Annotated in this window: 46 protein-coding genes and 1 tRNA gene (1 of these 47 only partly in view); 28 read left to right on the forward strand and 19 right to left on the reverse strand. The window is 68.9% G+C overall.

The window, feature by feature from the left end; translation table 11 throughout:
- Positions 1-461, reverse strand: partial view of a hypothetical protein gene (locus ACFV9G_RS07605; RefSeq protein WP_378726398.1) — the start only. The gene continues 808 nt to the left of window position 1, outside the view; the window shows 461 of its 1,269 coding nt (coding positions 1-461); the start codon lies at positions 459-461; its stop codon lies beyond the left edge, outside the window.
- 141 nt (positions 462-602) lie between these two features.
- On the opposite strand from ACFV9G_RS07605, the gene ACFV9G_RS07610 reads away from it, so the two are divergent.
- The 4 genes from ACFV9G_RS07610 to ACFV9G_RS07625 all read left to right on the forward strand — a co-directional run bounded on the left by ACFV9G_RS07610 (position 603) and on the right by ACFV9G_RS07625 (position 5,005).
- Positions 603-1,682: a DNA polymerase domain-containing protein gene (locus ACFV9G_RS07610; RefSeq protein ID WP_378726400.1), complete on the forward strand. Its 1,080-nt coding sequence runs from the start codon at positions 603-605 to the stop codon at positions 1,680-1,682.
- A gap of 104 nt (positions 1,683-1,786) precedes the next feature.
- Positions 1,787-2,683, forward strand: coding sequence for a polyphosphate polymerase domain-containing protein (locus tag ACFV9G_RS07615; protein ID WP_378726401.1), 897 nt, complete (start codon positions 1,787-1,789; stop codon positions 2,681-2,683).
- A 43-nt stretch (positions 2,684-2,726) separates the two neighbouring features.
- The gene (locus tag ACFV9G_RS07620) at positions 2,727-3,404 is read left to right on the forward strand and encodes a DUF4956 domain-containing protein (RefSeq protein ID WP_355224179.1); all 678 of its coding nucleotides are present in this window, start codon (positions 2,727-2,729) and stop codon (positions 3,402-3,404) included.
- Positions 3,404-5,005 (forward strand): CotH kinase family protein, encoded by a 1,602-nt coding sequence (locus ACFV9G_RS07625; RefSeq protein ID WP_378726403.1) that lies wholly within the window; start codon positions 3,404-3,406, stop codon positions 5,003-5,005. Before ACFV9G_RS07620 ends, ACFV9G_RS07625 begins: the two co-directional genes overlap by 1 nt.
- 208 nt (positions 5,006-5,213) lie before the next feature.
- Here ACFV9G_RS07625 and ACFV9G_RS07630 read toward each other — a convergent pair whose 3' ends face one another.
- Genes ACFV9G_RS07630 through ACFV9G_RS07640 form a run of 3 tightly spaced genes read right to left on the reverse strand, consistent with a single transcriptional unit; the run spans position 5,214 to position 7,452 of the window.
- Positions 5,214-5,738, reverse strand: coding sequence for a hypothetical protein (locus ACFV9G_RS07630; protein ID WP_378726404.1), 525 nt, complete (start codon positions 5,736-5,738; stop codon positions 5,214-5,216).
- Positions 5,739-5,758: 20 nt separating this feature from the next.
- Entirely contained in the window at positions 5,759-6,868 is a 1,110-nt protein-coding gene (locus tag ACFV9G_RS07635) for an ATP-dependent DNA ligase (RefSeq protein WP_378726406.1), read from the reverse strand.
- A gap of 50 nt (positions 6,869-6,918) precedes the next feature.
- Positions 6,919-7,452: a helix-turn-helix domain-containing protein gene (locus ACFV9G_RS07640; RefSeq protein WP_378726408.1), complete on the reverse strand. Its 534-nt coding sequence runs from the start codon at positions 7,450-7,452 to the stop codon at positions 6,919-6,921.
- A gap of 50 nt (positions 7,453-7,502) precedes the next feature.
- On the opposite strand from ACFV9G_RS07640, the gene ACFV9G_RS07645 reads away from it, so the two are divergent.
- The 3 genes from ACFV9G_RS07645 to ACFV9G_RS07655 are packed head-to-tail and all read left to right on the forward strand — an operon-like array spanning position 7,503 to position 9,417.
- On the forward strand, positions 7,503-7,868 hold the full coding sequence (locus ACFV9G_RS07645) for a hypothetical protein (RefSeq protein WP_378726410.1): 366 nt from the start codon (positions 7,503-7,505) through the stop codon (positions 7,866-7,868).
- Complete coding sequence (locus ACFV9G_RS07650) at positions 7,865-8,623, forward strand: ABC transporter ATP-binding protein (protein ID WP_378726412.1); 759 nt, start codon at positions 7,865-7,867, stop codon at positions 8,621-8,623. The genes ACFV9G_RS07645 and ACFV9G_RS07650 overlap by 4 nt, the downstream gene beginning before the upstream one ends.
- Positions 8,611-9,417, forward strand: coding sequence for an ABC transporter permease (locus tag ACFV9G_RS07655; RefSeq protein ID WP_378726414.1), 807 nt, complete (start codon positions 8,611-8,613; stop codon positions 9,415-9,417). The genes ACFV9G_RS07650 and ACFV9G_RS07655 overlap by 13 nt, the downstream gene beginning before the upstream one ends.
- Positions 9,418-9,421: 4 nt before the next feature.
- Here ACFV9G_RS07655 and ACFV9G_RS07660 read toward each other — a convergent pair whose 3' ends face one another.
- Genes ACFV9G_RS07660 through ACFV9G_RS07670 form a run of 3 tightly spaced genes read right to left on the reverse strand, consistent with a single transcriptional unit; the run spans position 9,422 to position 12,663 of the window.
- Positions 9,422-10,768: a dipeptidase gene (locus ACFV9G_RS07660; RefSeq protein ID WP_378726416.1), complete on the reverse strand. Its 1,347-nt coding sequence runs from the start codon at positions 10,766-10,768 to the stop codon at positions 9,422-9,424.
- Between the two features lie 3 nt (positions 10,769-10,771).
- A complete protein-coding gene (locus ACFV9G_RS07665; RefSeq protein ID WP_378726418.1) occupies positions 10,772-11,218 on the reverse strand; it encodes a hypothetical protein in 447 nt (148 codons plus the stop codon).
- The gene (locus ACFV9G_RS07670; RefSeq protein ID WP_378726420.1) at positions 11,215-12,663 is read right to left on the reverse strand and encodes an APC family permease; all 1,449 of its coding nucleotides are present in this window, start codon (positions 12,661-12,663) and stop codon (positions 11,215-11,217) included. Before ACFV9G_RS07670 ends, ACFV9G_RS07665 begins: the two co-directional genes overlap by 4 nt.
- Before the next feature lie 178 nt (positions 12,664-12,841).
- On the opposite strand from ACFV9G_RS07670, the gene ACFV9G_RS07675 reads away from it, so the two are divergent.
- Positions 12,842-13,972: an aminopeptidase P family protein gene (locus ACFV9G_RS07675; RefSeq protein WP_378726422.1), complete on the forward strand. Its 1,131-nt coding sequence runs from the start codon at positions 12,842-12,844 to the stop codon at positions 13,970-13,972.
- 13 nt (positions 13,973-13,985) lie between these two features.
- On the opposite strand, the gene ACFV9G_RS07680 is transcribed toward ACFV9G_RS07675, so the two are convergent.
- From ACFV9G_RS07680 to ACFV9G_RS07690, 3 genes are all read right to left on the reverse strand, one after another.
- Positions 13,986-14,546: a DUF1269 domain-containing protein gene (locus ACFV9G_RS07680; protein ID WP_378726424.1), complete on the reverse strand. Its 561-nt coding sequence runs from the start codon at positions 14,544-14,546 to the stop codon at positions 13,986-13,988.
- A 105-nt stretch (positions 14,547-14,651) separates the two neighbouring features.
- A complete protein-coding gene (locus tag ACFV9G_RS07685) occupies positions 14,652-14,915 on the reverse strand; it encodes a GlsB/YeaQ/YmgE family stress response membrane protein (RefSeq protein WP_378726426.1) in 264 nt (87 codons plus the stop codon).
- Between the two features lie 172 nt (positions 14,916-15,087).
- The gene (locus ACFV9G_RS07690; RefSeq protein ID WP_378726427.1) at positions 15,088-15,675 is read right to left on the reverse strand and encodes a GNAT family N-acetyltransferase; all 588 of its coding nucleotides are present in this window, start codon (positions 15,673-15,675) and stop codon (positions 15,088-15,090) included.
- Positions 15,676-15,856: 181 nt separating this feature from the next.
- On the opposite strand from ACFV9G_RS07690, the gene ACFV9G_RS07695 reads away from it, so the two are divergent.
- A tRNA-Gln gene (locus tag ACFV9G_RS07695) sits at positions 15,857-15,935 on the forward strand.
- Positions 15,936-15,961: 26 nt separating this feature from the next.
- Entirely contained in the window at positions 15,962-16,297 is a 336-nt protein-coding gene (locus ACFV9G_RS07700; protein WP_378726429.1) for a hypothetical protein, read from the forward strand.
- Positions 16,298-16,769: 472 nt separating this feature from the next.
- Here the strand turns inward: ACFV9G_RS07700 and ACFV9G_RS07705 are convergent, their stop codons facing one another.
- The gene (locus ACFV9G_RS07705; RefSeq protein WP_378726431.1) at positions 16,770-17,768 is read right to left on the reverse strand and encodes a hypothetical protein; all 999 of its coding nucleotides are present in this window, start codon (positions 17,766-17,768) and stop codon (positions 16,770-16,772) included.
- A 330-nt stretch (positions 17,769-18,098) separates the two neighbouring features.
- Here ACFV9G_RS07705 and ACFV9G_RS07710 point away from each other — a divergent pair, with 330 nt between their 5' ends.
- Positions 18,099-18,386, forward strand: a complete 288-nt coding sequence (locus ACFV9G_RS07710; RefSeq protein ID WP_378726433.1) for a DUF1330 domain-containing protein — start codon at positions 18,099-18,101, stop codon at positions 18,384-18,386.
- A gap of 52 nt (positions 18,387-18,438) precedes the next feature.
- On the opposite strand, the gene ACFV9G_RS07715 is transcribed toward ACFV9G_RS07710, so the two are convergent.
- Entirely contained in the window at positions 18,439-19,221 is a 783-nt protein-coding gene (locus ACFV9G_RS07715) for an alpha/beta fold hydrolase (RefSeq protein WP_378726435.1), read from the reverse strand.
- Between the two features lie 108 nt (positions 19,222-19,329).
- Between ACFV9G_RS07715 and ACFV9G_RS07720 the strand changes: the two genes are divergently transcribed.
- The 4 genes from ACFV9G_RS07720 (at position 19,330) to ACFV9G_RS07735 (ending at position 22,408) form a co-directional block, all read left to right on the forward strand.
- Positions 19,330-19,929, forward strand: coding sequence for a hypothetical protein (locus tag ACFV9G_RS07720; protein ID WP_378726438.1), 600 nt, complete (start codon positions 19,330-19,332; stop codon positions 19,927-19,929).
- A gap of 199 nt (positions 19,930-20,128) precedes the next feature.
- Entirely contained in the window at positions 20,129-20,560 is a 432-nt protein-coding gene (locus ACFV9G_RS07725; protein ID WP_378726440.1) for an adenylyltransferase/cytidyltransferase family protein, read from the forward strand.
- The gene (locus tag ACFV9G_RS07730; protein ID WP_378726442.1) at positions 20,557-22,170 is read left to right on the forward strand and encodes a class I SAM-dependent methyltransferase; all 1,614 of its coding nucleotides are present in this window, start codon (positions 20,557-20,559) and stop codon (positions 22,168-22,170) included. The genes ACFV9G_RS07725 and ACFV9G_RS07730 overlap by 4 nt, the downstream gene beginning before the upstream one ends.
- Position 22,171: 1 nt before the next feature.
- Complete coding sequence (locus tag ACFV9G_RS07735) at positions 22,172-22,408, forward strand: DUF6752 domain-containing protein (RefSeq protein ID WP_378726444.1); 237 nt, start codon at positions 22,172-22,174, stop codon at positions 22,406-22,408.
- A gap of 5 nt (positions 22,409-22,413) precedes the next feature.
- Here the strand turns inward: ACFV9G_RS07735 and ACFV9G_RS07740 are convergent, their stop codons facing one another.
- Together ACFV9G_RS07740 and ACFV9G_RS07745 are read right to left on the reverse strand one after the other, a co-directional pair.
- Positions 22,414-23,052, reverse strand: coding sequence for a two-component system response regulator (locus ACFV9G_RS07740; RefSeq protein ID WP_378726446.1), 639 nt, complete (start codon positions 23,050-23,052; stop codon positions 22,414-22,416).
- The gene (locus ACFV9G_RS07745) at positions 23,049-28,382 is read right to left on the reverse strand and encodes a HAMP domain-containing protein (RefSeq protein WP_378726448.1); all 5,334 of its coding nucleotides are present in this window, start codon (positions 28,380-28,382) and stop codon (positions 23,049-23,051) included. Before ACFV9G_RS07745 ends, ACFV9G_RS07740 begins: the two co-directional genes overlap by 4 nt.
- Before the next feature lie 177 nt (positions 28,383-28,559).
- On the opposite strand from ACFV9G_RS07745, the gene ACFV9G_RS07750 reads away from it, so the two are divergent.
- Positions 28,560-30,695, forward strand: coding sequence for a SpoIIE family protein phosphatase (locus tag ACFV9G_RS07750; protein ID WP_378726450.1), 2,136 nt, complete (start codon positions 28,560-28,562; stop codon positions 30,693-30,695).
- Here the strand turns inward: ACFV9G_RS07750 and ACFV9G_RS07755 are convergent.
- Positions 30,682-31,524: a helix-turn-helix transcriptional regulator gene (locus ACFV9G_RS07755; RefSeq protein WP_378726452.1), complete on the reverse strand. Its 843-nt coding sequence runs from the start codon at positions 31,522-31,524 to the stop codon at positions 30,682-30,684. The genes ACFV9G_RS07750 and ACFV9G_RS07755 overlap by 14 nt on opposite strands.
- A gap of 102 nt (positions 31,525-31,626) precedes the next feature.
- Between ACFV9G_RS07755 and ACFV9G_RS07760 the strand changes: the two genes are divergently transcribed.
- From ACFV9G_RS07760 to ACFV9G_RS07775, 4 genes are all read left to right on the forward strand, one after another.
- Entirely contained in the window at positions 31,627-32,385 is a 759-nt protein-coding gene (locus ACFV9G_RS07760) for an SDR family oxidoreductase (RefSeq protein ID WP_378726454.1), read from the forward strand.
- A 43-nt stretch (positions 32,386-32,428) separates the two neighbouring features.
- Positions 32,429-33,883, forward strand: a complete 1,455-nt coding sequence (gene glmU / locus ACFV9G_RS07765; protein WP_378726456.1) for a bifunctional UDP-N-acetylglucosamine diphosphorylase/glucosamine-1-phosphate N-acetyltransferase GlmU — start codon at positions 32,429-32,431, stop codon at positions 33,881-33,883.
- A gap of 74 nt (positions 33,884-33,957) precedes the next feature.
- Positions 33,958-34,932, forward strand: coding sequence for a ribose-phosphate diphosphokinase (locus ACFV9G_RS07770; RefSeq protein WP_378726458.1), 975 nt, complete (start codon positions 33,958-33,960; stop codon positions 34,930-34,932).
- 10 nt (positions 34,933-34,942) lie between these two features.
- Entirely contained in the window at positions 34,943-35,482 is a 540-nt protein-coding gene (locus ACFV9G_RS07775) for a putative immunity protein (protein ID WP_378726460.1), read from the forward strand.
- Here ACFV9G_RS07775 and ACFV9G_RS07780 read toward each other — a convergent pair.
- On the reverse strand, positions 35,469-35,939 hold the full coding sequence (locus ACFV9G_RS07780; protein WP_378726461.1) for an NUDIX domain-containing protein: 471 nt from the start codon (positions 35,937-35,939) through the stop codon (positions 35,469-35,471). The genes ACFV9G_RS07775 and ACFV9G_RS07780 overlap by 14 nt on opposite strands.
- 396 nt (positions 35,940-36,335) lie before the next feature.
- Here ACFV9G_RS07780 and ACFV9G_RS07785 point away from each other — a divergent pair, with 396 nt between their 5' ends.
- The gene (locus ACFV9G_RS07785) at positions 36,336-37,598 is read left to right on the forward strand and encodes a DUF222 domain-containing protein (RefSeq protein ID WP_378726462.1); all 1,263 of its coding nucleotides are present in this window, start codon (positions 36,336-36,338) and stop codon (positions 37,596-37,598) included.
- 597 nt (positions 37,599-38,195) lie between these two features.
- Here the strand turns inward: ACFV9G_RS07785 and ACFV9G_RS07790 are convergent.
- Positions 38,196-39,209 carry an LCP family protein gene (locus ACFV9G_RS07790; protein WP_378726464.1) on the reverse strand — a complete coding sequence of 338 codons (1,014 nt, stop codon included), beginning with the start codon at positions 39,207-39,209 and terminating at the stop codon, positions 38,196-38,198.
- A gap of 49 nt (positions 39,210-39,258) precedes the next feature.
- Positions 39,259-41,679 carry an aminopeptidase N gene (pepN, locus tag ACFV9G_RS07795; protein WP_378726466.1) on the reverse strand — a complete coding sequence of 807 codons (2,421 nt, stop codon included), beginning with the start codon at positions 41,677-41,679 and terminating at the stop codon, positions 39,259-39,261.
- A gap of 223 nt (positions 41,680-41,902) precedes the next feature.
- Here pepN and ACFV9G_RS07800 point away from each other — a divergent pair, with 223 nt between their 5' ends.
- Complete coding sequence (locus tag ACFV9G_RS07800; protein WP_378726468.1) at positions 41,903-42,520, forward strand: 50S ribosomal protein L25/general stress protein Ctc; 618 nt, start codon at positions 41,903-41,905, stop codon at positions 42,518-42,520.
- A complete protein-coding gene (gene pth / locus ACFV9G_RS07805) occupies positions 42,517-43,128 on the forward strand; it encodes an aminoacyl-tRNA hydrolase (RefSeq protein ID WP_378726470.1) in 612 nt (203 codons plus the stop codon). Before ACFV9G_RS07800 ends, pth begins: the two co-directional genes overlap by 4 nt.
- Positions 43,129-43,158: 30 nt before the next feature.
- Here the strand turns inward: pth and ACFV9G_RS07810 are convergent, their stop codons facing one another.
- Positions 43,159-43,770 (reverse strand): LuxR C-terminal-related transcriptional regulator, encoded by a 612-nt coding sequence (locus ACFV9G_RS07810; RefSeq protein WP_378726473.1) that lies wholly within the window; start codon positions 43,768-43,770, stop codon positions 43,159-43,161.
- Between the two features lie 423 nt (positions 43,771-44,193).
- Here ACFV9G_RS07810 and ACFV9G_RS07815 point away from each other — a divergent pair, with 423 nt between their 5' ends.
- From ACFV9G_RS07815 to ACFV9G_RS07835, 5 genes are all read left to right on the forward strand, one after another.
- Positions 44,194-45,180, forward strand: a complete 987-nt coding sequence (locus tag ACFV9G_RS07815; protein WP_378726475.1) for a sensor histidine kinase — start codon at positions 44,194-44,196, stop codon at positions 45,178-45,180.
- Positions 45,161-45,853: a response regulator transcription factor gene (locus ACFV9G_RS07820; RefSeq protein WP_091052720.1), complete on the forward strand. Its 693-nt coding sequence runs from the start codon at positions 45,161-45,163 to the stop codon at positions 45,851-45,853. Before ACFV9G_RS07815 ends, ACFV9G_RS07820 begins: the two co-directional genes overlap by 20 nt.
- Before the next feature lie 160 nt (positions 45,854-46,013).
- Positions 46,014-47,339 (forward strand): exopolysaccharide biosynthesis polyprenyl glycosylphosphotransferase, encoded by a 1,326-nt coding sequence (locus tag ACFV9G_RS07825; RefSeq protein ID WP_378726476.1) that lies wholly within the window; start codon positions 46,014-46,016, stop codon positions 47,337-47,339.
- A 103-nt stretch (positions 47,340-47,442) separates the two neighbouring features.
- The gene (locus tag ACFV9G_RS07830) at positions 47,443-49,488 is read left to right on the forward strand and encodes a protein kinase (RefSeq protein ID WP_378726478.1); all 2,046 of its coding nucleotides are present in this window, start codon (positions 47,443-47,445) and stop codon (positions 49,486-49,488) included.
- Between the two features lie 58 nt (positions 49,489-49,546).
- Positions 49,547-50,335, forward strand: a complete 789-nt coding sequence (locus ACFV9G_RS07835; RefSeq protein ID WP_378726481.1) for a 3'(2'),5'-bisphosphate nucleotidase CysQ — start codon at positions 49,547-49,549, stop codon at positions 50,333-50,335.
- Positions 50,336-50,815 lie beyond the last annotated feature (480 nt).

The raw sequence follows: 50,815 nt of genomic DNA on the forward strand, positions 1-50,815 counted from the left end.
GCCAGCACCTTCGCCCGGGCGTCCTCGGACCAGGACCGGTACGCAGGCGCGACCCGCGCGATCTCCAGCTCGCCCGCGAGACGCGCCCAGTAGAGCGGCCGGTCGTCACTGCGCGGCAGGTCGCCACCGGCGTCGCCACGCCCCTGCACCCGGTCGACCGCGCGCTGCCACAGAGCCCGGCCGGCGATCCGGGCCGCGACGGTGGCGGCCCTGCTGCTGCTCGCGTCGCAGACGGCCGTCCTCACCACGCCGGCGACGTCGTCGAACCCAGAGCGGGCCAGGATGTCGGTCACCGCCGGGTCCGTGAGCCGGGTGTGCTCCACCCGGGTGTCGGGCGAGGCGAGGGTCCCGCACTCCGGGTCGGTGTTCGCGGTCGCGGTCGCTGGAGCGCCGGTGAGGCAGAGGGTGATGGCGGCGAGGGCCGCCGTGGCGGCGGTCAGTGCCGTGGTTCGAGTCGACATGTGGGGATCCTCCGAGATCGTGTCGGTCGCCGTACGTTGGAGCGGATCATGCCGGTCTCGAGACGTACTGGCCAGTGAGTTGCGGATGTCGTCCGGGCGATTTCGCTGGGGGAGGGGCTTGGAGCGGGCTAGGTTGGCGCCATGGCGAAGACACCGGCGGCACACGTGCAGGCGGGCGAGCGCGAGGTGCGGATCTCCAGCCCCGACCGGGTGATCTACGAGGCGACCGACCGCACCCCCGAGGTCACCAAGCTGATGGTCGCGGAGTTCTTCGCGACGGTCGGCGACCCGCTGATGCGGGCGCTGCGGGATCGCCCGACTGCCCTCGAGCGCTGGCCCGACGGCTGGCGCGAGGGCATGAAGCTGGCCACCGGGCCCACCGACAAGGAGGGTGACGGCTTCTACCAGAAGCGCACGCCCAAGGGTGCCCCCGACTACCTCGAGGAGGTCGAGATCACCTTCCCGAGCGGGCGTAAGGCGCGAGAGATCTGCCCCACCGAGCCGGCGATCCCGGTCTGGTGCGCCCAGATGGGCACGCTCACCTTCCACCCCTGGCCCGTCCGCCGTGCGGACGTGGACCACCCCGACGAGCTGCGCATCGACCTCGACCCCCAGCCCGGCACCGGCTTCACCGACGTCGTGCGGGTCGCCGGCGTCGCCCGCGAAGCGCTCGAGGAGCTCGGCCTGCGCGGTTTCGCGAAGACCAGCGGCAACCGCGGCGTACACATCTTCGTACGCATCCGGCCGGAGTGGACCTTCGAGGAGCTGCGTCATGCCGCGATCGGGTTCGGCCGTGAGCTCGAGCGTCGCGACGGGGGAGTCACCACCGCGTGGTGGAAGGAGGAGCGCGGGGAGCGCATCTTCGTCGACTTCAACCAGAACAACCGAGATCGCACGATCGCGAGCGCCTACTCATTGCGGCCCAAGCCTGGCGCCCCGGTCTCCACGCCGCTCACCTGGGACGAGCTGGCCGATCTCAAGGACCCGCGCGAGCTCAACCTCTTCACCGTCCCCGACCTCCTCGCCGACGGCGACCGCTGGGCGCAGATCGACGAGAAGGCGTACGCCCTCACGCCCCTGCTCGAGCTGTGGGAGAAGCTGCCCGGAGGCGAGCTCAACTTCCCGCCTGACTACCCGAAGATGCCGGGGGAGCCGCCTCGGGTACAGCCGAGCAAGAAGGTCGCCTCCCACTGGGACCAGGACGGCAACAGAATCGAGTGAGAGCCGCTTTGACAGGCTCCCCACAGGTTCGGCACAGGCCGGAGATATGAACGATCGGTGAACTCCCGGAGTCGCATCAGTGACTGTCCCGGGAGGAAAACTGAATGGGTTGGTTGAACCGACGCCTACGCGTCGACCATGACAAGACCGATCATCACAAGACCGCGGCCGAGGATGCTCCGACGCAGCCGACCGGCTACCAGGAGACCGCGAGCAGGCTGCACTCCTTCAACCGCTACGAGATCAAGTATCTGATCGACGAGCTGAAGGTCGCCCAGCTTCGCGAGGAGCTCGAGGCCCGGATGGAGGCCGACCCGTACTCACCACTGGGCGGCTACCCGGTGACGTCGGTCTACTACGACACCGAGGACCTGCGGTTCTACTGGGAGAAGATCGAGGGGCTCCGGTTCCGCCGCAAGCTCCGGATGCGCCTCTACGGCCAGCCGGCGAGCTGCACCGAGGAGACCCCGGTCCACGTCGAGATCAAGCAGCGGGTGAACCGGGTGACCCAGAAGCGCCGCCTCTCGCTGCCCTACGAGCAGGCCCGCCGGTGGCTCGACGAGCGTGAGGAGCTCGATCTCGATGTCGGGGGCACCTCGCGAGGCTTCGTCAACGAGGTCACCTCGCTGGTCGGCAACCTCGACCTGCGGCCGATCGTCACCACCGGCTACCAGCGCGAGGCTTTCGTGGGCCGCGAGGCCGACCTCGGCCTGCGCGTCACCATCGACCACCGCGTGCACGGCCGCGACCGCGACTTCCACTTCGCCTCCGCCGCGGAGAACCGGTTCCTGATCCCGCCGAAGCTGGCGATCGTCGAGCTCAAGGCCAACGAACGGGTGCCCTACTGGGCGACCGACCTGACCGCACGGCTCGACATGTCGGTGGTCCGGATCTCGAAGTACTGCCAGTCCGTCGAGGCCTTCTCGCTCGCCCCGAGCTCACGCTACGGCGCGACCGAGAACGTCCTCGCCCCGAACCCCGACCTCGTCACCACTCCCTGATCCCTCACCGATCCCTCGACGGATCTCTGCACAGGAAGCTCCCATGAATCTCGATTTCCAAGATCTCAGCTCCACCTTCACCGTCTTCGACATCGTGGCGTCGCTGACGCTGTCGTTCGTGCTGTCGGCGATCATCGGCTACGTCTACCGGGCCACCCACAAGAACGTCTCCTACAGCCAGTCGTACGTCCAGACGCTGGTGCTCGCGGGCATGGTCGTCTCGCTCATCATGCTCGTCGTCGGCTCCAACATCGCGCGGGCGTTCGCGCTGGTGGGTGCGCTGTCGGTGATCCGGTTCCGCAACGCCGTGAAGGAGACCCGCGACGTCGGCTTCATCTTCTTGGTGATGGCGATCGGGATGACGACCGGCACCCGGTTCTACCTGCTCGCGATCGCGGCCACGGTGATGATCTGCCTCGTGCTCGTCCTGATGAACAAGTTCAACTGGTTCAAGCTCGACGTGCAGCGTCAGGTGGTCAAGGTCCAGGTGCCGCCCGAGCCGGAGTACACCTCGGTCGTCGAGGACCTGATGATCCAGCACTGCTCCGACTTCGAGCTGGTCTCGACCGAGTCCGTACGCTCCGGGGCGCTGATCGAGCTCTACTACACCGCGCAGCTGAAGAAGGGCAGCAGCTCGCGAGAGCTGCTGCAGGCACTCTCCGCGGTCAACAGCGGCCAGCGCGTCACCGTGCTGACGGGCTACGACCAGACCGACCTGTGATGCCTGGATCCATCGACGCCGAGCCCGACTCGACCGTCCCGCGCAAGCGCCTCCGGCACCGGCTGCCCCGGTCCTGGCGCCAGCACTGGAAGCTCGTCGCGCTCCTGGGCGCCTTCTCCCTTGCGCTGCTGGTCACGCTCCATGATGTGGGCATCAAGCCCTACATCACCGGCGACGTCGAGATCGCAGCGGCCGAGATCACCGAGGACATCGCCGGCTCCGTCGACCTCTTCGACACCTCCGTCGACCACGAGCTCTCCATCGACATCACCGACGTCGAGTACGAAGACATGGTCGACAGCTACCAGAAGGACGGCGAGAAGAAGTGGGTCACCGCGACGGTGACCATCGACGGGACCGTCATCAACGACGTCGCGGTCCGGCTCAAGGGCAACTCGACCCTGATGGGGCTGCGCGGCACCGGGGGAGCCGGCGAGGGTGGTCCCGGCCGGGGCGGCATGCAGCCCCCAGAGGGAATGGAGCTCCCCGAAGGCATGCAGATGCCGGAAGGGATGCAGATGCCGGAAGGGATGCAGATGCCCGAGGGCATGGAGCCCCCCGATGGGATGGAGATGCCCGAAAGCGGGATGGGCGGCGGCGTGGGCGGCGGCGGGATGGCCGCGATGTCCCAGGCGTCGGCCGACGACCCGACCTCCCTCCCGCTGCTGCTCAGCTTCGACGAGAACGTCGAGGGCCGTGCGTACCAGGGCATGACCGAGATCTCCGTACGTCCCGGCAGCCCGGTCATCAACGAGGCCATGGCCCTCTCCCTGACCAAGGAGGCGGGTCTCCCGACCCAGGACTACGGCTATGCCGTCTACTCGGTCAACGGCAGCGACACGACGACTCGTCTGCTGCTCGCCCACCCCGACGAGAACATGGCGAACAACCTGTTCGACTCCCCGGGTTACCTCTACAAGGCCGACGCGTCCTCGCAGCTCGCCTACGTCGACGACGACCAGTCGTCCTACAACGACCAGTTCAAGCAGATCAACTCCAGTGACGAGGGGACCCTGCAGCCGATCATCGACTTCCTGAAGTGGATGGACGAGGCCGACGACGAGGAGTTCGCCGCCGACCTGGACGAGTGGGTCGACGTGAACTCGCTGGCGGACTATCTGGCGATGCAGAACCTGATCACGAACAGCGACGACATGAGCGGCCCGGGTCAGAACTACTACCTCTGGTACGACCTGGAGTCCGAGAAGCTCTCGGTGATCTCCTGGGACCTCAACCTCGCCATGCAGGGGAACGCCACCCTCGGTCCCGACGACGAGAACGGCATGGGCGGCGGCATGTTCGGCGGTGGGAACCGCGGAGCCGGCGGAACCGGCGGAGCTGGCGGCATGCGGGGCGGGAACGCGCTCAAGGAGCGGTTCCTGGCGTCCGAGGAGCTGAAGGCCGTCTACACCGAGGCGTACTGGAAGCTGTTCGACAAGGTGTACGCAGACGGCACGGCCGCCGACACGGTCGCGGGGCTTGCCGAGTCGGTGCCGACCAGCGACGCACTGAGTGCCGCGGACCTCGAGACGGCGATCGACTCGATGACGGACTGGGTCGACCAGCGCACGAGCACCTTGAAGAAGGCACGGAAGGAGTGAGCGGATAGCAGAAGTGCCCACTCAGCGCGGATCCCCCGATCGCACGAGCAGGCACTTCTTCGTCGCTGGATCCCCCCGGAACAGCGAACCCCAAGATACTAGGGGAATGCGAGCCACAACTGCCACGTGAAGCCGGTAACAGAGCGGTAACCTTTGATGTGTTACCCGTCACACGCGATGCGTTCAGTGGTCATGGGGACGAAACGTCCTACATTCCGGTGATTCCTTCGCCTTCGCCGGCCTGCTCGTCGAAGTTCTCGTGCTCGATCAGGTGCAGGACAGGCACGTGGAGGTGGCGTCGGGCCTGGTGGGTCCAGTCGACGTGGAAGAACTCGGCGACCACGTGCGGGCGGGTCATGATGATCGCCTCCCGGCCGTCGACGGCCTCGACCTTGGCGCGCAGCGCCTTGACCGGGTCCTGGACGAGCTCGCCGTGGGCGGCGGCGCCGGAGGACTTCAGGACCTTCAGGGTCTGCTCGAGCGCCTTCTCGGCCTCGTCCTTGGCCTCCTCGCGCACCGCGTCGAGGTCGATCTCGTTCATCATCATCGCCGAGCCGAGGTATTCGGCCGCGCTGAGCGTGCCCATCGCCGACTCGATCCGTGCTGCGGCGTCCTCCAAGGGAAGCAGCACGTGGTAGACCGGGTCCTCGACCCCCTCGTGGAGAGAGTGGACCCGGGTTGCGTCGTCGAGGGTGATTGCCTGCTCGACCAGGAGTACGACGTCGTAGCTCATGAGTCCGACCCTAGCCGGATTTATCTGAGCTTTTGAGCAGGACCCCCGAGCACTTCGGACAGCTCGTACGCCACGGGTTCCTCGAGCTGCTCGTAGCCGCACGACTCCGGGTCGCGGTCGGGTCGCCAGCGCTTGAACTGGGCGGTGTGCCGGAACCGGCGTCCCTCCATGTGGTCGTAGCCCACCTCGAGCACCCGCTCCGGCCGCAGCGGGGTGAAGGACAGGTCCTTCCCCTGGCTCCAGCGGCTCTGGGTGCCGGGAACCCGGTCGGGGTTGGCGGTCAGGAACTCCTGCCATCGTCGCCACGGGTGTTCCTCGATGGGGACGACCAGCTCCTGGAGCTCTTGCCACAGCTCGGCGCGTCGCGCGGCGGTGAAGGACGCCGAGACCCCGATGTGCTGCAGCTCCGGCTGACCGTCCTCCCCGGGGGCGTACAGACCGAGCAGCAGGCTCCCGAGCAGCGGGTTCTCCGGTGTGGAGGTCTTGTGCTCGCGGTAGCCGGCCAGGACCACGTCAGCCGTACGCGAGTGCTTGATCTTCAACATCGTCCGCTTGTCGGGGACATAGGGAGCGTCCAGCGGCTTGGCCATGACCCCGTCCAGTCCGGCGCCCTCGAACCGGGTGAACCAGTCCTGGGCGACCTCCGGGTCGGTCGTAGTCGTGCACAGATGGATGTTGTCCGAGGTCACCGAGGCGAAGGCGCCCTCCAGTGCCGCCCGCCGCTCGGTCAGCGGTCGTTCCAGGAACGACTCCTCGCCCAGCGCGAGCAGATCGAAGGCCGCGTACGCAGCGGGCGTCTCCTCCGCCAGCAGGCTGATCCGCGACGCCGCCGGGTGGATCCGCTGCTGCAGCACCTCGAACTCCAGCCGGTCCCCGATCGCCACGAAGATCTCCCCGTCGAGCACGATCTTCTCCGGCAGCGCCTTCCGCAGCGCCTCGACAACCTCGGGGAAGTAGCGCGTCAACGGCTTGGTGTTCCGCGAGGCCAGCTCCACCTCGTCCCCGTCCTTGAACACGATGCACCGGAACCCGTCCCACTTCGGCTCGAACGCGTACCCGCCGTCGGCCGGCACGCTCTTCACGGGCTTCGCCAGCATCGGCAGGATCGGCGGCATCACAGGAAGGTCCACCTGCTCACCGTAAGCGATGCGGCGCTCCCGGAGGTCGGGCTTGTCGAGACCTACTCCGCGGGCAGCAGCACGGTCGACAGCATCACCCGCTGCTTTCCGGCCGTCTCCTCGAGGTACGGCGCGAGCAGCTCGTTGAAACCCTGCTGGATCCGAGCGAGGTCGTCCGCGTCGACGTACATCGCGCCCGTGCCGAATCCGAGGTGGCTGCGAGTCACCTCGCCGAGGATCAGCGAGCCCTCGAACGTACGCAGCAGCTCCCCGACGAAGGCGAGGAACCCAGCCCGGAGCTGGTCGTCCGAGAGCGTCGCGAGCTCGGACTGCTCGACGTGGGCCATCTGCTCGCCGAGCGTGTAGGTGCGCTCGACGGTGCCTCGCACCCGCCGCTCCGATGCCACGGCGAGAACGCCGGCGTCGACGAGCGCGGCGATGTGTCGGTACAGCGTCGCCTGGGGCACGTCGGTCATCAGCTCCCGCAGCTGAGCAGTGGTCAGGTCGCGACCACCCACCGCCTGCAGGATCCGCAGGCGGACGGGGTGCGCGACGACGGCGGCGATATTGCCTTGCGGCGGCATGAGGACCTCCATTATTCTCATTCTGAGAATGTTCCTGATCTGAGCATATTCTAGGAGACGAGATGACGACCCTCCGTGTCGAGGACCACGTGCTGACGCTCACCTTTCCCGGCTGGGAGCGCCTGATCGCGGGCCGCGCGGCCCACTCCGTCGCCATCACAGCGATCGACTCGGTTGAGATGCTGCCGGGCTGGAGCTCGGAGATCCTGGGCTGGCGCTCCGGGCTGGTGATCTCCGGTTTCCGCAAGCTGGGCACCTTCCGTCACCCCGACGGCACCCGTCGGCTGGTCTCGATGACGCGCGGACTGCCGCTGCTGAGGATTCGGCTTCACGACCGGGAGGCCGGCGCCGGCTTCGACGAGCTGCTGGTCAGCACCCCGGACGCCGCCGAGCTGGTCGCTCGGCTCGACGCCCGGGCGCGCTCGTGAACGCGGCGATCTCGGCTTGGCGCGAGACGCTCGACGGCCCGATCCTGCGGGCCGAGGGCCTGGCCAAGTCCTTCGGGCCGGTGCCGGCGCTGACCGCGGTCGATCTCCTCGCCCTGCCGGGAAGGGTGACGGGCTTCATCGGACCCAACGGTGCCGGCAAGAGCACCACGCTGCGCATCCTCACCGGCCTCGTTCGCGCGGACCAGGGCACCGCGACGATCGATGAGGTCCCGTACGCATCGCTGAGCCGTCCGTCGCAGATCCTGGGGGTCGTCGGCGATCTGGCCGGCGCCCACCCGGGGATGACTCCGCGCGGCCACCTGCAGACCCAGGCCGCGCTGATCGGCGCACCCCGCGAGTGGGTCGATCAGGTGCTCGACGAGACCGGCCTGCACGACGTGGCGGGGCGACGGATCCGCGGGTTCTCGACCGGGATGAAGCAGCGGCTCGCCCTCGCGGCCGCGCTGCTGGGGCGGCCCTCCGGGCTGATCCTCGACGAGCCGACCGAGGGTCTGGACCCCTCGGGCATCGTCTGGCTGCGCGGCCTGCTGCGTGCCTTCGCAGATGCCGGTGGGACGGTGCTGGTCTCCAGTCACGTGCTCACCGAGCTGCAGCAGGTGATCGACGACCTGGTGCTCATCGCCGGAGGACGTTCGCTGTGGTCGGGCTCCCTGTCCGACTTCACCGCCGAGCACGCCTCCTTGGAGGAGGCCTACCTGAGCATGATCGAGAAGGAGATGGCATGCGCCGGCTGAACGACGCGGTCCGCGGAGAGGCCGTGCGCCTGACCGGGACCCGGTTGCCCCTGTGGACGCTGCTCACCGCAGCAGCGTGCGGAGGGCTGCTCACCGGGATCGTCGGCCTCACCGGCCCGGAGAACGCGACCCCGCCGATGCCTGGCCTGGACACGGTCGAGGGTGTCTCGGCGGTCCTGAGCCTGCTCGGGGTCACCCTCTTCGCTCCTGCGCTGATCGGCACCGTGGCGATCACCGGCGAATACCGGCACCGCACCGTCGCCACCACGTTCCTCGCGGTCCCGCGGCGCGGTCAGGTGCTGACCGCGAAGCTGATCGTCTACGGAGCGCTCGGCGTGGCGTACGGCCTGGTCCTGGCGCTCGCCGCCGTCATCGGCATCTATGCCGCCACCTTCGTCAACGGGATCGAACCGGGGCTCGGCCTCGCCGCCGTCGTGGGCACCACGGTGCGCTATGGCCTCGCCGCGGCCATCTACATGCTGCTCGGCGTCGCCATCGGCGCCGTCGCGCGCCACCAGCTCCTCGCGATCGGCATCACGCTCGGCTACTTCTACCTCGTCGACAACCTGGTGATGATCCTTCCAGGCATCAACATCGCCTATCCGTTCCTGCCCGGCGGTGCCACCGCGTCGCTCACCGGCTCGACGGCCCTGCTCGAGATGGTCGCGGCCGAGACGGGGCTCAGTGGCCCCGTGGTCCAGACCCCGCTCCTCGGCGCCCTCGTCCTCCTCTTCTACGTCCTGGCCGCATCCGCGCTAGCCGCCGTCGTCTCCCTGCGTCGCGACGTGGTCTAGCCGGTCAGGTCGTCGCGGCGGCGTAGCGCTGCAGGAAGAGTGCCTCGGTCAGTGCCATGGTCGAGATCTCCCGCGGGTCCACGCTCTCGTTCGGCGCGTGGATCAGCGCCTGCGGCTCCTCCACGCCCATCAGGATGATCTCGGCGTCGGGGTAGGTGTCGGTGAAGACGTTGCACAGCGGTATCGAGCCGCCCTGCCCGAGGGTTGCCATCGGCTTCTCGTAGGCCTCCAGCATAGCCGCGCCCATCGCCCGGTAGGCCGGTCCGTCGATCGTGGCCCGGAACGGCGAGCCGGTGGCTTCCACCTCGATGGTGACGTGGACACCCCAGGGTGCGGCCCGGTGCAGGTGCGCTTCGAGCGCCTTCTGCGCCACGTCCGGCGCGAGCCCGGGTGGGATGCGGAGGTTCAGCCGCGCCGCGGCCCTGGGCACGATTGCCGCCGCCGAGCCGACCACGGGTGGGCAGTCGATGCCGAGTACCGTGACCGACGGCCGGGCCCACAACATGTCCGACACCGAGCCGTCACCGAGCAGATGGACCCCGTCGAGCAGTCCGGCGTCGCTGCGGAACTGCTCGCGCGGGTATGGCTCTCCCTCCCAGTGTCGGGTGTTGTCCAGCCCCTCGATCGTGGTGTTGCCGGCTGAGTCCCGCAGGCCGGCCAGCATCGCGATCAGGGCCGCGAGGGCGTCCGGGGCGGCACCGCCGAACATGCCGGAGTGCACCTCCGAGGCCAGGGCTTCGACAGTGACGACCACGTTGACCATGCCGCGCAGGCTGACGGTTGCCGCCGGTTGGCCGACGGCCGCGTTTCCGGTGTCGCAGACCAGGATCGTGTCGGCGCGGAGCAGGTCCGCGTTGTCGACCACGAACGCCTCCAGGCCCCCGGTGCCCTGCTCCTCGGACCCCTCCACGACCAGCTTGAGGTTCACCGGTACGTCCTGCCCCAAGGCGCGCAGCGCCAGGAGGTGCATGAGGATGTTGCCCTTGCAGTCCGCCGTGCCGCGGCCGTACCAGCGCCCGTCCTTCGCGACCAGCTCGAACGGCGGTGTCTGCCAGGCGGCGTCATCGAGCGGCGGTTGCACGTCGTAGTGGGCGTAGAGCAGCACCGTGGGCGCGTCGGGCCGGGCGCACGGTCGAGAGCCGACGACGGCGTTGCTGCCGTCCGGGGTCTCCGCCAGCCGGGCATCGTCGAACCCGAGAGCCGCGAAGTGGTCGAGCACCCACTGCGCGGCACGGTGGCACTCCTCGGGCGGGAACTGGCGCGGGTCGGCGACCGACTTGATGGCGACCAGCTCGGCAAGCTCCGCTCGAGCCTGGGGCATGAGCTCCGTGATGCGGCTCCTCAGATCCATGTCTCACTCGCCTGCCACGTCATCGGTCTCGAGGTCGTCGACGAACTCGTTGAAGTCGTCCAGCTCGTCGGGGCAGTAGATCTCGATGATCAGCTTCTGGCCTTGGAAGACCCGGCTGTCGGCGACCACCGGGCGCGCCCCGGGACCGGTAGCGCCGTTCGCGAGCTGCGAGAGCAGGATGGCGCGATTCAGCGCGTCGTTCGGGTTCTCGCAGGTCGCCCCACCGTCCGCGCCCAGGACCCGCACGATCCGGTCCTTGTCCGGGGTGTAAGCGCCGGCGTCCTCGAGGGCCGCGATCAGCTCATCGGCCTTCTCCTCGGCTTCCCGGGTCTCCCGGGCCGAGCTGAAGGCGATCAGCCCGGCGACGACGAGGACGCCGAGGAGGACCAGGGCGGTGATGTAGATCCAGTTGCGTTCGCGCTTGCTCTGCGTCTCCGTCGGGGTGCTCATGACGGGGTCACCTCCTGCGGCTCAGGCTGCTTCCACGACGGCTTGCGGAAGCGGTAGAACAAGAACGGCACGAGGAGCCCGAGCCCGAGTGCGCCGCCGCCGACGATCGCGAAGTAGACACCCGAGCTGCCGGACGAGAACTGCGAGGGCGGGATGAAGCCGACCAGGAGGGCGGCAAGGGAGGCCGCGAAGCCGACGCCGCACATCCCGACGAGCATGGGCGCGCGGTAGCCGCGCGGGTGGTCGGGGTGCTTACGGCGTAGCTGGATCGCGGCCACGAACATCAGCAGGTACATGATCAGGTAGACCTGGGTGGTGATGACGGAGAAGATCCAGTAGGCGCTGGACACGTCTGGGATCAATGCGTAGGCCAGGCCGATCACGGTGGTGATCAACCCCTGGACGACCAGGATGTTCTGCTGGACACCGTTCTTGTTGAGCTGCTGCAGGAAGGGCGGAAGGTAGCCCTCCTGGCGAGAGATCAGCAGCAGGCCCTTCGACGGCCCGGCCAGCCAGGTCAGCATGCCGCCGAGGGATGCGGTGACCAGCATGATGCCCACGATCGGGGTCAGCCACTGCCAGCCGAAGTTCGCGAAGACCGCGTCGAAGGCCTGCATCACACCAGCGGTGAGGGACAGCTCCTCAGCGGGCACGACCCAGCTGATCGCCAGCGCCGGCAGGATGAAGATCGCCAGGACCATGCCCATGGCCAGGAACATCGACTTCGGGAACTCCTTGCCCGGGTCCTTCAGCGAGGACACGTGAACCGCGTTCATCTCCATGCCCGAGTAGGAGAGGAAGTTGTTGACGATGAGCACGAGGCTCGAGAGCCCGGCCCACACCGGGAAGATGTTCTCGGCGGTCATCGGAGCCGCGGACTCGTTGCCCTGCCCGAGGAAGACGACGCCGAGAAGGACCAGTACGACGCCCGGGATCAGGGTTCCGATGATCAGGCCGCCGCTGGCGAGGCCCGCGACGCCCTTGGTGCCGCGTGAGGAGATCCAGACACCGGACCAGTACACGACGATGATCACGCACGCGGTCCACACCCCGCTGCTGGCCAGCTCCGGATTGAACACGTACGCCAGGGTGCTCGCCACGAACCCCAGCAGGCTCGGGTAGTAGAAGATCGTCATCGCGAACTGGCACCACACGGCCAGGAAGCCCATCGGCTTGGAGATCCCCTCCGAGACCCACTTGTAGATGCCGCCCTCCCAGCCCGACGCGAGCTCCGCGGAGACCAGCGAGGTCGGCAGCAGGAACACGATGGCCGGAAGCAGGTACAAGAAGACGCAGGCCAGGCCGTAGACCGCCATCGTCGGCGCCGCACGCAGGCTGGCGACCGAGCTGGTGGTCATCATCGCCAGCGCCACCCACGAGATCCAGGCGGTGGGCGGGATCTTGGCTCGCGTTGCCAGGTCCGCTGCTGCGTCCCCTGCGCTCATGGTGACCACCGCACCGGCGCGGGGATCCTGCAAGATCTGGTCATCCTCATCACTCCTTGCGAAAAAGCGACGGCAGCTGATGGCTCAGATTAGGAACGACACTCGCGCGTGTGGCTCATCCCAAAAGGATGATTCGTGCCTGACCATCTGTGGTTATCGTCCTCACCAGGAGGACACGATGACCACGACACAGTCACCAGTGCCGATCACGACCGAGGACTACACGGCTCGGATGAGCCGTGCGGTGGCCGACGCGACCGAAGCGGGGCTGGACGGGCTTCTCGTGACGCCCGGTCCTGACCTGGTGTGGCTCACCGGCTACCAGCCCACGGCCATCACCGAGAGGTTGACCGCGCTCGTCCTCGCTCCCGGCCGGCAGCCGACGCTGCTGGTGCCGACGCTGGAGCGGCCGGACGTCGAGCATGCCGTGGGTGCACCGGGCCTCTCGATCGTCGACTGGGCGGACGGCGAGGATCCGTTCGTACGCGCCAGCACCTTGATCCCCGCCCGCGCGAGGATGGGAATCGCCGACTCGGCATGGGCGATGCACCTGCTCGGACTGCAGGCCGCGTTGCCCGAATCCTCCTATCGGTCGCTGACACAAGCCCTCCCCATGCTGCGAGCGGTGAAGGACTCCAAGGAGCTGGCCCGGCTGGCAGCTGCCGGGGCCGCCGCGGACGCGGTCTACGAGCAGATCCTCGGAGTCCGGTTCGCCGGCCGGAAGGAGACGGACGTGGCCGCCGACCTGGCCCGCCTGCTGCGGGAGTCCGGCCACGAGCAGGTCGACTTCACGGTGGTCGGCTCAGGCCCGAACGGCGCCAACCCTCATCACGAGGCCGGCGACCGCACCATCGAGGTCGGCGATGCGGTCGTCCTCGACTTCGGTGGGCTGATGTACGGCTATGGCTCGGACACCAGCCGCACGGTGTGCGTGGGCGAACCTTCCGCGCTGATCCGCGAGGTCCACGACGTCGTCCGCGCGGCGCAGCAGGCAGGAGTCGAAGCAGTACGCCCGGGCGTTGCCTGCAAGGAGATCGACCGGGCCGCTCGCAAGGTGATCACGGAGGCGGGGTACGGCGAGCGGTTCATCCACCGCACCGGCCACGGCATCGGCACCACGACGCACGAACCGCCGTACATGATCGAGGGCGAGGAGCAGCCGCTGGTGCCCGGGATGTGTTTCTCCGTCGAGCCCGGGATCTACCTCCCCGGAGAGTTCGGTGTCCGAATCGAGGACATCGTCACGGTCACCGAGTCGGGCGGCAGGCGCCTGAACCGCACGGAGCGAGACTTGAAGGTCGTCGGCTGAGACCTCAGGATCCTCAGGCGTGGCCGCCCTGCACTTCCTTGGCTGCGGCCTTGATGTCTTCCGCCTCGACCTTCTCGACGGTGGACTGAACGATGGTCTCTGCCCGCTCGAGGGCCTTGCGGATCTTGATCTCGCCGGGGTCCGAGACCAGGGCGAGCAGGCCGGAGTGTCCCGGTGTGATCGCATTCTCGAGCCGCTCCGCGAGCTCCTTGTTGTGGTGGCGCTGTCGCAGCTTGCCGACGAGCGCCCCGGCGCCGCCTGCGACCGCGGCACTGCCGAGGATCGACGGTGGGAAGACCACGCCGAGCGCGATGCCGCCGACGACGCCCCACTTGAGTCCCGACTTCGTGCTGTGGTCGGTCGCCTTCTGGATCTCCAGCCGGCCCTCGGCCGAGCGGTTGACCACGATGACGCCCTCGATCTCGACGGTGCGGCCGTCCTCAGCCGACTTGAGCGCCTCGTACGCCTCCCACGCCATGTCGGTGTCGCTGAAGTCCGCGATGATGAGGGTGTAGGCGCCGTCGGACACGGAGGCCGCGCTCACCTCGACGTCGGGGGTGTTCTCGTCTGCCATGACATCCGCTCCTTGGTGGTTGGGGTTCCACTCTCGAACGGTCCGTGGCCCGGCGGCATCACCCGTAGCGGGTGGGGTGGGCGTGCCGCTAAGAGGCCCCGATGATCACTGGCCCTGACGCGATCGGCGCCAGAACCCCCACGCCCAGGTGAGGAGCAGGGCTCCGAGGATCGACCCGATCAACCCGGTCGGGTGGAGATCGAGGCCGTTGCCGGTCGCGAGGCTGAGCCCCAGACCGCCGATGAAGGAGCCCAAGAGGCCCGTCACCGCCGCAGTGGTCCAATCGATCTCCTTCATCGAACGACCGAGAACGAGTTGTGCCACGCCGCCTGCCACGATGCCGAACAGGATGATCGCGATGATGAGCATGTCGGCAACTTATCGCATCCAGGTGCTCTCATTCCGGTGTTGAACAACACTGCTCGACAATGTCGCCTTGATATGGACGTCGACGGAGCCAAACCCATCCACGCATGCTGATCCCGGCGCTCAGGCGCTGCGGGTCTGGAGCCAGGTGACGCGTCCTCCGACCGCGTTCGTGTCAGCGTTCGACGGGACTCGGGGTGAGCAGGGACACGTCCAGGTCGCTGTTGCGGAGGCGGTAGACCTGAAGCCTCAGGTCGTAGTACTTCTCCGTCTCCCCGACCCAGTCCATGCCGATGCGGCGTGCGGCGTGGATGCCGTGCTCGTTCCGGGGTCGTACGACGGCGAAGATCTCCTCCTCGCCGTTGGCGAACGCGTAGTGGGCGAGAGCGTGCCCGGCTTCCGAGCCCAGTCCCTGGCCCCACGCCCAGGGGGCGAGCTGGTAGCCCACCTCCAGGTCTTCGCCTTCCGGAGGGAGCGGAAGGATCTGTGCCGAGCCTGCGATACGGCTGGTCTCGATCTCCTCGACCACCCATCGGCCGGTCGCGCGGCCGGCGGGTCCGGGAGGCGCGGCGAGCCAGTTGCTGATCGTCGCCCGCATGGTGTCGACATCGGCGACCTGTTCCATGGCCGGCGCCAGCCACCGGGAGACCTCGGCGCTGCCGTAGATCTCGAGTGCCGCGGGAGCGTCGTCCTCGCGCCAAGGCCGAAGCCGCACCCGCGCCGTACGAATGGTCGATCCATCGATCGTGACGTCATCAGCCAACGTGAGCTCCTCGAAACGGTGTGCCGCGCCCGCCGACATCGCGTCGAGGAGACGGGGTGCGACACGGACGGTGGACTCGACGATAGCGCGCTCCGCCCAGCCCGGCGATGGATCATGCTGAGTCAGTGCGGTGTGCACAGCCGTTGCCGTCTACAGTTGTCCCGTGCGTTTCGGCGTACGTTCCCCGGTTGGTCTGCCGGCAGGGCCCGCCTGACTTTGAATCAGGACTAGCGACGTAGGTTCGACTCCTACCCGGGGAGCAGAAATCCCGCTCTGAACTGCGCCTTTGCAGATCAAGGCGGGCCTTCTCGTTCCGGATGGCACACGAGGATGGCACACGACGGATCAGATTCGGTCCCGGTTGCTCGCCCTGGTCTTCACCGCTCTGCACCGTGTCATCAATTTCTGTGCCGTCAATGCTTCGGGTGTTGCTCTCGATGTCGTTGCTGATTACGACCTCGATATTCGTCACGTCCGGCTGTGGGTTGTCTCCCGGCATCAGTGCTGGCAGGCCGCTAATGGCGTCAAGTGCCATGCACAAGGCACCGGCAAGGTTCGCGACTCGCTTCGCCCACTTCGTGCCCGCGATCTGATCCCACAAGTCGGGACGCCGCCGAGTTGACCCGATCAGCGCATCGGTTGCACGCTCGATGCGCGCTGTGCCCGTGATCTCCGCGTCAAAAAGAGATCCCTCGACCTCGACAAGGCGCGCCAAAATGAAGTCTTTGACCTCGGGCGAAAGGTCATCGGTGTCCGATGCGTCTCGGATCAGGTCTTGGACTTGCTTGAGCAGACGCTCGCGCGTATCGGGCTGGATCCATGGCTGGGGGCGAAGGGTATGAAGGTGCCAATCGATGTGCTCTAGTCCGCGCCGTCCTGCCGGATCGATCTGCGAGAAAGTGCGTTCATCGACTGGTTCCGCGTCATGGTGAAGTAATCCACGGCGCGCTCGATTTGATCGAAGTCGGAGAGAAGCAGAAAGGCGGTTGATTGAGCCCGTCGCGGTCCGGCTAGGGGTACCCAAATTTGGGGACGCCGACTCCGGGCGGTGGGGGGGTCGTACGTCCGAGGACAAGCCACTTGGCGACGCCGGACTAGTTCCACTCGCGGGCGAGCCGGTTGCGACGGTCCTCTTCTCGCTTGGAGTAGGCGGCCGCGCGGATCGCTTCGTCCGACTCCAGCCCGCTGCCCAGCGCGCCGCCGACAGTGGCCGCCGACGCGACGAACCAACTCAGGACGAACAGGTCCCCGTAGCCAAGCGACATGCGGAGGTAGCCGCCCATGATGGCGGGGTCGAGGACGAACAGCGCCCACACCAGGTTCAGGACGTAGAGCGCGATATAGCAGATGATCACCCCGGCGGTCAGGGTCACCAGCGTCGAGGTGTTGTAGAGACGCGACCTCTCCCGGGCTTGAGCGGAGTTGTCGTCCGGCCTGTCCCACAGTCCACCGTCGATGACGAGCCAACCGACGACGAGGGCGATCGAGGCGATCGATGCGATGACGAGGCGCCACCAGGACAGCGACCCGGCCAACAGCCACACGGTGGAGTTGATGGTGGCGATGGCCCCGGTCGTGAGTGCCGCGACCAGCGCTGTCTTGAGCCCGGGCACGAGCAGCCACGGCCGGTTGGCGAGAACCATGCCCAGGAGCAGCCGCCAGCGGCCACTGCGCCGAGGCAGCGGCACTCGGTGCCCGTTCTCGGAGGTGGGGTCGGCCATCCCGCTGACGACGTCGCGCAGTGCGTGTCTACTGCGCTTGTGCATGCGAAGGCCGCCGAGCGCGGGCAGCGACAGCACCGCCGTACGTTGCTGCGGGTCGGTGTCGACCAGCAGGTATCGGCCGTCGCCGCCGCGAAGGGGGAGCTCGGTGAGCCCGACGACCACGTCCCAGTGACGTTCCTGAGCCCGATCCGTCAGCCGTGACAGCGCGGCCTCCACGTCCTCGCAAGCGACCGTGAACGGCTCACTGACTACCTCGATGTCCCAGTCGCGCCGATCCTCGCGGTTCGGCCGATAGCGGTCGCCGAACGCGCGCGCGATCTGAGTGGGCTTGGCGGGGTCGGCTACGAGGCCGACTTGAAGTGGCGTCATTCTGCCGAGGTACCCACGCCGCTCGCAGAAGACACCTCGGCAGATGGGTCGACTGCCTGCACGGGCTCGGAAGGTCGGTCGGAACGTCCCTACGGCTCGAGAAGGCCAGGGGTTCGAATCACCACGCTGGTGATCTAGGAGTCGCCAACCTGGACGGCACACAAGCGGCACACCGACCTAGACGCAGTCGCCGCTACTCAGTGGCACTCGTTCCCGCTCGGAGGCAGGTGGGAGCGTGCCTTTGAATCAGGACTAGCGACGTAGGTTCGACTCCTACCCGGGGAGCAGAGCGGCCGCGGCTGGTCCGCCGCGCCATGGCAGAGTACGGCCATGACCGCGTACTGGGTGAGCGTCTATCAAGAGATCCGCGACGAGCAGAAGATGGCCGCCTACTCGGCACTTGCTGGACCTGCGTTGAAGGCGGCGGGAGGCAGGATCATCGCGCGCGATCTCCCGGCGAAGGTCTATGAGGCGGGCATCGAACAGCGCGTGGTCATCATCGAGTTCGACTCCGTCGAGGCCGCGACCGCCGCGCACGACAGCCCCGCCTACCAAGAGGCCCTCGCGGCGCTCGGGGACGGCGTCGTGCGTGAGATCCGCATCGTTCCCGGGGTGTAGCCCGCGCCGCGAGTGAGCTCGCCTTCCTCGGCGCTCACTCTCTCGGCGCGGTTCACGCGGCGTGGCGGCGGAGGAAGCCGCGGAGGATGTCGTTGAACGCCTCCGGGGCCTCGAGGTTGCTGACGTGGCCGCAGTCGGGGATGACGGCGAGATCGGCGCCCGGGATCCGGCGCTCGAACTCGTGGGCGACGGACAGCGGCGAGCGGGCGTCGAGGGCGCCCCAGATGAGCTGGGTGGGCGCCTGGATCGTGTCGAGGACGTCGGTCAGGTCGGCGTGGGCCATGGCGGTCAGGGCGGTCAGCATGCTGTGGCGGCGTACGTCGGCGGACATCGCCTCCAGCAACGGCTCGAACGCCGGCGGGGGAGAGCCGGCAAAGAGTCCTGGGAGGGTCGGGTCGAAGCTGCCCTCCGGCTGGTCCCGCAGGCCGGCGAGCCGGGCATCGGCCTCCTCGGCGCCGAGGGAGCCGCGCCAGCCGGCGTAGCCGTCGGCGAGCACCAGGCTTCGCGCTACCGCAGGGTGGCGTCGGTAGAGCTCGAGGATGACGGTCACTCCCCAGGAGATCCCGACGAGGGGGCACGGAGCGACGTCCAGGGCGCGGATCAGCCCGGCCAGGTGGTCGGCGTAGTCGCTCAACGCGAATCCGACGGGTACGTCGCCGGAGCCGCCGGCGCCCGGCTCGTCCCAGGCGATGACGGTGAACTCGTCGGCGAGGGCGTCGAGCTGGGGTGTCCAGGCCCGGCCGTCCTCGGCGCCGCCGTGGACGAACACGACGGCCGGACCGTTTCCGGCCCGCCGGAAGGCGAGGCGCAACCCGTCGATCTCGACGACATCCATGATCCGACGTTAGCGCGCTCGACGACGTCGTAGGCCCTGCCCGAACCCGGGTCCGGGCAGGGGATCCCCCGATGCGCTCGCCGCGTCGTTGTTCGTAGCGTCGGGAGCATGTCGATCCTCGCGAGCCAGAAGGGGCCGGTGGCGCCCCCGGCGCGGGCCGCTGGCCCGACCGTCGTCGCCGTCGCGGTGCTGATGGCGTTGGGCTGCCTGGCATTCGCTGGGGCGAACGTGTTCTTCGAGGCCACCGATCGCTTCGCCGAGGGCCGCTATGCCGAGTACGCCGCCGGGCTCTCGGTGATGAACTGGACCGTCACGAGCCTGAAGGTGCTGGGCGCCGCGGTCGCACTGCTGTCGGTGGCCGCACGCCCGGTCCGGTTCGTGACGCCATGGGTCATGTCGGTGCTTCTCTGGGGTGCCTTCGCGACGCTCGCGCTCGACGCGGTCGGCAGCACGGTGGAGGCCGGTGCGATCCTGCTGGGAGCGAGCGGCGACCCGGCCGACCTCGGCCCGCGGTCGGTGGCGTACCTCCTCGGATCGGTCGTCTCGGCGGCGGGATTCGGGGTGCTCGCCATGTCGTACCTGCGGAGGTACGCCGTCTCGAAGGTCACGGTCATCCTGGGCGTGCTCGGTGGCCCGGTACTCCTCGGAATACTGTTCCTGGGCCTTCCCGGACTGCTCGTCCTTCTCGGGGTCATGCCGCCCGGCTGACCCCGGCCGTCGTCATTGATGGCCACGCGTCGTTCATCTTCGTGTAAGGTCGCCGGGCTTCCTGCGTACGTCCGCGTGTCGCGTTGGTGATTGCGGGGACGCGCAGGGTGGTATGGATACTGGCCTGTATCAAGGTCGTGGGGGAGCAGGGTGTAAAGTCGCCCAAACTAATCGACAAACACTTGGAGGAAGCGTGGGCATGGAGCCGATCATCGGTTACGTACCTGGCGTGTTCGATCTCTTCCACATCGGTCACCTCAACATGCTGCGCCAGGCGCGAGAGCGCTGCGACACGTTGATCGCGGGTGTGGTCTCCGACGAGGTCTGCGAGACGACCAAGGGGATCATCCCGACCGTCCCGCTCGTCGAGAGGCTGGAGATCGTCGAGGCGATCGGGATCGTGGACGCGGTCTACGCCGAGCGCACCACCGACAAGGTCGACTCTTGGCGCGAGGTCGGGTTCACCCACCTCTTCAAGGGCGATGACTGGAAGGGCACCGAGAAGGGCGACACGCTCGAGAAGAAGATGGCGTCGGTCGGTGTCGAGGTCGTCTACTTCCCCTACACGCTCCAGACCAGCAGCACCGCTCTGCGGAAAGCCATCGCGCGAGAGGATGCCCAGGTCTCGTGACCGGCAGTGCCCCCACACCTGGCGGACAGTTCGAGATCTCCGACGATGGGGTCCTTGTCCGGGACTCCTCGACGCCGGTCCTGATCCTCTCCGTCGACGGCCAGTACGTCTGGTCCCTCACCCCCGACCGCGACGGCCACCGGGTCGACGCCGGCACCATGGTGCCGTGGCCGACCGTGCTCACCCGTTTCCTGGACGGCTCCGCGACGGTCACCATCGCCGACTACGACGGCGAGGTGCTCTTCGAGGACAAGGTCGTTCTCGGGTCCGGTGAGGGCAACATCTCGATCGTCGACGGCAGCGGCAACCCGCTCAGCGTCGACAAGGTCGGCCACCTGACCCGCTCCTTCGAGGCCACCGACGAAAGCATCCGCGCGGAGATCCTCGACGGCACCCAGCGCGTCCTCGCCGACCTCCGCGACGTGGTCGGCGTCGAGGCCTACCTCAACTACGGCGCGCTCCTCGGCGCGATCCGCGAGGGCCGGATGCTCGGCCACGACTCCGACACCGACGTCTGCTACCTCTCCACGCACACCGTCCCCGCCGACATCATCACCGAGTCGTACGCCATCGAGCGCATCATGCGCGAGCGCGGCTGGAGCATCCTGCGGATGTCCGGCGGCGACATCAAGGTGCTGCTCGAGGTCTCGGACGGCCGCAAGGTGCACATCGACATCTTCGTGGCGTTCTACGTGCCCGACAAGGACGGCGAGCCGGTCTTCTACCAGCTCGGCAACCGCTCCGGCCGGCTGCGCCGCGAGGCGATCGTGCCGGTCTCGACGATCAACCTGCACGGCTACGACTTCCCGGCTCCCGCCGAGCCCGAGGAGATGCTGGCCTTCATCTACGGCCCGAAGTGGCGCACGCCGGACCCGTCGTTCAAGTACGCGGACCCGCCCGCGGGCGTACGCCGTCTGGACGGCTGGCTGCGCGGTTTCCGCACCGACATGGGGTTCTGGACCGAGTTCCACAACACCCACGGCAGCGAGCTGGAGAGCAAGCAGTCCTACTTCGCGACGCAGGTCGCCAAGCAGCTTCCCGAGGGCGCCAAGGTGGTCGACCTCGGCTCCGGCGCGGTCGGGCGCGACGGTCGCTTCTTCGCCCGCAAGGGACACCAGGTGCACTCGGTGGACTTCTCCCGGGCCGCAGTGGCCGCCGTACGCCGTCGGGCCGAGCGCCACAAGCTTCCGCTGGTCTCCGACCAGCTCATCCTCGGCGAGCTCCGTTCGACGCTGACGCTGGGTGCGCGGCTGGCCCGCGATCCGCACCATCTCTACGCCCGCGACCTGGTCGGCTGCCTCGACAAGGCGGCCCGGCACCAGCTCTGGACCCTGGCGAAGATGGCGCTGCGTCCCGGTGGCGGCAAGCTCTACCTCGAGTTCGCGGCGACCGGTGAGAACCTGCCCGAGCCGAAGCCCGAAGGCCTCGTACGCCGCGTGGACCCTGCCTTGGTCCAGGCCGAGATCGAGGCAGCCGGCGGTGTGGTCGAGCACCTCGAGATCGTCGACGGCCGGGACATGCTCGACGATCCGCTGCCGCGGGTCGCGCGGCTGCGCGCCTCCTGGCCTTCTCCCCAAAATCTGGCACAGCAGTCTGCAGAAGGAAACTGACATGTCCGACGATTCCGGCATCAAGAACATCGCTCGCGGCGCCCGTGACGCGGCCCGTACGCGTGCCTCGCTGGTGCGCCGCATCGAGGCTCTCGAGGCCGAGGTGCAGGAGCAGCGCCAGCTGAACCGGCGCGTCGCCGAGCTGACCGACGTGGTCGCCGAGCTGCTCATCCCGCTGCAGGACGCCGACAAGGAGAAGGCGGAGAAGGTCCTCGCGGCGTACCGCGCGAAGATCTGATCTGATCAGCCCAGCGCTTCGAGGGCCTGCCTGAGGTCATCGATCCGCTGGCTGAGCCGACGGCGGGCATCGCCACCGGGGCCCATGTCGGCACCGACGTCCAGGTCGGCCACCGCCTCCTCGACGCCGGAGAGGCGGGAGCGGAGGTCGGCGACGACGTCGACATCGACCCGGCCGGGCACCGTCGCGCGGCGCTCGTCCAGGGACCGGCGCAGCAGGTCCGCCTGGGTGCTGAGCTTGCGGCTGGCGTGCCACAGGTCGACGAAGACCTGCACCTTCGCGCGCAGCAGCCACGGGTCGAACGGCTTGGCGAGGAAGTCGGCGGCACCGGTCGAGTAGCCGCGATAGGCCAGATGGGTGTCGAAGTCGTTCGCGGTCAGGAAGATGATCGGGACGTCCTTGGTGCGCTCCCGCGCCTTGATCCGCGAGGCCGTCTCGAAGCCGTCCATCCCGGGCATCTGGGCGTCGAGCAGGATCAGCGCGAAGTCGTCGTGGAGCAGGGCGCGCAGCGCGTCCTCGCCGGATCCCGCGCGTACGAGGGTCTGGTTGAGCGAGCCGAGGATGGCCTCGAGCGCGACCAGATTGGCGGCACGGTCATCGACGAGCAGGATCTTGGCCGTCCCCTCCAGATGGCGATCACTCATGAGAGCCACAACCGGAACAGCGAGAGCAGGTCGGCGACGTCGACCGGTTTGGTGATGTACTCCGAGGCCCCGGCGGCGAGGCTGTCCTCGCGGTCACCGGTCATCGCCTTCGCGGTCAGCGCGATCATCGGCAGGCTCTTGAACTGCGGGATGTCCCGGATCAGGCGCATCGCGGTCAGACCGTCCATGCCCGGCATCATGATGTCCATCAGCACGAGGTCGACACCCGGCTCCCGCTGGAGCGCCTCGATCCCGGCCTCCCCGGACTCCGCGTAGATGACGTCGATGCCGTGCTGCTCGAGCGCGCTGGTGAGCGCGAAGACGTTGCGTACGTCGTCGTCGACGATCAGGATCCTCCGACCCACGAACTGGCCGTTCGGGTCGGCCGGCTCGGGGACGTACGACCTGGAGGGCTGCGGCCCAGGTCTGCCCAGCAGCACGCTCACGTCGTCGATCGCCTCCTCGGTGGTGGCCGGTGTCCTGAGGGTCATCGCCTGGGTGTACCTGTCCAGCCGGCTCTGCTCGGCCTTGGTCACCTCGCCGACCCTGCTCAGCACGACGGGAATGTTCTTGGTGCGCTTGTGGGTGCGCATCCAGCGGAGTACGTCGAAGCCTCCTTCCGCCGGCGGAAGGTCCAGGACCACACAGTCGACGTCGCGCTCGGCCAGGACCGCCTGAGCCTCCTCGGGCGATGTGCCGAAGACCGTCTCGACCTCGTCGACCGAGCCGAACAGGGCCTCCACGACGGCGCTGGTGCCGGGGCCGGACTCGTCGCTGCCGCCGCTGAGGACCAGCAGGACCTGGTCGGCTCTCCTGTCGGTCGCACTCTGCTCGTCGGCAGCAGGCGTGGCGGGCTGGGCGTCGACCGTCTCGAAGCTGATCCTGGGGACGTACAGGGTGAAGGAGCTGCCGTGGCCGGGCTCGCTCTTGACCTGGATCTCGCCGCCGATGAGGTGGGCGACCTCGCGGCTGATCGACAGGCCGAGGCCGGTGCCGCCGAACTTGCGGCTGATCGTGCCGTCGGCCTGCTGGAACGCCTCGAAGATGACTCTCAGCTTCTCCGGGGGGATGCCGATGCCGGTGTCGACCACCGAGAACGCCAGCACCGAGTCGGCCTGCTGCAGGCGCGACGTCGAGAAGCGTTCGCCGGAGGCGTTGCGGATCAGCAGCCGGACACCGCCGCCGTCGGTGAACTTGACCGCGTTCGAGAGCAGGTTGCGCAGCACCTGCTGCAGACGGTGCTGGTCCGAGCGGAGCACGCGGGGCACGTCGGGGTCGACGCTGACGATGAAGTCGAGGTCCTTCTCCGCGGTCAGCGGTCGGAAGGTCGCCTCGACGTACTCGACCACCGAGGTCACCGCGACGTCGGTGACGTGGACGTCCATCTTCCCCGCCTCGACCTTGGACAGGTCGAGGATGTCGTTGATCAGCTGGAGCAGATCGGTGCCGGCACCGTGGATGGTGCGGGAGTATTCGACCTGGCGGGAGTTGAGGTTTCCGTCGACGTTGTCGGAGAGCAGCCGGGCCAGGATGAGCAGCGAGTTGAGCGGCGTACGCAGCTCGTGCGACATGTTGGCCAGGAACTCGGACTTGTAGCGGGACGAGAGGGCGAGCTGCTCGGCGCGCTCCTCCAGGCCACGCCGGGCGTCCTCGATCTCGAGGTTCTTGATCTCGATCGCCTGGTTCTGGTCGGCCAGCTGGCGCGCCTTCTCCTCGAGGGCGGCGTTGGACTGCTGCAGCTCCACCTGCTGACGCTCGCCCTCGTCCTGCTTGTCCTGCAGCTCGGCGGCGAGCCGCTGCGACTCGACCAGCAGCTCCTCGGTGCGCGAGCTGGCCATGATCGCGTTGAGCGAGACCCCGATCGACTCGGCGAGCTGCTCGAGGAACTGCATGTGGACGGTGCTGAACGGCCGGAACGAGGCGAGCTCGACGACGCCGATCACCTTCTCCTCGAAGACCACCGGGAGCACCACGATCGAGGTCGGGGCGGCCGACCCGTGGCCGGAGGAGATCCGCAGGAAGTCGGCAGGCACGTCGCGGACGATGATCGGCTGCCGGTCGTAGGCGGCCTGCCCGACCAGGCCCTCGCCGACGGCGAAGACGTCGGGGACGTCGGCGCTGGGCTGGTAGCCGTAGGAGGCGATCCGGCGCAGGACCTTGGGGCCGCCGTACTCGGAGGTCTGGTCGGTGAGGAAGATCGAGCCCTGCTGCGCGCCGACCAGCGGGGTGAGCTCGGAGACGATCAGCCGGGCGACCTCGAGCAGGTCGCGCCCGCCCTGCATGTGGCCGGTGAACCGGGCCAGGTTGGTCTTGAGCCAGTCCTGGTCCTCGTTGGCCCTGGTCGTCTCGCGGAGCGAGTCGATCATCTCGTTGAGGTTGTCCTTCAGGTCGGCCACCTCACCGGCGGCGCCGACGGTGATCTGTCGGCTCAGGTCGCCCTGGGTCACCGCGGCGGAGACCTCGGCGATCGCGCGGAGCTGGGTGGTCAGCGTGAGGGCGAGCTGGTTGACGTTCTCCGTCAGCCCGCGCCAGGTGCCGGAGACGTCGGCGACCTCGGCCTGGCCACCGAGCTTGCCCTCGGTGCCGACCTCGCGGGCGACGCGGGTGACTTCGTCGGCGAACGACCCGAGCTGGTCGACCATGGTGTTGATGGTCGACTTGAGCTCGAGGATCTCGCCGCGGGCGTCGACGGTGATCTTCTGGGTGAGGTCGCCGCGCGCCACCGCGGTGGTGACCTGGGCGATGTTGCGGACCTGGGAGGTCAGGTTGGAGGCCATCGAGTTGACCGAGTCGGTGAGGTCCTTCCAGGTGCCGGCCACGCCGCGTACGTGTGCCTGACCGCCCAGCGAACCCTCGGTGCCGACCTCGCGGGCGACACGGGTGACCTCGTCGGCGAAGGTGCGCAGCGTGTCGACCATCGCGTTGAGGGTGCCGGCCAGGGCGGCGACCTCGCCGCGGGCCTCGATGGAGATCTTCTGCGACAGGTCGCCCTGGGAGACCGCCTTGGAGACCTGGGCGATGCTGCGGACCTGGTTGGTCAGGTTGGAGGCCATCGAGTTCACCGAGACGGTCAGGTCGCGCCAGGTGCCGGCGACGCCGGGCACCTGCGCCTGGCCGCCGAGCGCGCCCTCGGTGCCGACCTCGCGGGCGACGCGGGTGACCTCGTCGGCGAACGACCCGAGCTGGTCGACCATGGTGTTGATGGTCGACTTGAGCTCGAGGATCTCGCCGCGGGCGTCGACGGTGATCTTCTGGGTGAGGTCGCCGCGCGCCACCGCGGTGGTGACCTGGGCGATGTTGCGGACCTGGGAGGTCAGGTTGGAGGCCATCGAGTTGACCGAGTCGGTCAGGTCCTTCCAGGTGCCCGAGACGTCGTGCACGTCGGCCTGGCCGCCGAGGCGGCCCTCGGTGCCGACCTCGCGGGCGACGCGGGTGACCTCGGCGGCGAAGGAGGAGAGCTGGTCGACCATGGTGTTGATGGTCGACTTGAGCTCGAGGATCTCGCCGCGGGCGTCGACGGTGATCTGCCGGCTCAGGTCGCCGCGGGCCACCGCGGTGGTGACCTGGGCGATGTTGCGGACCTGGGCGGTCAGCGTGCCGGCCATGAAGTTCACCGAGTCGGTCAGGTCACGCCAGGTGCCGGAGACGCCGGGCACCGCTGCCTGGCCGCCGAGCTGACCCTCGCCACCGACCTCGCGGGCGACTCGGGTGACCTCGTCGGCGAAGGAGGAGAGCTGGTCGACCATGGTGTTGACGGTGGTCTTGAGCTCGGCGAGCTCGCCGCGTACGTCGACGGTGATCTTCTGGGAGAGGTCGCCGCCTGCGACGGCGGTGGTGACCTGGGCGATGTTGCGGACCTGGTTGGTCAGGTTGGTCGCCATGGAGTTGACGGAGTCGGTGAGGTCCTTCCACCGGCCGCCGACGCCCGGCACCTCGGCCTGGCCGCCCAGCTTGCCGTCGGTGCCGACCTCGCGGGCGACGCGGGTGACCTCGTCGGCGAAGGCGGAGAGCTGGTCGACCATGGTGTTGACGGTGGTCTTGAGCTCGGCGAGCTCGCCGCGTACGTCGACGGTGATCTTCTGGGAGAGGTCGCCGCCGGCCACCGCGGTGGTGACCTGGGCGATGTCGCGGACCTGGTTGGTCAGGTTGGAGGCCATGGAGTTGACGGAGTCGGTGAGGTCCTTCCACCGGCCGGCCACGCCGGGAACCTCGGCCTGACCTCCGAGGATGCCCTCGGTGCCGACCTCGCGGGCGACACGGGTGACCTCGTCGGCGAAGGTCTGCAGGGTGGCGGTCATCGAGTTGAGCGTCTCGGCCAGCTCGGCGACCTCGCCGCGCGCGGTGACCGTGATCTGCTGCGACAGGTCGCCGAGGGCGACGGCCTTGGCGACCGAGGAGATCCCGCGCACCTGAGAGGTCAGGTTGGAGGCCATCGTGTTGACCGAGTCGGTCAGGTCACGCCAGGTGCCGGATACGCCGCGTACGTCTGCCTGGCCGCCGAGGCGGCCCTCGGTGCCGACCTCGCGGGCGACACGGGTGACCTCTGCGGCGAACGAGGACAGCTGGCTGACCATCCGGTCGACGGTGTCCTTGAGCTGCGCCATCTCGCCGGAGACCTCGATCGTGACCGTGCGGGACAGGTCGCCGTTGGCGACCGCCGTGGTCACCTCGGCGATGTCGCGGACCTGGGCGGTCAGCTTCGACGACATGGTGTTGACCGCGTCGACGAGGTCGCGCCAGGTGCCCGACGCGTTGCGCACGCGGGCGCGGCCGCCGAGCTTGCCCTCGGTGCCGACCTCGCGGGTGACCCGGGCGATCTCCTCGGTGATCGTGGCGAGCTGGGTGACCAGGCCGTTCACGCTCTTGGCGACCAGCAGCGGGTCGCCCTTGAGGGCGCGGCTGCCATGGCGTACGGCCATCGTCTGGGTCAGGTCACCCGCGGAGACCGCGGCGACGACCCGGGCGACCTCGGCGGTCGGGCGGGCCAGGTCGGCGACCAGGTTGTTGGCGTCCTCGACGGCACCGGCCCAGGTGCCGCCGCCGATGCTCGGCCGGAGCCGCTCGTCGTGGTGGCCGTCGCGGCCGGCCTCACGACGCACGCGCGCGAGCTCGTCGGTCAGGTGGCTCAGCCGCTCGGCGATCTCGTTGTGGACGGAGGCGAGGTCACCCAGCGGCCCGTCGACAGGCTCGAGCCTGCCGGTGAAGATCCCGTCGCGCATCGCGGTCATCGCGTCCTTGACCCGGCGCAGCGCGATCGGATCGACCGCCACCTGTTCAGGACGTGCGGAGTCGGCCGGCATATCGGCCGATGTGCCCGACGCTGACGGCATTTCGCCTCCTATCGCGCGGAGTCGCGCGTCTTCTGAAGTGTCGCACCCATCGGCTATCTGGGGCTGACAAAATGATCGTTCCCCACCGATTCTGGTCATTCCTTGACCTACCTGGGATTTTCCTTCGCCTGATCAGTGCGTTTCCGGCGGCAAACGGGTGCAGAATCGTCGGTGGCCATGAGCACCGGAGTCAAGACGCTCTCGCGCACCTTCGAACCGGCACCTACGTCGGTCTCCGAAGCGCGCCGTTTCGCGCGCAAGGTGCTGGCCGAATGGGGCCTCGAGGACCTCGTCGACGACGCCATCCTGCTGACCAGCGAGCTGGTCACCAACGCCGTCACCCACGCCGGCACGCCGATGACCGTCGTGGTCGTGCGCGAGGTGGACCGGCTCCGGATCGACGTCGTCGACCAGCACCCGACCCGGGTTCTCCCGCTCGGTGTCAACGCCCACCCCGGCACCGGCGAGCACGGCCGCGGGCTGCTCATCACCTCGGCGCTGGCCACGTCCTGGGGCGTGGAGTACCGCAAGGACCACAAGCGGGTCTGGGCCGCGTTCGCGCTGGTGGAGGAGACCCTCGGCGCCGAGGCGCCCGCCGGTGACGGGCCGGAGGACCGGGACGTACGCCGCCGGGAGCCCGCCTCCGCCGGCCAGGATCCGCTGGGACTCGCCGGGCTGACGCTCAACCAGCTGCCGCTCGCGGACATGCTCGAGCTGGTGGTGGAGCAGACCCGGGACCTGTTCGGTGCCGATGCCGCGTACCTCCTGCTCGAGGACGAGATGGAGGACCGGTTCGTGGTGGCTGCCACGAGCGGGGCGGCGGCCGCGATCCAGGGGCGGAGCGTACGCCGCGGCGAGGCCGGTGCGCCGAGCCTCAAGGCGTCGTTCCGGCCGCTGTCGATCGCCGACCTGCGCGCGACCCCGGTCGAGCTGCTCCGGAGCCTCGAGCTGGGCTCGCTGGTGACCGCGCCGGTGGCCTTCGACGGCCGGGTGATCGGGATGCTGGCGGTCGCCCGGGCCGAGCCGGGCAGCTTCACCACGGAGGACGGTGCGCAGCTGCAGCGGGTCGCGGACTGGGCCGCGCCCAGCGTCGACCGCGCCTCGACCCGGGCCGCGGACAGCGAGCGGCGCGCGTGGCTGGCGTTCCAGAGCGAGGCCAGCGTGATGCTGGCCGCGTCGCTGGACCTGGAGACGACGACGGCGATGACCGGGCAGATCGTGGTTCCGCGGCTGGCGACGTGGTGCGGCATCTACCTCAACGATGCCCGTGACCATCCGCGGCTCCAGTTCGCGTGGCATGCCGACGAGCACCAGCTCGATGCGGTGCGGGACGCGTTGGAGGACGCGGAGCCGGACGGTCCGGAGGCGCCGGCCGCTCCCGACGTCGAGGGTGAGGTCGCGATCCTTCCGCTGGAGGCACGCAACCGGATCATCGGCTGGCTCACCCTGGGGCGGCCGGCCGGTGAGCCGTTGCGTCGCGAGCGCCTGATGGTGGCGGAGGCGGTGTCCCGCCGGGCGGCCCTGGCCATCGACAACGCCCGCGCCCACACCGAGCTGCAGGAGATCGGCCAGTCGCTGCAGCGCAGCCTGCTCCCGGCGGTGCTGCCGGAGATCCCCGGCGTCGACATCGGGGTGGGCTACGAGCCGACGGGGGAGTTCAACGACGCCGGCGGCGACTTCTACGACATCTTCGCGCTCGGTGCGGGGCGCTGGGGCTTCATGGTGGGCGACGTGTGCGGTGTCGGGCCGGAGGCGGCCGCCATCGCCGGGATGTCGCGCCACACGGTGCGGGCGCTGATGCGAGCCGGCATCCCGATCGCGCCGACCCTGGAGCGGCTCAACGCCGCGATCAGCGACGAGGGCCTGCGGGGCCGGTTCATCACGCTCGTGTGCGGCACGCTCGAGGTCACCGCCGCGTCCCGCTTCCGGATGCGGCTCGTCTGCGCCGGCCATCCGCCGCCGTTCCTGGTGACTCGGACCGAGCCCGGTGTCCCGGCCCGCCGGGTCGGCCGGCCGCAGGCGCTCCTCGGGGTGCTCGACTCGGTCGACTACATCGAGGAGGAGGTGACGGTGGCGCGCGGCGACCGGCTCGTCGTCGTCACCGACGGAGTCCTCGAGCGGCGTTCCGGGGACACGATGTTCGAGGAGGCAGGGGTCGAGGCCGTTCTTGCTACGGGGATCGACGTGGGAGCGCAGGCCGTCGCCGACCGGCTGCTGCGGGCGGTCAGCGACTTCTCCTCCGCGCCGCCCTCCGACGACATGGCCGTTCTCGTCCTCGACCTGGCACGGGCGCAGCCTCCTAGGTCGCGCTGAACTCCTCGTGGCCGAGCACCGCGAGCAGCCGGATCTTCTGCTCCGCCTCGCTGCCGGGCACCGGCGTCAGCACCAGCAGGGCCTGGCCCTGGTCCTGGGCGGACAGCACCTGGCAGTCGACGTCGATGCGCCCGACCTGCGGGTGCAGCAGCGTCTTGTGGTCCTCGAACCGGTGGGTGACCTCGTGCCGCTCCCACAGCTCGCGGAACTCTTCGGACCTGGGGAGCAGGAGGCGTACGAGCTCGCCGGCGCGGGAGCTCTCGCCGAGTGCTCCGTAGGCCATCCGCAGGCTCGCCACCAGACCACGGCCGTGCGTGACGTGATAGTCCGGCGGGTAGACGTCGCGCGTCGAAGGGTCGGTGAACCAGCGGTAGGCCTCGCAGCGGTCCCAGCCGGTCAGCGCCGCCCGGTCCCCGAAGATCGTGGTCGCGAGCCGGTTGGCGACCAGCGTCTCGCCGAGTGCGGACATGATCATCGCCGGAGTGTCCTCGAGCCGGTCGAGCACGCGCAGCAACGCCGGCGCGACATGGCCGTCCTCGAAGGTACGCCGCGGGGCGTTGTGTCCGGCCAGCCGGTAGAGGTGGTCGCGCTCGTCGATGGTCAGGCGTAGCGCCCGGGCGAGCGCGGAGAGCATCTGGTCGGAGGGCTGCGGCCCGCGCTGCTGCTCGAGGCGTACGTAGTAGTCGGTCGACATCCCGGTCAGCGCGGCCACCTCCTCGCGGCGCAGGCCGGGCGTGCGCCGACGGGGCCCGGCGACCAGGCCGACGTCCTGGGGGCGGAGCGCCTCGCGGCGGCGTCGGAGGAAGTCGGCGAGGGAGGCGCGGTCCATGTCGACCATCATGCGGCTCCGGTCGGTGCGTATCCAGGGACCGCCGCTCCCACGATCACCAGGTCTCTCCCGGCGGCGCGAATGCCGCCGCAGGGTGGAGGCATGAACATCACCGGAAACACCATCTTCGTCCCCGGAGCGACCTCCGGGATCGGTCTCGCTCTCGCGCTGCGCCTGAAGGAGCGCGGCAACACGGTCATCATCGGTGGCAGGCGTACGTCGCTGCTCTCCGAGCTGGCGCAGGTGCACGGCCTCGAGACCGTCCGCATCGACACCGCCGACGCCGCCTCGATCGCCGAGGCGACCGCCGACGTGGTCACCCGCTTCCCGGAGCTGAACGTGCTCGTCGCGATGGCCGGGATCATGCGCCCCGAGGACTGGACCACGCCGGGCTTCCTCGCCGATGCCGAGGTGACCGTGGTGACCAACCTGCTCGGTCCGATCCGGCTCATCGACGCGCTGGTGCCGCATCTGCGGGCGCGTCCCGGCGCCACGATCCTCACCGTCTCCTCGGGGCTGGCCCACACACCGCTGCGGCTCACGCCCACCTACAACGCCACCAAGGCGGCGATCCACCAGCTCTCCGAGTCGATCCGGATGCAGCTGGAGCCGATCGGGATCCAGGTCACCGAGCTCGTGCCGCCGGCCGTCCGGACGGCCCTGATGCCGGGCCACGAGAGCTCCGAGCACGCGATGCCGCTCGAGGCGTACATCGACGAGGTGATGGCCCTGCTGGAGGCTTCTCCCGAAGCGCATGAGGTGCTCGTGGAGCAGGTCAAGCTGCTGCGCTACGCCGAGGTGCGCGGTGACTACGACCAGATCATCGGGGTCCTCAACGCGGCCGAGGAACGGGTCCGCTGACCCCGGGTCTTCGCTCGATCCGGGGGTCCTAGACTGAGGCAACATGAGCGAGCTCACCGTGATCGTGCTGGCCGCCGGTGGCGGCACCCGGATGAAGTCCAAGACTCCCAAGATGCTCCACCAGATCGCGGGCCGGAGTCTCGTGGGCCATGTCCTGGCCGCGGTCTCGGAGGCCGGCGCGTCCCGTGTCGTCGCGGTCGTGGGCCACCAGCGAGAGCTGGTCGAGCCGCACATCGCCGAGATCCTCCCCGAGGCCGTGATCGCTGTCCAGACCGAGCAGCTCGGCACCGCCCACGCGGTGCGGGTGGCGGTCGAGGCGGGCGCGGTCTCCGGTGGGACCGTCGTGGTGACGTACGGCGACACGCCCCTGCTGCGCGGTGAGTCGCTGCGCGCGCTGGTGTCCGACCACGAGAGCGCCGGGCGGGCCGCGACGATCCTGAGCGGGATCGTGGCCGAGCCGTTCGGCTACGGCCGGATCCTGCGGGGTGACGGCGGGGTCAGCGGGATCGTCGAGGAGAAGGACGCGACCGACGAGGAGCGGGCGATCACCGAGATCAACTCGGGGATCATCGCCTTCGACGGGGCGTTCCTGGCCGGGGTGCTTCCGCGGATCGGCAACGACAACGCCAAGAAGGAGTTCTACCTCACCGACGCGATCGCGCTGGCGGTCGCCGACGGGCTCGGGGTGGACGCGTTCGTCCTCGACGACGTCAGCGAGGCCGAGGGCGCCAACGACCGGGCCCAGCTCGCGGCGCTCGGGAAGATCCTCAACGAGCGGATCGTGACCCGGTGGATGAAGGACGGGGTCACCGTGATGGACCCGGCCACGACCTGGATCGACGCCGACGTCGAGCTCGCGCCCGACGTCACCATCCTGCCCGGCACGCAGCTCATCGGTGCCACCCGGATCGACGAGGACGCGGTGGTCGGCCCCGACTGCACGCTGAAGGACACCGAGGTCGGACACGGCGCCCGGGTGGTGCGTACGCAGGCAGAGCTCGCGGTCGTCGGACCCGGTGCCAACGTGGGGCCGTTCTCCTACCTGCGCCCGGGCACGGTCCTCGGCGAGGAGGGCAAGATCGGCGGCTTCGTCGAGGTCAAGAACTCGACCATCGGACCCGGCGCCAAGGTGCCGCACCTGTCCTACGTCGGCGACGCGACGATCGGCGAGGGCACCAACATCGGGGCCGGCACGATCTTCGCCAACTACGACGGGGTCAACAAGCACAAGACCCGGATCGGACGGCACGTGAAGTCGGGATCGGGTGTGACCTTTGTCGCCCCGGTGGTCGTCGGAGACGGTGCGACGACCGGTGGCGAGGCCCTCATCCGGGAGGACGTTCCGCCCGGTGCGCTGGCCGTCTCCGCAGGTCAGCAGCGGATCATCGAGGGGTGGGCACTGGCGAAGCGGGCAGGCACGCCCCAGGCCGCCGCGGCCGAGGAGGCACTCGAGTCGGGCGTACCCATCCTCGGTGAACCCCCGGCGACCGGCGAGTGACCCCCGGGGTTGGGTCCGGCAGCGAAGTTGATGGAGAATCCAAGTGCAGTGACCCCGGGGGTAGGAGCCAGCACATGACCAAGCGCACCACCGAGAAGCAGATGATGCTCTTCAGCGGCCGGGCTCACCCGGTCCTCGCCGAGGAGGTCGCCGACCTGCTCGGCACGAAGCTGACGCCGACCGCGGCCTACGACTTCGCCAACTCCGAGATCTACGTACGCTACGAGGAGTCGGTGCGCGGCTCGGACGCGTTCGTGATCCAGTCGCACACCGCGCCGATCAACCAGTGGCTCATGGAGCACCTGATCATGGTCGACGCGCTGAAGCGCGCCTCGGCCAAGCGGATCACGGTCGTGATGCCGTTCTGGGGCTACTCCCGCCAGGACAAGAAGCACCGCGGTCGCGAGCCGATCTCGGCCCGCCTGGTCGCCGACATGTTCAAGACCGCGGGCGCCGACCGGATCATCTCCGTCGACCTCCACGCCGACCAGCTCCAAGGCTACTTCGACGGTCCCGTCGACCACCTGATGGCGCTGCCCCTGCTGACCGACTACATCAAGGACAAGTACGGCAACCAGCCGCTCGCCGTCGTCTCTCCCGACGCCGGCCGGATCAAGGTCGCCGAGCGCTGGGCTGCGCGGCTCGGTGGGGCGCCGCTGGCGTTCATCCACAAGACCCGCGACATCAACCGGCCCAACGAGACCGTCGCCAACCGCGTCGTGGGCGAGGTCAAGGACCGCATCTGTATCCTCACCGACGACATGATCGACACCGGTGGCACGATCGTGAAGGCCGCCGACGCGCTCATGGCCGACGGCGCCGCCGGCGTGATCATCTGCGCCACCCACGCGATCCTCTCCGACCCCGCCGTCGACCGGCTGAAGAACTCCACCGCCACCGAGGTCGTCATCACCAACACCCTCCCGGTGCCGGAGGAGAAGCAGTTCGACAAGCTCACCACGCTCTCCATCGCCCCCATGCTCGCCCGCGCGATCCGTGAGGTCTTCGAGGACGGCTCGGTGACCTCGATGTTCGACGGTCACGCCTGAGCCTCTCCCCGTGCCGGGCGACTTCGAGCTGACGACCGACGAGCTGCGCGTCGTCGCCCGCTACGTCGCGGAGACCGCTGCCGAGGTCCTGCCGTTGTTCGAGACGGCCGTCCCCGGTGACCCGCGCCCACGGCTCGCGATCGACGCGGCCTGGGAGTTCGTCGGTGGTGCGAGGCGTACGAAGCTGCAGCGCGTCACCTCCTTGGACGCCCATCGGGCCGCCGCCGAGGCGCCGTCCGAGGCGGCTCGGCTGGCTGCCCGGAGCGCCGGCGACGCCGCTGCAGCCGCCTATCTTCATCCGCTCGCCTCCGCGGATCAGGTCGGGCACATCCTGCGGGCCGCGGCGAATGCCGCGCGGATCGCGGAGATCGAGTCCTCGGGTGATCCTGGGGCTGCTCTGGTCTCCTTGGACCGGGCTGTCGCGAGGGCGACTCCTGAGCTGGTCGACGTACTCGCACGCTATCCGTCGGCCCCGGCCGGAAAGAGCCGCGTCGCGGAGCTCATGAGGATCCTCGACGAGCGTCTCCGCGGCACGCTCAGGGGGCGGTGAATCGAGCCGCGATCTCGTCCGAGAGCGCGGCGTCGATCCGGGCCCTGAGCTCATGGTGCATCTCGGGTAGGTCCTCCACCCGGAACCAGCCGACGTCCATGGACTCGTCATCAGCCACGTACGCCTCACCGGAGACCCACGTGCAGCTGAACGTATGGTCCATGAAGACGGCCTGGTCGCCGTTGGGATAGGCCATCGGCGTCGTCGCCCCCACCGAGGCGAGCCGGTCGACCGAGATGTCCACCCCGGTCTCCTCCTTCGCCTCGCGCGCCGCCGCTGTCGCCGGCTGTTCGCCCGGGTCGACGATTCCCGTGATCGGTGTCCACATCCGGTTGTCGGATCGCTGTACCAGGAGGATCTCGTCGTCTCTGTGCACCACCGCTGTCACGCCGGGGAGCCAGAGCATGTCTGTCCCGATCTTGCGGCGGAGGTCGACGATGAAGTTTGGCGTCGGCATGTGGTCACGGTAACCGGGGGTTTGCGTGGGGTCTGCGTGGGACTGTGGGCCGCCGACCCGTTTTCGAGGGTCTTCTCGACGGGCACCGGAGTAAAGGACGGCCTTCGGCCGCCGGCTTCGCCGGCCGCTATCGCGGTCCTTGACACCGGAGCCCGTCGAGAAAGATTTGGCTGGCTATCGGGGCGGCGGCCCGGGTGTGGCGCAGCGGATTCTTGCTGGGATCAGTGGGGCTTGTGGGGGTGGAGGGGTGGCCCTTCGGGCCACTTACCATCCACAGAAGCGACGCCGTTCGCTCACCGCGAAAATGGCAGTTGACCTGCACCTATGGGTGGTTAGGTATCCATTGAAGGCGTAGAATTAGACCCATCACAACACACCACTGAAGGGAGGGAAGCGATGAGTCTCGAGCACGACGTCAACCACTGGGGCGCCAGCCCTGGTGATCCGATCGACGCCGAACTGGCCGCCATCGAATCCTCCCTCGACAAGCTGCTGACCAGGGACCCGGCCTATTGGCGCACCGGCCAGAAGAAGGACCGCCTGGCCCAGCTGGAGAAGATTCACGCCAAACAAGCCGCACTGAAGCTCCGGGTCCTCGCGTCTGCTGGTGATATCGCCGAAGAGACCGGCGCGAAGGACGCTTCGGGATGGCTGCGGACCGAGCTCTTGGTCGACAAGGGGGTGGCCCGTTCCCAGATCAAACTCGCCGCCAGCGTGTCCAAGTACGACCTCGTGGCTGCTGGTCTGGCCGAGGGTGTGGTGTCCCAGGACAAGGCCCGGGTGATCACCAAAGCGCTCGATGCCATTGAGACCGACCCCGCCACCAGCGGCGAGGACCTGGTCCTCGCCGAGAAGCTCCTGGTGGATTACGCCAGCCAGTTGACCGCGAACGAGCTCAAGATCGCCGGACGCCGGGTCCTGGCCGAGATCGACCCCGCACGATTCGAGGAAGCCGAGGCCAAAGCTCTGCAGCGGGAAGAGGAGCACGCCCAACGGCGCACGTTCTTCTCCTCGCGTGACAACGGCGACGGGACCGTGGACATCCACGCCCGGGTTTCCCGTGCGGTCGGGGTCAGGTTGCGCACGATGCTGGACTCCCTGGCCCAGCCCCGGAAGTGGTCGGCGCAGGACAAGGGCCGCAAGGCCCCCTACGACCGGTTGCTGGGGCAGGCCTTCGCCCGCGTGGTTGAGACCTACGACGTGGACCTGCTCCCGAGGCATGGCGGGCATGCCACCACGGTGTTCATCACCATGAGCGTGGAGGACCTCCGCAAGGACCTCGGCACCGCCGCGTTGGGGTTCGACGGCGAGAAGATCACCGCCGCCGAAGCCCGCCGGCTGGCCTGCAACGCGGACCTGGTCCCGGTGGTGCTGGGCACCAACTCCGAGATCCTCGACCTCGGCCGCACCGCCCGCCTGGCGCACCCGATCCAACACCGAGCCCTGCGGCTCCGAGATCAGGGTTGCCAAGCCGAGGACTGTGACGCCCCAGCCGCCTGGACCGAAGCCCACCACCTGAAACCCTGGTCCGAAGGCGGCAGAACCGACATGGGAAACATGGTCCTACTGTGCCCCAGCGACCATCGCCGCATCCACGACGCCGGCTCTGGGTATGAGCGCCTCCCGGACGGACAGATCCGGTTCACCCGACGAACCTGAACCGGCCAGGCCCGCAACCAGGCCACCCCACCACGTACGTCCTTGGCTGCCATGCGTCCGCGTCCGCTGAGATGGTCGGTGCGCGCTTCCCTGACCCTGGTGGGACTGACGGTCGTCGAACCGCTGCCGGTCCTCGAACCGGTGAGGATCGCCGGTCCGGTGCCGATCACCGGACCGCACCCGAGCTCGACGCGGGACCGTGCTGGACGCGGGAACGTGCCCCGGTTGGTCGCGCACCACGCCTGGATGGGGTTACCCACGCTGATGCTGCCCTATGCCACGGCGAGGTCCCACGCTCCGCAGCAGAGGGGATCAACATCTCGACGGGGCACAGTGCCCGCGTCGTCGTCGCCGCCGTCACCGTCCATGCCGCTAAGGCAGCCACCCCGCCACCCGCCCCGAGCGACGCGCGCTTGTGATTCCTTCACAAGGTGTCATCGCCTTGTAAAAGGGCCCGAGCATCAGCCTCCACAACCAAGGAGTCAGCACAGGAAGTCCCAAGCCCGTGCCCCACCCAGGGAATCCGCGCCAAACCCCGCCGCCGACCCGAGAACACCCTCCGTAACGGGTCAGCGGGCACCAGCCACCGGCCAGCCCTCAGTTGACCGTACGCCCCGTCAGAACATCCTGGTTCTGAGCAAGCCATGCATCCATCTCGTCCTCCCGCACGGCGTCCCACAGCTTCCGCCCCTCGCGCCGATCGAGATGGACGACGCTCTGCTTGCCCTCTCGTCCCAGCCCGGCAACGGGAGCCGTGAAGAAGGTCAGGTCCGACGATGGCATCCGGGCGAGGTCGAGGGCCAGGCCACGGAGGTCACCGCCGGAGAAGCCGGAGTCGACGGTCAGGTGGCGGGTGATGATGTCGAGGAGGTCGTACGCCTTCTTGGGGTTCTTCGGGTCGACGCTCTGGCGAAGGCCGCGGAGGATGGAGCGCAGCACGTACTGCTGGCGCTTCACGCGGTCCAGGTCGCCGCCGGGGAGGCCGTAGCGCTGGCGCACGTAGAGGAGGGCCTCCTCGCCGCTGAGCAGGTGGGTGCCCTTGGTCCAGGTGCGGTCGCGCGCGGAGTCGTGGACGGTCTCGGGGATGTAGACCTCGACGCCGCCGAGGAGGTCGCCGATCTCCTCGAAGCCGGCCCAGTCGACCCAGGCGACGTGGTCGATGCGTACGCCGGTGAGCTTCTCGACCGTCTGCACGCTGAGCCTCGGCCCGCCCTGGGAGAAGGCGGCGTTGACCTTGGCCTTGCCGTGGCCAGGGATCCGCACCCAGGAGTCCCGTGGGATCGAGACGACCGAGGCCGAGCGGCGGTCCGCGCTGAGGTGGAGCAGCATCATCGTGTCGGCCCGCTGCTCACCGGGTGTCCACGACGCCGTGGCCCCGCTGCCGGTGGTGGCCTCGCCGCCGGTGCGTCCGTCGGTGCCGAGGAGCAGGATGTTCAGGGCGCCGGCAGCGTCGCCGGCCGCCTCGGGACGCTCCTCGAGCCCGGCGAAGACATCGACGGTCCGGACCTGGCGGTCGAGCCGGTGGGCGAGATACCAACCGGTGCCGGTCACGGCGCCGACGAGCACGACGAACGCGATCCCGACGCTGAGCCAGATGCGCTTCTTCTTCATGGCCGTCCTCTGTGGTGGGGGGTCGAGGGCGGATAGAGGCTAGTCGTCGCTACTCGCGGTCGTCGAAGTGGTCCTCCCAGGAACGCCGCAGGATCGTCGGTACGTCGCCGGCCAGGGCAGTGCGCAGCGCGGTGAGCTGCTCGTCGTCGAGAGCGATTCGGGGGAAGGCTCGCCCGACCTCGATGGCGAAAGCCTGGCCACGGGTGGCCAGGGCCGGCGCCTCGGCGAGATAGATGGTGACGTAGGGACGCAGCAGGTGCGCCTGCTCGGCGATCCACATCCCCGATGCCAGCGCCCCGAAGCGACGGTTGTCGACACCGGGGGCGAGCATCGCCTCCCAGGCTGCGTCTTTCGCGCTGGTCGAGGGACGGGCAGCGAGGGCCCGAAGCGCCCCGAGGTCTCCCTCGGCGGTGCCGTCCCGGCCGCGCTCGGTCGCGATGAACCGGGCGTCGGCCTCGCCGAGCGAGGCGAGACGTACGATCGCCGCCCAGCGTGTGGTCGGCAGCAATGGGATGCCGACACCGACCTTGTCGGCGTCCAGCCAGCCGCGCAGCAGCCCGGCGTCCGCGCTGGTCGCGGCCAGGGCCCCCGCCCAGGCCAGGGCCCGCTGGTCGTCGTCGGCGGAAGCCGCCAGGCCCGCGGCGGACGCGGCGGCGACCCGCGCCACAGCTCCCGCCGCGCGCGAGGCCGGCACCCGTTGCGGGATCACCACGGACCGCGCCTCGGCGAGGACTCCCTCGATGATGTCCGCCCGGGTCTCCGCAGGAAGGTGGGCCTCGACCAGGTCGAGGTAGTCGTCGGCCGAGAGGTCACGCGATCGAACCCGCAGGGCGGTGGCGGACCAGAGCACGGCACGTACGAGCGGGTCCTCGAGCCGGGAGAGCCCGCCGGAGAGCGCCTCCCACGACCCCGGGTCGAGGCGGAGCGCGGCGAAGGTCTCACCGCCGGCGTTGGGGACCACGGCGAGGCCGGCGAACTCCGGCAGCGGCAACGGTTCGGCACCCAGCTCGACGCGCTTGCGTCCCACGAGCCGCAGCGCGGAGTCGTAGCCGGCGACGGTGAACGCGTGCGGCCGGCTTCCCTTGCGCTCCAGGACCGGGACGTCCCCGTCGCGCCGCACCGACACGGTGTCGAACCCCGGGCGCCGCAGCCAGGCGTCCACCCACCCGCGTACGTCCTTCGGCGAGCTCGCCGCGAGCGACTCGACGAAGTCGGCCAGCGTCGCGTTGGCGAACCGGAAGCGGGTCAGGTGACGGTTGACCCCGGCCATGAACTCCTCATCACCGAGCCAGAAGGCGAGCTGCACCAGACAGGCCCCGCCCTTGGCGTAGGAGATGCCGTCGAAGATGGTGGCGGCGGTGTCCACGTCGGGCACGTCCACGGCCAGCGGAGCGACCGGATGGGTCGAGCGTCGCGCGTCGGAGCGGTAGCCCCACGGCTTGCTCCCGATCTCCACCTCGACCCGCAGGTCCGAGAAGCCGGCGCCCGCCTCGGCGACCCGGTAACCCATGTAGTCGGCGAACGACTCCTGCAGCCAGGTGTCCTCCCACCAGGTCATCGTCATCGAGTCGCCGAACCACATGTGCGACATCTCGTGGGCGATGATCACCGCGCGGAACGCGCGCTGGGTGTCGGTGATCGCGCCGCGGGGCAGCAGCTCGTCGCGGTAGGTCACGCACCCCGGCATCTCCTGCGCACCCCAGTTGAGCCCGGGCACGAAGACCTGGTCGTAGGAGTCGAACGGGTAGGGCTCGTCGATGAGGTCGGCGTAGTGGTCGAAGCACGCCTCCGACGTACGCCGCAGCTCGTCCGCGTCGCGGTCCAGCTCGGCCGCCAGCGACCGCCGGGCATGCCAGCCGAACTCGAGGCTCTCCCCGGAATCGAGCACAGCCGTCCAGCGCACCGAGTGCCACGGCCCGGCGGCGACGACCAGCAGGGCCGGCGGGATCGGGGGAGTGGTGGCGAAGACCCAGCGGCCGGCGTCGTGCGAGACGACGGCGCCGTTGGCGAGGACCGTGTCGGCCGGATCGGCGGTGACCGCGACCGCGAACGACGCCTTGAGATCGTTCTGGTCGAAGCAGGCGTAGACCTTCGAGGCGTTGTCCATGCCCAGGTAGGCGGACACATAGCGCGACCCGTCGACGGGGTCGGTGAACGTGTGCATCCCGTCGCCGTCGGTCGTACAGGGCAGCGTCGCGGTCACCTCCACCTCGTTGAAGGCGTCGGCGGAGAGCCCGGTCAGGACCACCCGACTGCCGTCGTAGGCGACCTCGACCGCCTCGTCGTTGACGACCAGCGACACCGCGAGCGCGCCCTTCAGGTCCAGGAACGTCTCGGCGACCGTGGATCGAAACCGGACCCGGGTGCGACTCCGGAACGTCTCGGGGCCGGTGACGTCGAGGTCGAGGGAGTAGGAGACGGAGCTGAGCACGCCGGCCCGTGTGCGGGCCTCGTCGAGTGTGAGGGACACGACCTCCAACGTACGTCCTCGCAGGTCAGCACGCGCGCGCATTTCGCTGTGAGCGTGACCCGGGGATAGTCTGTGGCAGTTGCCTCGGCGAGGGAGCGCCTCGCGCTCCGTGATCGACAAGGTGGACGTCTCTTCTCAGAGACGCCGTGCCTTCGTCGCACGGCCTTCGTTGGACCAGCCGGGCGCCATTGACGTCAGCATCACTCACCGAGGAGTTCAACGCATGTCCAGCGAGAAGATCGTCGCCGAGAAGCGCACCGAGTTCGGCAAGGGTGCCGCTCGCCGCATCCGCCGTGAGAACAAGATCCCGGCGGTCGTCTACGGCCACGGCGCCGACCCGATCCACCTGAGCCTGCCGGGCCACGACACCATGATGGCGCTCAAGAACCACGGTGCGAACGCGCTCCTCCAGCTCGACATCGACGGCAAGACCCAGCTCGCCCTGACCAAGCAGGTCCAGGTCGACGACGTCCGCCGCGTCATCGAGCACGTCGACTTCGTCGCCGTCCGCGCGGGCGAGAAGGTCACCGTCGACATCGTCATCAACGTCGTGGGCGATGCCGCTTCCGGCACCATGGTCGTCACCGACGCCAACACCCTGACCGTCGAGGCCGAGGCCACCCACGTGCCGGAGAGCATCGAGGTCAGCATCGAGGGCCTCGAGATCGGCACCCAGATCCTGGCCGGCTCCGTCACGCTGCCGAAGGGCACCACCCTGGTCAGCGACCCGGAGACCCTGGTCGTCAACATCACCGAGGCCAAGACCATCGAGGAGCCCGCCGAGGCTGCCGAGGGCGAGGCCGCCGAGGCCACCGAGGCTGAGGCCGCCGACGCCGAGTGACTTCTGACTCGGTGACCGACGGCGTCTGGCTGGTCGTCGGCCTGGGCAACCCCGGGCCGACGTACGCCGGACACCGTCACAACATCGGCTACCTCGTCACCGACGAGCTGGCCAACCGGCTGGGCAGCAAGTGGCGTGCCCACAAGTCCGGCCGTGCTGACGTCGTGGAAGGGCGCCTCCGGGGGACTACCCCCGGGGTGCCCGGCCCACGCGTCGTGCTCGCGCGCTCCCGGACCTACATGAACGAGTCCGGCGGGCCGGTCAAGGCGCTCGCGACCTTCTACAAGGTCCAGCCCGACCATGTCATCGCCATCCATGACGAGCTCGACATCGCCTTCGACACGATGCGGGTCAAGCTGGGCGGTGGCGACAACGGCCACAACGGCCTCAAGTCGATGCGGTCCTCTCTGGGCACCGGCGACTTCCACCGGGTGCGCGTCGGCATCGGCCGCCCGCCCGGTCGTCAGGAGGTGCACGACTTCGTGCTCTCCAACTTCTCCAGCACCGAGCGCAAGGTGCTGCCGTTCGTGGTCGACACCGCCGCCGACGCGATCGAGACGCTGATCAACGAGGGTCTGGAGAAGACCCAGCAGCGGTTCAACTCCTAGGGTCGACTCTCAGGGGTCAGCTCTGAGGGGTCAGCTCCGAGGCGGCCGCAGATACCGGTCGTACGCAGCGACCGCCGCCAGCTGGGAACCGACCTCGAACTTCCGCAGGATCGACTTCACCTGCGTCCGCACCGTCGTCTGCGCCACCCCGAAGCGAGACGCGATCTCGGCGACGGTGGCCCCGTCGTAGAGCAGCTCGAGCACCTCGTGCTCGCGCACCGTCAGCGAGCGGACCAGGCGGTGCATGCGCTCGCGTCCTTCCCGCATCAGGTGCCACTGCGCGACCAGTCCCTCGACCTCTCCCGGAGTGTGCCCGCGCCGTCCCTCGGCCGCATCGCGCAGCGCGTCCTCGATCGTGTCCGAGTGGGTGTCGTCGGAGAGCACCGTGACCGCACCGGCCTCGAGCAGGGCGCCCCAGAGCCCCCCGCGCGGGGCGGAGGTCAGCACGACCCCGGGCAGGCGTACGCCTCGGACCAGGTCACACACCTCGCCGAGATGGGTCCAGCCGTCGAGGTCGGTGACCACCAGCCAGGCCGAGGGAGCTCCGACGAGCAGCTCGTCGGGATCCGCGGAGGTGGAGGCCGTCGCCGTCACGGTGATTCCGTGCTCGTCGAGCGCAACCGTCACGGCATCAAGGGTCATCGTCTCGTCCGCTGAGACTGCGACCCTGAGTCGTACGGTCGAGGCTGCCATGTCTGCTGTGCCGTTCGGTCGTCCCGGTCCCCGCCAGATCTCCCTGGGGGTATGAATATTGTGGGCGGATCCAGGCGGAGATCGGGAACCTGTTCTACAGTGCCCCAAGTTTGGGGATGACCTGGGACAACGCTTCCCGCAATGTAATTTGTGGACGACCTCGAAATTCTATGACTCCTCAATTCTCGGTATTGGCCCGAAATGGGGTCACGTGGCGATACCGTGCTGATTACGTTGCCTTGTAAAGGTTTCGGTCACAACATTCATATTGGGACGGCCCGACAAGCTCGGGCTGGGGGAGCAGGGCCTGGACACGGCCCTATTCGGGACTCATACCTCACTGGCCGACCCGTCCTGGGGAGCAGTATGTCTATGTCCATTTTCCAACGGATCAACTCGGGTTGGTTGACCACCGCGTACGCAACCACCACCGCCGTCCTGATCGGCGTCCAGAGCTTTCTGATCGCCGTCCTTCAGGGCCCTTGGGTCTCCTTCCGTCCCGGCGGAGCACTCCTCTGGGTCCTTCTCACGGTCATCGTCGTCACCACCTCGCTCGCGGCCGCCGCAGCGCTCCTGTTCGGTGCTGTGCGCATCTACCGGCGCGTGTGCGCGGCGGAGGCGAAGGCAGCCGACGAGATCTACCACGACCTGCTCAGCGCGCGTGAGACGCAGCGTCTCCACCGGGCCCGGATGCACGAGGTGACCTCGACCCTCGCCGGTGTTCGCTCGGCCAGCGAGCTGCTGTGCAACTCCGAGACGCTCGACCCGGAGCGTCGCGTCGCGATGATGGCCATGATGGGCAGCGAGCTCAGGCGCCTGGAGCGCCTCGTCCGTGCCCAGCGAGGCGGCGCGGACACGATGCCCGTCGACACCGGAGTGATCGACGTCGACGCGGTCGTTCACAACCTCGCCCTGGCCCACGAGGCCGGCGGCACCACGGTGGTCCACGAGCCCAGCAACTCGCTCGCGGTCGGCAGCTCGGACGCGGCCGCACGGATCATCAACATTCTTCTCGACAACGCGGCCAAGCACGGCTCCGGCGCTGTCGACGTCACCGTCCGGCACGAGCCTGGCGAGTCCCGCCAGATGGTCGTGATCGAGGTCTCCGACGACGGCCCCGGGGTCGCCCCCGAGGTGCGCGAGCGGATCTTCGAGTGGGGCGTCCGCGGGCCTGACTCAGCCGGCCAGGGGATCGGGCTCAACGAAGCCCACACCGTGGCCGAGCGGATGGGGGGCTCACTCCGCCTCGCCGCCGCGGAACGTACAACCTTCGTGGTCACTCTTCCCAGCGCCGTGATCCCGCGCGCCACGACAGAAGCAGAGCAGGAAGGCGTCCCCGATGACGTTGTCGCCGCGTAGCCAGTATCGAGTCGTGATCGTCGAGGACCACGTCCTCTTCGCCGAGTCGCTCGAGCTCGCCGTCTCGATGGAGGGGTACGACGTGCGTCGCATCCCGATGCCCAGCGAGCCCGTCTCCACCGCCACCATGGTCTCCGTCGTACTCCGCAACAAGCCGAAGGTCGTGCTCCTCGACCTCGACCTGGGCCGCTACGGCGACGGCGTACGCCTCATCGAACCGTTGGCCAAGGCCGGCGTCGACGTGGTCGTGGTGACCGGTGCGATCGAGGAGGCTCGCTGGGGCCAGGCGCTGCGCAACGGCGCCCGCACCGTGCTGTCCAAGTCCCGCCCGCTCGGCGAGATCCTCGGCACCGTCAGGCGGCTCTACCAGGGCGCCTGCGTCCTGGCGGTGAGCGATCGCGAGCGGCTGATCCGGGTCTGGTTCGAGCGCCAGCACGAGGTCTCCGAGCTGAGCCGTCGCATCGAGCTGCTCACCAAGCGCGAGTCGCAGGTCCTCGGCCACCTGATGCTCGGCCGCACCGTCCACGAGATCGCCGTCATCGGCGTCGTGTCGGAGGCGACGGTGCGCACCCAGGTGAAGTCCATCCTCGCCAAGCTCCAGGTCACCTCCCAGATCGCCGCCGTCGGCCTCGCCCACCGGCTCGGCTGGCGGTCCCCGCAGTCACTGGAGTGAACCACTGGTCTGGACCAGTGGGTTCCGGTTCCCTCATTTGGTCTAACCGGACCCCCATCGGCCCCCAACGACCGCCTTCTTCCCGCATTGTTCTGGCATGAAGTAAGCGTTCGGGCGCCCAGCAGCTTTGGGGGAGATGATGACGGTAGAGCTGGCGTCGGTGGAGACAGTAGTCCCGCTCGACATCAACCGACGGAGGGTGTCCGCCAAGGCACCCTCCCTTCGGTTGCAGGCCTCGATGGTCGACGGGCTCGCGCTGATGATCCTCGCGCCGCTGATCGTGGGACAGGAGATCGTCCACGCGCTGGCGTGGGGTCTGCTCTGGGGGCTGGCCACCAGGATCACCGCGCCGAAGATCCTGCCCGGCGCCGAGCGCCTGCGGGCGACGGTCTCGGGGGTCTTCAAGGCGTTCATGGCGATGAGCATGGCGACCTGGCTGCTGGGTGCGCTGGTCGAGCTGCCGCAGGCGCAACTGGTCGTGCAGACGATCCTCGGGCTGGTCACCGCGCTCGCGTTCCGGGTGGTGGGCTACATCTTCAGCTCCCGGCCGCGCACCCCGTTGCGGGTCGTGGTGGTCGAGGCGGCCCATGACCACGGAGCGATCCCGGAGTGGACCCATCGGCTCAGCGGCGGCCTGATGGAGGCCGCGGCGGTATGCCGCGCCGACGGGCTCTCCGGCGCGATCGCCTCGGTCGGGCCCGACGCGGTGCTGGTCGTCCCCGGGCCCGACCTGGCCGGCCGCGAGATCCAGCGACTGGCCTGGACGAGCGAGTCCTTCGGCCTTCCCCTGCTGGTCAGCACCAGGATGCAGGACGTGACCCCGCAGCGTACGTCCTCGATGCGGCTGGGCTCGATGAGCCTCCTCTACGTCGACGAGGCCCTGCGGGCGCGGCTGACCCGGGTGGCCAAGTACGTGTGGGAGTGGCTGGCCGCGGCGGCGGCCGCCGCCGTGCTCGTCCCGGTCTTCGCCGTGATGGCGGTCGTGATCAAGCTCGACTCCCCGGGCCCGGTCTTCTTCCGGCAGGTGCGCGTCGGACGCAACGGCAAGCAGTTCCGGATCTGGAAGTTCCGCACCATGGTCGTCGACGCCGAGTCGCTACTGCGCACGCTCGACCACCGTCCCGGGCAGGTCCTCTTCAAGCTCCGCGCGGACCCGCGGGTGACCCGTGTCGGGCGGGTGCTGCGGAAGTACTCCATCGACGAGCTGCCGCAGCTTTTCAACATCGTGCTGGGCCAGATGTCGCTGGTCGGACCTCGGCCTGGACTGCCGAGCGAGGTGGCGATGTACGATCGGGACTCGCATCGCCGACTCGCGGTTGCTCCCGGTCTGACCGGGCTGTGGCAGGTCTCGGGGCGATCGGACCTCTCCTGGGAGGACACGGTTCGCCTGGACCTGGACTATGTGGACAACTGGACGCTGCTACGCGACTTCGGAATCGTCGTTCGTACGGTCAAAGCTGTCGTGCGTGGCTCTGGCGCCTACTAGTGAGTGTCGCCTAAACTCCCAGGCCGTTGTGTGAGCAACCCAACACGTACGAACAACTGGATCCTCGACGGGAACGTCCCCCATGCAAACCTCCCCCCACCCCATGATTGCCGGCCGATACGAGCTGCACCGCCTGATCGGGCGAGGCGGTATGGGCGAGGTATGGCAGGCCATGGACCTCACCCTGCAGCGCTGGGTCGCGGTCAAGATCGTGCGGACGTCGGCCGACCCGACGATGATCGAGCGGTTCCGGCGCGAGTCGCTCTCCACCGCGGCCGCCAGCCACTCCGGCACCGTGCAGGTCCACGACGCCGGGATCGAACGCACCGCCAACGGGCCGATGGCCTTCCTCGTCATGGAGCTCCTGACCGGCCCCGACCTCGGCGAGCGCCTGCGCTCGCACGGCCCGCTGATCGCCCGCGAGGCCGGTGAGGTCATCGTCCAGGCCGCGCGTACGCTCGCCGCGGTCCACGCCCAGGGGATCGTCCACCGCGACATCAAGCCGTCCAACCTCGTCTACGACAGTGACCGCAGGATCAGGATCGTCGACTTCGGGATCGCCCAGCTCGCCCGCCTGGGCGACCAGCGGCTGACCTCCACCCACGACGTGGTCGGAAGCCTCGGCTACCTCTCGCCCGAGCGTGGCTCGGGGGGCGAGGTCGGTCCGCCGAGCGACATCTACTCGCTGGGCTGCGTCTTCTACGAGATGCTCACCGGCCGCACCCCCTACTCCGGCGGCGCACCGGCGACGATGGTCTACCAGCACGCCACCGCACCCATCCCGCGGGTCAGCGGCGCGGTCCAGGTGCCGAAGATCATCGACGACCTGGTCGCGATGATGATGGCCAAGGACCCCGGGCAGCGGCCGAGCGCGCACGACGTCGTCGCGGTGCTCACCGGCTCGGGCCCGCTACCGGTCTTCGACGTGCAGGTGCCCCGGCAGCGTCCGATGCACCCGTCGGGTCCGATCAGCACCTCCGGTGCCTACGAGGCTTTCGGTGGGAGCGGCTCGTTCCCCGCAGCCGGGTCGACCGGGGCCACCGGCTCGTCCGGCGCGTTCGCGAACATCGGGGCGAGCGGGTCGTTCCCGACCGGCGGGTCCCGGGTGGCGAAGCCCTCCGGCGCCAACCGGACGTTGAGCATCCTGCTGGCGGTGGCTCTGGTCGGTGTCGCGGTCGGCGGCCTGGCGACGTTCGCCTCCTTCCGGAGCGCCTCGGAGACCGGCCGTGCGGCCGCACTCAGCGAGGCACTCCCCGAGACCATCGAGCTCGCCGTCGACGTGATCTTCGAACGGGATGCGCTGCAGCCCGTCGCGCAGGCGCCGGTCAACGTACGCTCCACCTACCTGCACACGACCGACCTCGCGGTCGAGGAGTGGCGGACCGCCGCGGCCGAGATCGACGTCGACGGTGATCCCGAGCTGCGGAGTCTCCACCACGACATCACCGAGGTGCTCGACGACTTCGAGCTCTACCGGGTCGAGATGCAGCAAGGCGACCGGGCCAGCCAGGACGCTGCTCGCGAGGTCTACACCGCGTTGGCCAGCAACCTGCTGATGCTCGCGGCGCAGGTGCCGGAGCTGGAGGACGGCCAGACCGGTGACCAGGTCCGCAACCTCAGCAGGCTGACGGGGGCCGCGGAGGCGTTCAGCATCGAGCGGGAGCTCATGGTCGTCGCGCTGTCCGAGAACGAGATCGGTACGAAGTCGGTCAAGGACCTCACCGACGCGGAGGCCGCCTGGGTGAAGTCGTCCTCGGCGTTCTACTCGGGCGCCTCGCCCGAGCTGCAGGCGGAGCTCGACCGGGTCTCCGACGGCACCTTCGACAAGGGCTCGGGCGCGATGATGGTGCAGCGTACGGTCCGTGATGTTGCCGCCAAGGGCAGCATCGACGGCGTCGCGACGGAGCTGAGGGCGGCGTCGAAGGGCGAGCCGATCGTCCGCACCTGGTCCGACGGCGCCGTCGAATACATCCAGAGCCTTCTCGAGGTGATCCTGAAGTCGGCCGAGACCATGGCCAACGACGTCACCGACGAGGACGAGCGTGCCAAGACCGGGCTGATCCTGCGGGCTGTGCTGACCGGGGTGGTGCTGGTCGTCGCGATCGGGCTCGGGCTGGGTCTTCTTCGGAGCCGGCGGACGTCTCGATAGAGTGCCGCGGGTGAACTTCGAAGCGGAGCCAGAGAAAATTCAGCAGAGCGAAGCTGGTGTGCCCACGCCCGAGATCCTCGCCTCCGACCACCTGCTGGCCGCCTGGCTGGCCGAGACCGCCGGTCGCCGGCTGCTCGAGGTGCGCGCCACCTCCGGCCTGGAGGGCAAGGAGCTCAAGGACGCCGGTGACCTGGCGGCACATGAGCTGCTGATGGAGCTCGTCGCCGCCTACCGTCCCGAGGACGGGGTCCTGTCCGAGGAGGGCAAGGACTCCAAGGAGCGGCTCACCCAGGACCGGGTGTGGATCATCGATCCGCTCGACGGGACCCGCGAGTTCTCCGAGCCGCCGCGCGATGACTGGGCGGTGCACGTGGCGCTGTGGGCCTCCTCCAACGGAGGAGAGCTCATCGCCGGCGCGGTCGCGCAGCCGGCGCTCGCCGACGCGTCCGTGCAGAGCACCTTCCACACCGGTGCCGCTCCGGTCGTGCCGCCGTCGACCTCGACCCGTCCCCGGATCGCCGTCTCCCGCAGCCGCCCGCCGGCGTTCGTGGAGGCGCTGGCCGAGGAGATCGGCGCCGAGCTGGTGCCGATGGGATCGGCCGGCGTGAAGATGATGTCGGTCGTGCGCGACATCTCCGACGCGTACGTCCACGCGGGCGGGCAGTACGAGTGGGACTCCGCCGCTCCCGTGGCGGTCGCGGCTGCTGCTGGGCTGTTCACCTCGCGGATCGATGGCTCGCCGCTGCGGTACAACCAGGACGATGTCTACCTGCCTGATGTGATCGTGTGTCGGCCGGAGCTCTCTGAGCAGATCCTCTCGTTCATCAAGAGGCATGGGGTGGAGTAGGGCCAGCGTCGTTCGCGGCTGTGTTTTTGGGGCTGGTCTGGGCCGCCGACCCTGTCCTTGATTGTTTCTCGCCCTGCCCCGGAGTAAAGGACGGCCTGCGGCCGCCGGCTTCGCCGGCCGCTTCGCGGTCCTTGACACCGGACCATGTCGAGAAAGATCTGGCTGGCTATCAGGGGCGGCGGCCCCAGTGTGGCCGCGGGGTAGTCGCTCCTCGGGAGGCGGGCGCCCCACGGTGAACGAAAATTCATTCACCCCTGGCAGAAGAAGACGCTCTCCTGGGTGAACGAAACTTTCTTCACCCCGGTTTGCCGAAGGAATTTTCGTTCACCCTTCAGACCCCAAGCCCCTACCCAACTCAGGACCCGCGCCAAACCCCTGCCGCCGGCCCGATAGCCAGCCTGTGATTATCGGGTCTGGTTGGCCTGGGGCCGACTGATGCAAGGGTTGGTGCCGGTCTCGGTCGTGGTGTGACTCATAGCC

Origin of the sequence: Nocardioides sp. NPDC059952, assembly GCF_042730435.1 — a bacterium.
In the GTDB taxonomy this organism is placed as follows: Bacteria; Actinomycetota; Actinomycetes; order Propionibacteriales; family Nocardioidaceae; genus Nocardioides.

Excerpts from the sequence above, each read along its gene's own strand:
- glmU (WP_378726456.1), top strand. The coding sequence starts at position 32,429 with ATGAGCGAGCTCACCGTGATCGTGCTGGCCGCCGGTGGCGGCACCCGG.
- ACFV9G_RS07640 (WP_378726408.1), bottom strand. The coding sequence starts at position 7,452 with ATGGAGGTCCTCATGCCGCCGCAAGGCAATATCGCCGCCGTCGTCGCG.
- ACFV9G_RS07670 (WP_378726420.1), bottom strand. The coding sequence starts at position 12,663 with ATGAGCGCAGGGGACGCAGCAGCGGACCTGGCAACGCGAGCCAAGATC.
- ACFV9G_RS07810 (WP_378726473.1), bottom strand. The coding sequence starts at position 43,770 with ATGACCCTTGATGCCGTGACGGTTGCGCTCGACGAGCACGGAATCACC.
- ACFV9G_RS07790 (WP_378726464.1), bottom strand. The coding sequence starts at position 39,209 with ATGAAGAAGAAGCGCATCTGGCTCAGCGTCGGGATCGCGTTCGTCGTG.
- ACFV9G_RS07785 (WP_378726462.1), top strand. The coding sequence starts at position 36,336 with ATGAGTCTCGAGCACGACGTCAACCACTGGGGCGCCAGCCCTGGTGAT.
- ACFV9G_RS07820 (WP_091052720.1), top strand. The coding sequence starts at position 45,161 with ATGACGTTGTCGCCGCGTAGCCAGTATCGAGTCGTGATCGTCGAGGAC.
- ACFV9G_RS07710 (WP_378726433.1), top strand. The coding sequence starts at position 18,099 with ATGACCGCGTACTGGGTGAGCGTCTATCAAGAGATCCGCGACGAGCAG.
- ACFV9G_RS07685 (WP_378726426.1), bottom strand. The coding sequence starts at position 14,915 with ATGCTCATCATCGCGATCATCCTGTTCGGCATCGTGGCAGGCGGCGTG.
- ACFV9G_RS07620 (WP_355224179.1), top strand. The coding sequence starts at position 2,727 with ATGAATCTCGATTTCCAAGATCTCAGCTCCACCTTCACCGTCTTCGAC.
- ACFV9G_RS07725 (WP_378726440.1), top strand. The coding sequence starts at position 20,129 with ATGGAGCCGATCATCGGTTACGTACCTGGCGTGTTCGATCTCTTCCAC.
- ACFV9G_RS07750 (WP_378726450.1), top strand. The coding sequence starts at position 28,560 with ATGAGCACCGGAGTCAAGACGCTCTCGCGCACCTTCGAACCGGCACCT.
- ACFV9G_RS07625 (WP_378726403.1), top strand. The coding sequence starts at position 3,404 with ATGCCTGGATCCATCGACGCCGAGCCCGACTCGACCGTCCCGCGCAAG.
- ACFV9G_RS07675 (WP_378726422.1), top strand. The coding sequence starts at position 12,842 with ATGACCACGACACAGTCACCAGTGCCGATCACGACCGAGGACTACACG.
- ACFV9G_RS07705 (WP_378726431.1), bottom strand. The coding sequence starts at position 17,768 with ATGACGCCACTTCAAGTCGGCCTCGTAGCCGACCCCGCCAAGCCCACT.
- ACFV9G_RS07715 (WP_378726435.1), bottom strand. The coding sequence starts at position 19,221 with ATGGATGTCGTCGAGATCGACGGGTTGCGCCTCGCCTTCCGGCGGGCC.
- ACFV9G_RS07830 (WP_378726478.1), top strand. The coding sequence starts at position 47,443 with ATGATTGCCGGCCGATACGAGCTGCACCGCCTGATCGGGCGAGGCGGT.
- ACFV9G_RS07800 (WP_378726468.1), top strand. The coding sequence starts at position 41,903 with ATGTCCAGCGAGAAGATCGTCGCCGAGAAGCGCACCGAGTTCGGCAAG.
- ACFV9G_RS07815 (WP_378726475.1), top strand. The coding sequence starts at position 44,194 with ATGTCCATTTTCCAACGGATCAACTCGGGTTGGTTGACCACCGCGTAC.
- ACFV9G_RS07780 (WP_378726461.1), bottom strand. The coding sequence starts at position 35,939 with ATGCCGACGCCAAACTTCATCGTCGACCTCCGCCGCAAGATCGGGACA.
- ACFV9G_RS07665 (WP_378726418.1), bottom strand. The coding sequence starts at position 11,218 with ATGAGCACCCCGACGGAGACGCAGAGCAAGCGCGAACGCAACTGGATC.
- ACFV9G_RS07745 (WP_378726448.1), bottom strand. The coding sequence starts at position 28,382 with ATGCCGTCAGCGTCGGGCACATCGGCCGATATGCCGGCCGACTCCGCA.
- ACFV9G_RS07755 (WP_378726452.1), bottom strand. The coding sequence starts at position 31,524 with ATGGACCGCGCCTCCCTCGCCGACTTCCTCCGACGCCGCCGCGAGGCG.
- ACFV9G_RS07740 (WP_378726446.1), bottom strand. The coding sequence starts at position 23,052 with ATGAGTGATCGCCATCTGGAGGGGACGGCCAAGATCCTGCTCGTCGAT.
- ACFV9G_RS07770 (WP_378726458.1), top strand. The coding sequence starts at position 33,958 with ATGACCAAGCGCACCACCGAGAAGCAGATGATGCTCTTCAGCGGCCGG.
- ACFV9G_RS07760 (WP_378726454.1), top strand. The coding sequence starts at position 31,627 with ATGAACATCACCGGAAACACCATCTTCGTCCCCGGAGCGACCTCCGGG.
- ACFV9G_RS07615 (WP_378726401.1), top strand. The coding sequence starts at position 1,787 with ATGGGTTGGTTGAACCGACGCCTACGCGTCGACCATGACAAGACCGAT.
- ACFV9G_RS07680 (WP_378726424.1), bottom strand. The coding sequence starts at position 14,546 with ATGGCAGACGAGAACACCCCCGACGTCGAGGTGAGCGCGGCCTCCGTG.
- ACFV9G_RS07610 (WP_378726400.1), top strand. The coding sequence starts at position 603 with ATGGCGAAGACACCGGCGGCACACGTGCAGGCGGGCGAGCGCGAGGTG.
- ACFV9G_RS07660 (WP_378726416.1), bottom strand. The coding sequence starts at position 10,768 with ATGGATCTGAGGAGCCGCATCACGGAGCTCATGCCCCAGGCTCGAGCG.
- ACFV9G_RS07630 (WP_378726404.1), bottom strand. The coding sequence starts at position 5,738 with ATGAGCTACGACGTCGTACTCCTGGTCGAGCAGGCAATCACCCTCGAC.
- ACFV9G_RS07645 (WP_378726410.1), top strand. The coding sequence starts at position 7,503 with ATGACGACCCTCCGTGTCGAGGACCACGTGCTGACGCTCACCTTTCCC.
- ACFV9G_RS07655 (WP_378726414.1), top strand. The coding sequence starts at position 8,611 with ATGCGCCGGCTGAACGACGCGGTCCGCGGAGAGGCCGTGCGCCTGACC.
- ACFV9G_RS07720 (WP_378726438.1), top strand. The coding sequence starts at position 19,330 with ATGTCGATCCTCGCGAGCCAGAAGGGGCCGGTGGCGCCCCCGGCGCGG.
- ACFV9G_RS07735 (WP_378726444.1), top strand. The coding sequence starts at position 22,172 with ATGTCCGACGATTCCGGCATCAAGAACATCGCTCGCGGCGCCCGTGAC.